45 protein-coding genes (1 of these 45 only partly in view) are annotated in these 57,671 nt (G+C 39.8%); 33 read left to right on the top strand and 12 right to left on the bottom strand.

The genetic code is table 11. The annotated features are described in order from the left end of the window. Positions 1 to 429: 429 nt before the first annotated feature. The gene (locus IQ282_RS02440; protein WP_228547187.1) at positions 430 to 810 is read right to left on the bottom strand and encodes a translation initiation factor IF-2; all 381 of its coding nucleotides are present in this window, start codon (positions 808 to 810) and stop codon (positions 430 to 432) included. A gap of 184 nt (positions 811 to 994) precedes the next feature. Between IQ282_RS02440 and IQ282_RS02435 the strand changes: the two genes are divergently transcribed. Genes IQ282_RS02435 through IQ282_RS02400 form a run of 8 tightly spaced genes read left to right on the top strand, consistent with a single transcriptional unit; the run spans position 995 to position 12,590 of the window. Beyond that, the gene (locus IQ282_RS02435; RefSeq protein ID WP_194850314.1) at positions 995 to 2,362 is read left to right on the top strand and encodes a c-type cytochrome; all 1,368 of its coding nucleotides are present in this window, start codon (positions 995 to 997) and stop codon (positions 2,360 to 2,362) included. A 21-nt stretch (positions 2,363 to 2,383) separates the two neighbouring features. After that, positions 2,384 to 5,449 carry a TAT-variant-translocated molybdopterin oxidoreductase gene (locus tag IQ282_RS02430; protein WP_194850313.1) on the top strand — a complete coding sequence of 1,022 codons (3,066 nt, stop codon included), beginning with the start codon at positions 2,384 to 2,386 and terminating at the stop codon, positions 5,447 to 5,449. A 25-nt stretch (positions 5,450 to 5,474) separates the two neighbouring features. Next, complete coding sequence (gene nrfD, locus IQ282_RS02425; RefSeq protein ID WP_194850312.1) at positions 5,475 to 6,911, top strand: NrfD/PsrC family molybdoenzyme membrane anchor subunit; 1,437 nt, start codon at positions 5,475 to 5,477, stop codon at positions 6,909 to 6,911. Between the two features lie 5 nt (positions 6,912 to 6,916). Further along, on the top strand, positions 6,917 to 7,450 hold the full coding sequence (locus tag IQ282_RS02420) for a DUF3341 domain-containing protein (RefSeq protein WP_194850311.1): 534 nt from the start codon (positions 6,917 to 6,919) through the stop codon (positions 7,448 to 7,450). Then, complete coding sequence (locus IQ282_RS02415) at positions 7,450 to 8,202, top strand: c-type cytochrome (protein ID WP_194850310.1); 753 nt, start codon at positions 7,450 to 7,452, stop codon at positions 8,200 to 8,202. The genes IQ282_RS02420 and IQ282_RS02415 overlap by 1 nt, the downstream gene beginning before the upstream one ends. 23 nt (positions 8,203 to 8,225) lie before the next feature. Then, on the top strand, positions 8,226 to 9,662 hold the full coding sequence (locus tag IQ282_RS02410) for a quinol:cytochrome C oxidoreductase (RefSeq protein WP_194850309.1): 1,437 nt from the start codon (positions 8,226 to 8,228) through the stop codon (positions 9,660 to 9,662). Between the two features lie 22 nt (positions 9,663 to 9,684). Further along, a complete protein-coding gene (locus IQ282_RS02405) occupies positions 9,685 to 10,761 on the top strand; it encodes a cytochrome c oxidase subunit II (protein WP_194850308.1) in 1,077 nt (358 codons plus the stop codon). A 5-nt stretch (positions 10,762 to 10,766) separates the two neighbouring features. Then, complete coding sequence (locus IQ282_RS02400; RefSeq protein ID WP_194850307.1) at positions 10,767 to 12,590, top strand: cytochrome c oxidase subunit I; 1,824 nt, start codon at positions 10,767 to 10,769, stop codon at positions 12,588 to 12,590. A gap of 136 nt (positions 12,591 to 12,726) precedes the next feature. On the opposite strand, the gene IQ282_RS02395 is transcribed toward IQ282_RS02400, so the two are convergent. Next, positions 12,727 to 13,233 (bottom strand): peroxiredoxin-like family protein, encoded by a 507-nt coding sequence (locus tag IQ282_RS02395; protein ID WP_194850306.1) that lies wholly within the window; start codon positions 13,231 to 13,233, stop codon positions 12,727 to 12,729. A 196-nt stretch (positions 13,234 to 13,429) separates the two neighbouring features. Here IQ282_RS02395 and ruvB point away from each other — a divergent pair, with 196 nt between their 5' ends. From ruvB to IQ282_RS02380, 3 genes are all read left to right on the top strand, one after another. Continuing rightward, on the top strand, positions 13,430 to 14,455 hold the full coding sequence (ruvB, locus tag IQ282_RS02390; RefSeq protein WP_194850305.1) for a Holliday junction branch migration DNA helicase RuvB: 1,026 nt from the start codon (positions 13,430 to 13,432) through the stop codon (positions 14,453 to 14,455). A gap of 338 nt (positions 14,456 to 14,793) precedes the next feature. Next, positions 14,794 to 16,119: a hypothetical protein gene (locus tag IQ282_RS02385; RefSeq protein WP_194850337.1), complete on the top strand. Its 1,326-nt coding sequence runs from the start codon at positions 14,794 to 14,796 to the stop codon at positions 16,117 to 16,119. A gap of 285 nt (positions 16,120 to 16,404) precedes the next feature. Beyond that, complete coding sequence (locus IQ282_RS02380) at positions 16,405 to 17,742, top strand: cytochrome P450 (RefSeq protein ID WP_194850304.1); 1,338 nt, start codon at positions 16,405 to 16,407, stop codon at positions 17,740 to 17,742. Positions 17,743 to 17,850: 108 nt separating this feature from the next. Here IQ282_RS02380 and IQ282_RS02375 read toward each other — a convergent pair whose 3' ends face one another. Continuing rightward, positions 17,851 to 18,402, bottom strand: a complete 552-nt coding sequence (locus IQ282_RS02375) for an REP-associated tyrosine transposase (protein WP_194850303.1) — start codon at positions 18,400 to 18,402, stop codon at positions 17,851 to 17,853. A gap of 220 nt (positions 18,403 to 18,622) precedes the next feature. Between IQ282_RS02375 and IQ282_RS02370 the strand changes: the two genes are divergently transcribed. The 9 genes from IQ282_RS02370 (at position 18,623) to IQ282_RS02330 (ending at position 34,417) form a co-directional block, all read left to right on the top strand. Further along, positions 18,623 to 20,941 carry an NADP-dependent malic enzyme gene (locus tag IQ282_RS02370; RefSeq protein ID WP_194850302.1) on the top strand — a complete coding sequence of 773 codons (2,319 nt, stop codon included), beginning with the start codon at positions 18,623 to 18,625 and terminating at the stop codon, positions 20,939 to 20,941. Positions 20,942 to 21,035: 94 nt separating this feature from the next. Continuing rightward, positions 21,036 to 21,617 (top strand): Holliday junction branch migration protein RuvA, encoded by a 582-nt coding sequence (gene ruvA / locus IQ282_RS02365; protein WP_194850301.1) that lies wholly within the window; start codon positions 21,036 to 21,038, stop codon positions 21,615 to 21,617. A gap of 51 nt (positions 21,618 to 21,668) precedes the next feature. Beyond that, positions 21,669 to 28,895: a T9SS outer membrane translocon Sov/SprA gene (gene sov, locus IQ282_RS02360; RefSeq protein ID WP_194850333.1), complete on the top strand. Its 7,227-nt coding sequence runs from the start codon at positions 21,669 to 21,671 to the stop codon at positions 28,893 to 28,895. Positions 28,896 to 28,955: 60 nt separating this feature from the next. Then, positions 28,956 to 29,333, top strand: coding sequence for a glycine cleavage system protein GcvH (gene gcvH, locus IQ282_RS02355; RefSeq protein ID WP_194850300.1), 378 nt, complete (start codon positions 28,956 to 28,958; stop codon positions 29,331 to 29,333). 2 nt (positions 29,334 to 29,335) lie between these two features. After that, the gene (locus IQ282_RS02350; protein ID WP_194850299.1) at positions 29,336 to 29,752 is read left to right on the top strand and encodes a VanZ family protein; all 417 of its coding nucleotides are present in this window, start codon (positions 29,336 to 29,338) and stop codon (positions 29,750 to 29,752) included. Positions 29,753 to 29,814: 62 nt separating this feature from the next. Further along, positions 29,815 to 30,546 (top strand): energy transducer TonB, encoded by a 732-nt coding sequence (locus IQ282_RS02345; protein WP_194850298.1) that lies wholly within the window; start codon positions 29,815 to 29,817, stop codon positions 30,544 to 30,546. Positions 30,547 to 30,650: 104 nt separating this feature from the next. After that, entirely contained in the window at positions 30,651 to 31,460 is an 810-nt protein-coding gene (locus IQ282_RS02340) for an energy transducer TonB (RefSeq protein WP_194850297.1), read from the top strand. A 99-nt stretch (positions 31,461 to 31,559) separates the two neighbouring features. Next, the gene (locus IQ282_RS02335; protein WP_228547185.1) at positions 31,560 to 33,659 is read left to right on the top strand and encodes a capsule assembly Wzi family protein; all 2,100 of its coding nucleotides are present in this window, start codon (positions 31,560 to 31,562) and stop codon (positions 33,657 to 33,659) included. Between the two features lie 71 nt (positions 33,660 to 33,730). Continuing rightward, a complete protein-coding gene (locus tag IQ282_RS02330; protein ID WP_194850296.1) occupies positions 33,731 to 34,417 on the top strand; it encodes a zinc metallopeptidase in 687 nt (228 codons plus the stop codon). Here IQ282_RS02330 and IQ282_RS02325 read toward each other — a convergent pair. Then, positions 34,414 to 35,778 (bottom strand): saccharopine dehydrogenase family protein, encoded by a 1,365-nt coding sequence (locus IQ282_RS02325; RefSeq protein WP_194850295.1) that lies wholly within the window; start codon positions 35,776 to 35,778, stop codon positions 34,414 to 34,416. The two genes, IQ282_RS02330 and IQ282_RS02325, sit on opposite strands and share 4 nt — an antisense overlap. A gap of 53 nt (positions 35,779 to 35,831) precedes the next feature. Here IQ282_RS02325 and IQ282_RS02320 point away from each other — a divergent pair, with 53 nt between their 5' ends. Together IQ282_RS02320 and pckA are read left to right on the top strand one after the other, a co-directional pair. After that, a complete protein-coding gene (locus tag IQ282_RS02320) occupies positions 35,832 to 36,218 on the top strand; it encodes a DUF423 domain-containing protein (RefSeq protein WP_194850294.1) in 387 nt (128 codons plus the stop codon). Positions 36,219 to 36,282: 64 nt separating this feature from the next. Further along, a complete protein-coding gene (gene pckA, locus IQ282_RS02315; protein WP_194850293.1) occupies positions 36,283 to 37,890 on the top strand; it encodes a phosphoenolpyruvate carboxykinase (ATP) in 1,608 nt (535 codons plus the stop codon). A 99-nt stretch (positions 37,891 to 37,989) separates the two neighbouring features. On the opposite strand, the gene IQ282_RS02310 is transcribed toward pckA, so the two are convergent. Both IQ282_RS02310 and IQ282_RS02305 read right to left on the bottom strand, forming a co-directional pair. Beyond that, on the bottom strand, positions 37,990 to 38,730 hold the full coding sequence (locus IQ282_RS02310; RefSeq protein WP_194850292.1) for a uroporphyrinogen-III synthase: 741 nt from the start codon (positions 38,728 to 38,730) through the stop codon (positions 37,990 to 37,992). Positions 38,731 to 38,758: 28 nt separating this feature from the next. Continuing rightward, the gene (locus IQ282_RS02305; protein WP_194850291.1) at positions 38,759 to 39,412 is read right to left on the bottom strand and encodes a DUF4271 domain-containing protein; all 654 of its coding nucleotides are present in this window, start codon (positions 39,410 to 39,412) and stop codon (positions 38,759 to 38,761) included. 74 nt (positions 39,413 to 39,486) lie between these two features. Here IQ282_RS02305 and IQ282_RS02300 point away from each other — a divergent pair, with 74 nt between their 5' ends. The 3 genes from IQ282_RS02300 to IQ282_RS02290 are packed head-to-tail and all read left to right on the top strand — an operon-like array spanning position 39,487 to position 41,986. Beyond that, the gene (locus tag IQ282_RS02300) at positions 39,487 to 40,218 is read left to right on the top strand and encodes a polyprenol monophosphomannose synthase (protein WP_194850290.1); all 732 of its coding nucleotides are present in this window, start codon (positions 39,487 to 39,489) and stop codon (positions 40,216 to 40,218) included. Then, positions 40,215 to 41,555 carry a dihydroorotase gene (locus IQ282_RS02295; protein ID WP_194850289.1) on the top strand — a complete coding sequence of 447 codons (1,341 nt, stop codon included), beginning with the start codon at positions 40,215 to 40,217 and terminating at the stop codon, positions 41,553 to 41,555. Before IQ282_RS02300 ends, IQ282_RS02295 begins: the two co-directional genes overlap by 4 nt. Continuing rightward, complete coding sequence (locus IQ282_RS02290; protein ID WP_194850288.1) at positions 41,552 to 41,986, top strand: DUF4296 domain-containing protein; 435 nt, start codon at positions 41,552 to 41,554, stop codon at positions 41,984 to 41,986. Before IQ282_RS02295 ends, IQ282_RS02290 begins: the two co-directional genes overlap by 4 nt. Here the strand turns inward: IQ282_RS02290 and IQ282_RS02285 are convergent. Next, the gene (locus IQ282_RS02285; RefSeq protein WP_194850287.1) at positions 41,983 to 42,984 is read right to left on the bottom strand and encodes an NAD-dependent epimerase/dehydratase family protein; all 1,002 of its coding nucleotides are present in this window, start codon (positions 42,982 to 42,984) and stop codon (positions 41,983 to 41,985) included. The two genes, IQ282_RS02290 and IQ282_RS02285, sit on opposite strands and share 4 nt — an antisense overlap. 83 nt (positions 42,985 to 43,067) lie before the next feature. Between IQ282_RS02285 and tyrS the strand changes: the two genes are divergently transcribed. Continuing rightward, the gene (tyrS, locus tag IQ282_RS02280; protein ID WP_194850286.1) at positions 43,068 to 44,366 is read left to right on the top strand and encodes a tyrosine--tRNA ligase; all 1,299 of its coding nucleotides are present in this window, start codon (positions 43,068 to 43,070) and stop codon (positions 44,364 to 44,366) included. Positions 44,367 to 44,370: 4 nt separating this feature from the next. After that, positions 44,371 to 44,547, top strand: a complete 177-nt coding sequence (locus IQ282_RS02275) for a hypothetical protein (protein WP_194850285.1) — start codon at positions 44,371 to 44,373, stop codon at positions 44,545 to 44,547. Between the two features lie 189 nt (positions 44,548 to 44,736). Here the strand turns inward: IQ282_RS02275 and IQ282_RS02270 are convergent, their stop codons facing one another. Further along, a complete protein-coding gene (locus tag IQ282_RS02270; protein ID WP_194850284.1) occupies positions 44,737 to 45,711 on the bottom strand; it encodes a LuxE/PaaK family acyltransferase in 975 nt (324 codons plus the stop codon). A gap of 81 nt (positions 45,712 to 45,792) precedes the next feature. Next, on the bottom strand, positions 45,793 to 47,832 hold the full coding sequence (locus IQ282_RS02265; protein ID WP_194850283.1) for a lamin tail domain-containing protein: 2,040 nt from the start codon (positions 47,830 to 47,832) through the stop codon (positions 45,793 to 45,795). A gap of 269 nt (positions 47,833 to 48,101) precedes the next feature. On the opposite strand from IQ282_RS02265, the gene IQ282_RS02260 reads away from it, so the two are divergent. Continuing rightward, positions 48,102 to 48,794: a response regulator transcription factor gene (locus tag IQ282_RS02260; RefSeq protein WP_194850282.1), complete on the top strand. Its 693-nt coding sequence runs from the start codon at positions 48,102 to 48,104 to the stop codon at positions 48,792 to 48,794. After that, a complete protein-coding gene (locus IQ282_RS02255) occupies positions 48,778 to 49,863 on the top strand; it encodes a sensor histidine kinase (protein ID WP_194850281.1) in 1,086 nt (361 codons plus the stop codon). Before IQ282_RS02260 ends, IQ282_RS02255 begins: the two co-directional genes overlap by 17 nt. On the opposite strand, the gene IQ282_RS02250 is transcribed toward IQ282_RS02255, so the two are convergent. Then, positions 49,767 to 50,876, bottom strand: coding sequence for a glycosyltransferase (locus IQ282_RS02250; RefSeq protein ID WP_194850280.1), 1,110 nt, complete (start codon positions 50,874 to 50,876; stop codon positions 49,767 to 49,769). The genes IQ282_RS02255 and IQ282_RS02250 overlap by 97 nt on opposite strands. Before the next feature lie 69 nt (positions 50,877 to 50,945). Between IQ282_RS02250 and trmB the strand changes: the two genes are divergently transcribed. From trmB to IQ282_RS02235, 3 genes are read left to right on the top strand one after another with little or no spacing between them, the layout of a single operon-like run. Beyond that, on the top strand, positions 50,946 to 51,617 hold the full coding sequence (gene trmB / locus IQ282_RS02245) for a tRNA (guanosine(46)-N7)-methyltransferase TrmB (RefSeq protein WP_194850279.1): 672 nt from the start codon (positions 50,946 to 50,948) through the stop codon (positions 51,615 to 51,617). Next, positions 51,614 to 52,234 (top strand): LysE family translocator, encoded by a 621-nt coding sequence (locus tag IQ282_RS02240; protein WP_194850278.1) that lies wholly within the window; start codon positions 51,614 to 51,616, stop codon positions 52,232 to 52,234. The genes trmB and IQ282_RS02240 overlap by 4 nt, the downstream gene beginning before the upstream one ends. After that, a complete protein-coding gene (locus tag IQ282_RS02235; RefSeq protein ID WP_194850277.1) occupies positions 52,234 to 52,572 on the top strand; it encodes an MGMT family protein in 339 nt (112 codons plus the stop codon). The genes IQ282_RS02240 and IQ282_RS02235 overlap by 1 nt, the downstream gene beginning before the upstream one ends. A 538-nt stretch (positions 52,573 to 53,110) precedes the next feature. Here the strand turns inward: IQ282_RS02235 and IQ282_RS02230 are convergent. Both IQ282_RS02230 and IQ282_RS02225 read right to left on the bottom strand, forming a co-directional pair. Continuing rightward, the gene (locus IQ282_RS02230) at positions 53,111 to 54,496 is read right to left on the bottom strand and encodes an NAD-dependent succinate-semialdehyde dehydrogenase (protein ID WP_194850276.1); all 1,386 of its coding nucleotides are present in this window, start codon (positions 54,494 to 54,496) and stop codon (positions 53,111 to 53,113) included. Between the two features lie 752 nt (positions 54,497 to 55,248). Continuing rightward, positions 55,249 to 56,613, bottom strand: coding sequence for an acyl-CoA dehydrogenase family protein (locus IQ282_RS02225; protein WP_194850275.1), 1,365 nt, complete (start codon positions 56,611 to 56,613; stop codon positions 55,249 to 55,251). Between the two features lie 231 nt (positions 56,614 to 56,844). On the opposite strand from IQ282_RS02225, the gene IQ282_RS02220 reads away from it, so the two are divergent. Continuing rightward, positions 56,845 to 57,671, top strand: the beginning of a protein-coding gene (locus tag IQ282_RS02220) for a PEP/pyruvate-binding domain-containing protein (protein WP_194850274.1). Its footprint extends 2,092 nt past the window's final position; only the first 827 of its 2,919 coding nucleotides appear in the window; its start codon is at positions 56,845 to 56,847; the stop codon falls past the right edge of the window.

Genomic DNA, 57,671 nt, shown 5'->3' with positions numbered 1-57,671 from the left:
GAATTGTTAAGTGACTACTTGAGGATATTGAAATTAATCACAAGTCTGAAAATATTCATTTCCACAGCTATTTAAAGTCATTAATTCGGCCTTTATACGCAGAACCTCTTGAACCTCTAACCATGTTTAATTATAAGGATTACTAATTTATGACCTAGGGAAGAACAGATTGCTGTTGGGACTCTTAACACTGACCTATGAAGTTAGAACCTCGTAGTGCTTAAAATTCGCAAATCCTAAGTTTACCGTAATACGTAAACCAGTTTGAAAATATTGAACTGCTCAATTCATACAGTGTAAACGAGATTAGATAAAATGTGTTTTCAATCCCATGCGATTGACAAAATTGGGATAAACAAAGCATCGCTTAATACCAATTCAAAAGGTATTAAGCGATGCTTTGTTTAGGAACTAGGAATTTTTAAGAAACTAACCTTTTGGCTTCATTACGAAAGCATGAGGAAATGACTTTTTAACCTCTAACAGCGCACGTTCAGCCTCAAGTCTACTGCGGTATTTGCCTATCCATACTTTATGATAGGGCGGCTCATACTTTAATTCAGACTTCCATAGAAGCCCTAGCGCGTCATATCTTGATTTTACAGATCCAGCCTCCTGATTTTCGCCTTGAAAGATGTGAATCGTGTATCGATCATTGAAAGCTCCCTCTTTATCCATGGCAACTTTAGCGGCAACCAGGCGTTCCAGATCTGCTTCATTGACCTTTGTAGTACTTTGTCCAAAACCTAATTGGGACGTAAGAACCACACTTCCAATTAATAAGATACTTTTTATCGTTTTTGTAATCATAGCAATGGGTGTGATGAGCCCGCTTTCGCGAAAGCGAACTTCTATTTAGAACCTTTATAAATTAATTTCTTCATTAGCTCCTCCCAAAAATAAACCATTTTTGACCTATTTTTGCAAGGCTTTAAGGATACAGTAGACTACTGTAATTATTGTGCCAAAGTTATTGTAATAATCATTAAACGAGATGATAAAAAAGAAATTACATCTTTCTACGCTACAGCTATTTTTAGCTTCCCTGTTCCTGGTTTTCTCCATGATGGGAGCTCAAGCTCAAGAAGATGCCACTACATCAGATGCTGAATCTGCAACGCCAGTAGAAGCGACCCCAAGTGAATCAGATACCTCAGGTGGTAATGCGACCCAAGGTGAAGCGCTTTTTAAAGCAAATTGTGCTTCCTGTCACAAACTATATAAAAAAGCTGTAGGGCCAGCTCTTTTTGAAGTTACTAAACGTCACGACCGAGAATGGTTGTACGAGTGGATCAAAAATTCTGCCGCGCTTATTGCTACAGGTGATGCGGAGGCTCTAGCGATCTACAACGAGTATAATCAATCTAACATGAATGCCTTTCCAGGGCTTTCAAATCAAGATATTGATAATATTCTGGCTTATACAGATACTCCTAAACCCGTTGCAACAACTGCTGCACCTGTTGATGGAGAGGCTGCTGCTGGCGGCGGTGGAACCAGTTCTATGACAAACAATATTGTGTTAGGTGCATTAGCTCTTGTTTTAATAGTATTGATTGTTGTTCTTTTTGCGGTAAATACTACCTTAAAAAGATTTGCTACTGCAAACGGTATTCAAACGGAATTTGAAGAAGAGGATAGAACAGAAAGAACTCCTATCTGGAAAGCATTTGTACAAAATCAATTCCTAGTACTAGTGACGGCAATATTTTTATTGCTTGCAAGTGCTTACTTTGTTTATGGTGCTTTAATGAGTGTAGGTGTAGATCAAGGGTATGCCCCAGTGCAACCTATTCACTACTCGCACAGAATTCACGCTGGTGTAAGCCAGATTGATTGTAAGTATTGTCACTCTAGTGCAAGAGAGTCTAAACACTCTGGGATTCCTTCTCTTAATGTTTGTATGAATTGTCACAAATCCATTGCAGAGGTTGCAGATGGAACCTATCAAGAAGGTATAGAGGAGTACGGTATCGATTATAATAAAGAGATCCAAAAACTATATTCTGCTACAGGATGGAGTGAAGACGAGCAAGCGTTTGTAGGAGAAGAGCAGCCGGTAAGATGGGTGCGCATTCACAACTTGCCTGATCTCGCCTACTTCAATCACGCGCAACACGTTACTGCTGGTAATATTGCATGTCAGACTTGTCATGGTCCCGTAGAAGAAATGGAAGTTATGTATCAATATTCTCCATTAACGATGGGATGGTGTATTAACTGTCACAGAGAAACTAATGTAGATTTAGCAGGTAATGGATACTATGAAGAGATTCATAAGGAATTATCAGAGAAACGTGGTGGTCGTCAATTGACGGTTGCAGACTTGGGAGGAATTGAATGTGGCAAGTGCCACTACTAAAAAAAATAGCTTAAGAATTTTATGGCTACTACTAAAAAATACTGGAAAAGTACTGCGCAACTCGATACGAGCAATGAGATGATCAAAAGTCTCGAGCAAAACGAGTTTGCAACGCCTGTTCCAACTGAAGAATTTCTAGGAGACGATAAGGCGATGGAATCTTCCAGCACCACACGTCGTGATTTCTTGAAATACGTAGGTTTCAGTACCGCTGCAGCATCACTTGCTGCCTGTGAAGGTCCTGTTATCAACTCTGTTCCTTATGTGAATCAACCAGAAAGGCTTATTCCAGGAATCGCAAACTATTATGCGACTACCATTGCTAACGGGTATGATTTTGCAAGTGTTCTTGTTAAGACTCGTGAGGGAAGACCTATTAAAATTGAAGGTAATAGAGATATTGCTGCTCGCGGTAATGCCAGCGCCCGTGTCCATGCATCTGTTTTAGGTTTGTATGACAATAATCGTCTTAAAACCCCACTAGTAAAAGGAAAAGAATCCACCTGGTCAGAATTAGATAAGGAAGTGCGTCAGCAGTTAAATGCTAATGCAGGAAAGCAGATCGTTTTTCTAACACAGACTTTTGCCAGTCCATCAACAGCAAAATTGATGGAAGACTTCAAAGCTGCGTATCCTAATGTTCGTCAGGTAACCTACGACACTGTTGGTGAAGATGCTGCACTGGATGCCTTTGAGGCTAAATACTTCCAGCGCGGTCTTGCAGATTATGATTTTAAGGATGCAGAATGCATCGTTAGTATAGGAGCAGATTTTGTAGGAGACTGGCAAGGTGGTAGTTTTGATACCAACTATGCACAATCTCGCGTTCCTAAGAATGGTAAAATGTCACATCACGTGCAGTTTGAGTCTAATATGTCTCTGGCTGGTGCAAATGCAGACCAACGTTATCCTGTAACACCTACCGAGCAAAAACAAATTATTGCAGCCCTTTACAGTAAAGTTGTAGGTGGTTCTGCAAATAGTAACCTGTCTGATAAAGTTTCTAAAGCTGTTGAACAAGCGGCGCAAAAATTGCGTCGTGCAGGAAGCAAAGGCGTTGTTCTTTGCGGTCTTCCAGATCAAGGAGCACAACAATTAGCACTTGAAATTAACGAGCAACTAGGTAGTACTATTATTGATACTGCTAATCCTATTCTTACGAGACAAGGTAGCCGCCGGGCGGTTAACCAGCTGGTTAAAGACATGGAAAGTGGTGCTGTAGGTGCTGTTTTTGTTGCAGGTGTAGATCCTTTTTATAGTTATGACGACAATGAAGCTTTCGCGAAAGCGTGGAAGAATGTACCACTCAAGGTATCATTAGCATCACGTCTAGATGCTACAGCAGAGCAGTCTGATTATGTAGCTACTACACCGCATTATTTAGAATCTTGGGGTGATGTAGAAATGAAGAAAGGAACTGTTTCCTTGATGCAACCTACGATCAATACGTTGTTTGATACGCGCCAGTTGCAAGACTCTTTGTTAGTCTGGTCTGGTAGCAATGAAACATATAAAGATTACCTAAAAACAAGTTCCACTGCAAATGGTTCCAGCTGGAATCAGTCGTTACAGGATGGATTTTACACCGCTACTCTTTCTGAAACCTCAGGTACAGAATCAGAAGTCCCAACAATAAACAATGCAGCTGCATTGCGCGATCTGGGTGCTTCAAAAGCTACTGGTGATTACGAATTAGTGTTATACACTAAGATTTCCATGGGTGATGGAACGCAAGCAAATAACCCATGGTTGCAAGAACTTCCTGATCCTATTACTAGAACAACTTGGGATAATTACATTACAGTTTCCCAAAAAGATGCTGACAATTTAGGGATTGAGAATTTCAACGTTGCAAATGGAGCATTGGATGGTTCTTATGCGATCGTTAGAATGGATGGAGTGGAACGTAAGATCCCAGCGATAATACAGCCTGGTCAAGCAGTAGGAACTATTGGTCTTGCTTTAGGATATGGTCAGACTTCTTCAATACAAGAAGAAATGCAAACCGGTGTTAACGCTTTTCCTTTCTTCAAGAACGGAAGGACAGTTCAATCTGTAAGTGTTGAAGTTGCAGGTGGCGTTCATGAGTTTGCTTGTACACAACTACAAAATACCATGATGGGTCGTGATATTATTCGCGAGACTGACATGGGAACTTATTTAAAAGGTAATAGAGACGAGTTCAATCCTATGATCGAGGTTTCCTTGAATCATATAGGAACACCCGTAACATCTCCAGATGTTGATCTCTGGGAAAGTTTTGACCGCTCTGTAGGGCATCACTTCAATATGTCAATTGACTTAAACGCTTGTACCGGTTGTGGTGCTTGTGTAGTAGCATGTCATGCAGAAAATAATGTTCCTGTCGTTGGTAAAACAGAAGTAAGACGTTCAAGAGATATGCACTGGTTGCGTATCGATAGATATTACTCTTCCACAGATAGTTTTGAAGATGATGAATCTAAGAAAGATGGTTTTTCTGGGCTATTCGGTGATAATGGTTCTTTAGGAGGATTCGGTGAATTGGAAATTCCAGCGGACGAACCACAAGTGGCATTTATGCCTATTATGTGTCAGCACTGTAACCACGCACCATGTGAAACAGTTTGTCCTGTTGCAGCATCATCACACAGTCGTCAAGGTCAGAATCACATGATTTATAACCGTTGTGTAGGTACAAGATATTGTGCTAACAACTGTCCTTATAAAGTACGTAGATTCAACTGGTTCTTATATAATGGTAATGATGAGTTTGATTACCACATGAATAATGATCTAGGTCGCATGGTAATCAATCCAGATGTTACCGTTCGTTCCCGTGGGGTAATGGAAAAATGTTCTATGTGTATTCAGATGACTCAAATGACGATTCTAGAAGCTAAGAAAGACGGTAGAATGATCGAGGATGGAGAATTTGCTACGGCTTGTTCAAATGCCTGTTATAATGGAGCCATTACATTCGGTGATATTAATGACAAGGAGTCTGAGATTTTCGAAGTGAAACAACAAGATCGTATGTATCACTTGTTGGAAGAAGTAGGAACTGAGCCTAACGTGATGTATCAGGTTAAGGTAAGAAACGTATAATAACTAAGAAACTAATTAACGCACTATGGCTCATTATGAAGCGTCCATAAGAAGACCCTTAGTAACCGGTGACAAAACGTATGCCGACGTTACTAGAGATATTGCTTTTCCTGTAGAAGGACCAGCAAACAAGCAGTGGTGGTTTGTGTTCACAATTGCCATGATTGCCTTTCTTTATGGAATAGGATGTATTACTTATACCATCTCTACCGGTATTGGAGTTTGGGGATTGAACAAGACCGTAGGTTGGGCTTGGGATATTACAAACTTTGTATGGTGGGTAGGAATCGGCCATGCTGGAACCTTGATTTCAGCAGTATTGTTGCTATTCCGTCAAAAATGGAGGATGGCGATTAACAGGTCTGCAGAGGCGATGACTATTTTCTCAGTTATTCAGGCAGGTTTATTCCCAATTATCCACATGGGTCGTCCATGGTTAGCTTACTGGGTATTGCCTATCCCTAACCAATTCGGTTCTTTATGGGTGAATTTCAACTCTCCGTTACTTTGGGATGTATTTGCAATTTCAACTTATTTGTCTGTATCCCTTGTATTCTGGTGGACAGGGTTACTTCCTGATTTTGCTATGATTCGTGATAGAGCAATTACACCATTTAATAAAAAAATATACGGAATACTTTCCTTCGGTTGGTCTGGTAGAGCTAAGGACTGGCAACGTTTTGAAGAAGTATCCTTAGTACTTGCAGGATTAGCGACGCCGCTGGTACTTTCAGTTCACACGATTGTATCCTTTGACTTTGCAACCTCTGTAATTCCAGGATGGCACACGACCATTTTCCCACCATATTTTGTGGCAGGAGCGGTATTCTCTGGTTTTGCGATGGTGAACACACTTCTCATTGTTATGAGAAAGGTTTGTCATCTGGAAGACTATATTACAATACAGCACATCGAATTGATGAACCTTGTAATCATGATTACGGGATCCATTGTAGGTGTAGCTTATATCACAGAGCTGTTCATGGCATGGTATTCCGGTGTGGAATATGAGCAGTTTGCATTTTTAAACAGGGCTACCGGTCCTTACTGGTGGGCTTACTGGAGTATGATGACCTGTAATGTTTTCTCTCCGCAGTTTATGTGGTTCAAAAAATTACGTACGAGCATTGTATTCTCCTTTGCAATATCCATAGTGGTAAACATAGGAATGTGGTTTGAACGATTTGTAATTATCGTAACTTCATTGCACCGTGATTATTTACCTTCCTCATGGACTATGTTCTCACCTACATTCGTAGATATAGGAATTTTCATAGGTACTATAGGATTCTTCTTTGTGTTATTCTTGTTGTATGCGAGAACATTCCCTGTAATCGCGCAAGCAGAAGTTAAATCTATACTTAAAGCCAGTGGTAATAAGTACAAGGAATTGAGAGAACAAAAAGCGACGTCTAACCCAAATGCTGCTTCCGGTGACCCGATGGCACATCCTAGCGAGTAAATATAATGGCGACACATAAAATACATGCTCTTTATAACGATGACGATATTTTACTGAATGCAGTAAAACAAATCAGAGAGCAACGATATCACATAGAAGAGATATTTTGTCCTTTCCCTGTTCATGGCCTTGAAAAAGCTATGGGTTTAAAGGATACAAGACTAGCGGTAACCTCATTTCTTTTTGGAATAGTAGGTCTTGCAGTAGCTACAGTAATGATGAATTATATCATGATTGAGGACTGGCCGCAGGACATAGGAGGAAAGCCTAGTTTTAGTTTTATTCAAAACATGCCGGCATTTGTACCGATCATGTTTGAATTAACCGTGTTTTTTGCAGCCCACTTGATGGTAATTACCTTTTACTTACGTAGTAGATTATGGCCATTCAAAAAAGCAGAGAATCCAGATGTTAGAACAACAGACGACCACTTTCTAATGGAGGTTGACGCTTACGGCGAGGATGTAGACTCCATTACAAAGTTTTTATACGATACCGGTGCTGTAGAGCTTGTACTAATCGACAAAGAAGAACATTAATGAATATTTATTTGAAACCATTCATATATGCTGCTTGTACCTTGCTTCTCATTTCATGTGGGGATGACGGTACAAAAGAAGTGGATGCAAAATCCAATCGCAGTTTTCAGTATTTTCCTAATATGTATGAATCTGTAGGTTATGAGGCTTATCAGGAAGGAGCAATCTTTCCTGGAAACATGGAAGCGCAAAAACCGGTAGATGGAACTGTTTCCAGAGGGTGGATGCCTTATGAGTACGAGGATGATAATGACGGGTACGCTTCCGCGAAAGCGAACTTAATCAACCCTGTTCCCTTAACGGAAGATCACCTGTCTAATGGACAAGCCCTATATGGCATCTATTGTGCTATATGTCACGGAGCTAAAGGTAACGGTGTAGGTTACTTAGTGGAGACCGAGAAGATCTTAGGAGTTCCTAGTTATGACGCAAGAGAGATTACGGAAGGTTCCATTTATCATGTAATGTATCATGGTATTAATTATATGGGATCCTATGCTTCACAGACCAGCATTGAAGAGCGTTGGGAAATCGTTCATTTTGTAGAAGCTTTAAGGGCAGACCTTATGGGAGTTCCTAGAAAGCCAGTAATGGATAAAGATGGTAAAATAGTTATGCCAGAGTCTGGAGCAGCGCAACAAGTAACGGATTCTTCTGAAACTACAAACGTGGCTGCGGATAGTACTATGACGACTGCTGCAGGAAACGCTCCGACAGACCCACAAGATCAACAAACAAACGACGGCCAGTAACCGGACACAAGAAGATATTATATATGTATACTCTTACAACCAAATTGAAAGTTTTTGCAATCATCCTGATGGTATTGGGAGGATTGTTGACAGCTGTAGGTTTTTTCAATGTACCGGAAAATGAAGCCGCTGTAGAACAAATGCTTAGCGAGGAAGCCTCACACGGCGGTGATAGTGCTGCTGCTTCAGATCACGAGGCTACAATGGAAGGTGGCAATGCGATGGAACATGGTGATGATTCTCAAATGGAGACTGGTCATGTTACAGAAAACAAAGAGGCATCGTTGACATCCAATGAGCACACCGTTACACCACACGAGGCGGAAGATCATTCAGGCTCACATGCAGAGCATGTTTATCATCAGCTTGTTAACAGACCATGGTCTGCAGTTTATGTAGCTTGTTTTTTCTTTTTCATGATTGCCTTAGGTGCTCTGGTATTTCTAGCTCTTCAAAAAGTTGCACAAGCAGGCTGGTCACCAGTTTTGTTTCGAGTAATGGAAGGGGTTAGTAGTTACATACTACCAGGTGGTATCCTCATGTTTGTTTTGTTACTACTTAGCGGTCTAGGTTTAAATCATCTATTTACATGGATGGCTCCAGGAGTTGATGATCCTACAAGTCCAGCTTACGACCATATAATTGCGGGTAAAACTGCATACTTAAATGTTCCATTCTGGTTAATTCGTGCGGGTATATTTATAGTAGGTTGGAACATCTACATGTGGAACGTCCGTAGATTCGGTCTGAAGCAGGATGATAGTCCAGAAGGAAATATCTGGTATAAAAAGGCCTTCAAGCACAGTGCGATGTTTTTAGTGTTTTTCATAGTAACGGAATCCATTATGTCTTGGGACTGGATTTTAAGTTTAGATCCACACTGGTTCTCTACTTTGTTCGGCTGGTACGTGTTGTCCAGTATGATTGTTGCTGGAATTACCATGATTGCATTAGTGACCATCTTTTTGAAAGGTTCAGGACATCTTGAATTTGTAAACGACTCTCACATTCATGACTTGGCAAAATACATGTTCGGTTTCAGTATTTTCTGGACATATCTATGGTTTTCCCAATTTATGCTGATTTGGTACTCAAACATTCCAGAAGAAGTCACCTACTTTGTCGCTCGTATTCAGGACTATAACTTATTATTTTTCGGAATGGTTGTAATTAACTTCCTTTTCCCGATATTAATCCTAATGAATTCCGACTTTAAACGTATCAATTGGTTCGTTGTAACGGCTGGTATTTTCATTATAGTAGGTCATTATCTTGATATCTTTGTAATGGTCATGCCGGGTACAGTTGGCGCCTCTTGGTTTATTGGTTTTCCTGAAATCGGAGCGTTCTTATTCTTTGCTGGATTGTTCTTATTATACATTTTCAATTCACTGACCAAAGCACCATTGCTTCCTAAAGGCGATCCTTATCTAGGAGAAAGTAAACATTTCCATTATTAAAAATTTATAGAATTAAACTGTAATGACAGCATTTCTAATCATATTTATTGCAGCTCTTCTTGCTGTTTCTATCTGGCAAATCACTAAGATTATAAAGCTTGGTAAATCACCTGATCCAGACACAGAGATGAGTGATGTGGCAAACGACATTGACAATAAGCGTAACGGACAAGGTATGCTTGTTTTCGTTGTAGCGTTCTATATCATGATGATCGCTTGTTTTATTGCCTACAAAGATTTTTTCCTCCCAGATGCTGGTTCAAAGCATGGTGCGGAATACGACAACCTTTTGCTTTTAACGGGTGTCGTTATCATGATCGTTCAGTTCTTAACCCAAGCTTTACTTCACTGGTTTGCTTATAAATACCACGGAAAGAAAGGTCAAAGAGCTTTGTTTTATGCAGATAATGATCGTTTGGAGTTTATCTGGACAGCAGTTCCTGTTGTGGTGCTAGCTGGATTGATCCTATGGGGTCTTTTCTCTTGGAATGACTTGATGGATGCTAATCTAGATGACGATCCATTAATAGTAGAAGTTTATGCTTATCAGTTTGGCTGGAAAATTCGATACAGTGGTGCAGACAATACACTAGGTGATGCTAATGTTCGCTTTATTGAGGGTACAAATGCATTGGGTATTGATCCTACAGATGCTGATGGTATGGATGATTCTGTTGCGCAAGAGATACATTTACCTGTAAATAGACCTGTTCTATTTAAATTCCGTAGTCAGGATGTTTTGCACTCTGCTTACATGCCACACTTTAGAGCACAAATGAATGTTGTTCCGGGAATGGTGACACAATTTAAATTTACACCTACCGTAACTTCAGAGGATTATAGAAATACGGAGTTTATGAACCGCAAAGTTCGTAAGATTAATGAAATCCGACGACAAAAAAGTAAGGAACTCATAGCTGACGGAGACGTTGCACTAGATCCTTATGAATTTGATTATTACATTTTGTGTAACAAAATTTGTGGAAATTCTCATTACAATATGCAAGCAAAGATTATTGTAGAGACGGAAGAAGAATTTAATGAGTGGTTATCTACTCAAGAAACATTTGAAAAATCATTAGCGAAAGCTAAAAACTAGTATTTATGGGACAAGCTGTTGCAGTTGAGCATGATGACCACGGACATGACGATGGACATCACCACCACAAAGAAACTTTTGTAACGAAGTATATTTTCTCCCAAGACCACAAGATGATTGCAAAGCAATATCTTATTACGGGTCTTATTATGGGTGTTATAGGTATAGCTATGTCTGTACTTATGAGAATGCAAATCGCAAACCCTGAGCAGCCTAGTGTTGTTTTTGAAATGCTTTTAGGTAAGTGGGCACCGGACGGTGTTATGGATCCAGGTATTTACCTTGCGTTAGTAACTATTCACGGTACCATTATGGTATTCTTTGTTCTTACCGCAGGATTGAGTGGTACGTTCTCTAACTTTCTGATTCCGCTACAGATAGGAGCACGAGACATGGCATCAGGATTCCTTAACATGGTTTCTTATTGGTTGTTCTTTGTTTCTGCCGCAATAATGATAGGGTCTTTATTTGTAGAATTAGGTCCAGCAGCTGCCGGATGGACTGTTTATCCTCCATTAAGTGCATTGCCAGAAGCAATGTCAGGTTCTGGATTGGGTATGACTTTATGGTTAGTTTCTATGGCGATATTTATTGCATCTTCACTTTTAGGATCATTAAACTACGTCGTTACTGTCATTAACCTGCGTACGAAGGGGATGTCAATGACACGTTTACCTCTTACCATTTGGGCATTTTTTGTGACAGCGATAATCGGTATTGTTTCCTTCCCGGTATTATTTGCTGCTGCTCTATTGCTTATAATGGATAGAAGTTTTGGAACCTCATTCTTTCTTTCTGACATATATATTAAAGGAGAAGTACTTGCACATCAAGGTGGTTCACCAGTTCTTTTTGAGCACTTATTTTGGTTCTTAGGTCACCCAGAGGTTTACATCGTTATTTTACCTGCGATGGGTCTGGTTTCAGAAATCCTGGCAACTAATTCACGTAAACCTATTTTCGGATATCGTGCGATGGTAGCTTCCATACTAGCAATTGCTTTCTTATCTACCATTGTATGGGGTCACCACATGTTTGTATCAGGGATGAACCCGTTCTTGGGATCTGTATTTACTTTTACAACTTTGTTGATTGCCATTCCTTCGGCAGTAAAAGCCTTTAACTGGATTACTACCTTGTGGAAAGGAAATCTCCAGATGAATACGGCGATGCTGTTTTCGATAGGTTTTGTATCAACATTTATCACGGGTGGTCTTACCGGTATTATATTAGGAGATAGTACGCTGGATATTAATGTTCACGATACCTATTTCGTAATTGCTCACTTTCACCTTGTAATGGGAATTTCTGCCCTCTACGGATTCTTTGCGGGAGTTTACCACTGGTTCCCTAAGATGTTTAACCGCATGATGGATAAAAACCTAGGTTATGTTCATTTCTGGTTGACTTTAATTGGGGCGTACGGTGTATTTTTCCCGATGCACTTCGTCGGGATGGCAGGATTGCCTAGAAGATATTATACCAATACGAACTTTCCATACTTTGATGATTTAGCAGATACGAATTCGTTAATTACCTATTTTGCTATTTTCACATCTGTTGCTCAGTTATTCTTTGCTTACAATTTTGTAAAAAGTATATTCTACGGTAAAAAAGCTCCGCTTAATCCATGGAAATCTAACACGTTGGAATGGACAACTGGAGATAAACATATTCACGGGAACTGGGCTGGAGCAATCCCTCACGTGCACAGGTGGCCTTATGATTATAGTAAGTTGAATGAGGAAGATGAGTATGTAATTGCTGGACAAGATTATGTGCCGCAGCATATTCCTTTACAACCTAAAGAAGAAGAAATGAATCACTAGAACATGATTCTAGAGAACAAAAAAAGGTGGAGCATTTGCTCCACCTTTTTTGTTTTAAACCAGTTGACGTTTAGTTGTTCAATGATTCATAGATTCATAATCCGTTGAATGATGTAATCATGAATCGATCATATTATTAGGCTTCCCCTCGTGCTGGGTATGACTTATCTTCTATAAAGTCAATCGCTTTTAGTACATCTTCAAATGCTGGTCTTGCAAATGGCATTGTTTGAACAGATGAGCTGTACAGTGTGCCGTCTTTTTTAATCAGAAACAACCCAGGTTCAGAAAACAAATCTGGTTCAGTATCGCCTATTCCTTTAGAAAGGTACAATCCCCATTCTCTCGCTTGTTTCTCAGTCATTTCAAATCCTACGGGAATGCTTTCTATATCCCATTCTTCACCAGCTTGTTTCGCACGCTTTTCAGAATCCATACTTACAGCGATGACATTTACACCTCGATCTATAAATTCGTTCATATTATCCTTAAGACTTTCGAGTTGCTTTTTACAAATAGGGCAATGCAAACCGCGATAGAAAATAATCATCGTGTATTTATCTGGATCTTGCTTTTCCATGGACCATTTCGTGTCGTTTATAAGGTCAACATGTAAGCTGGGTACTTTTTCTTGTGGTTTCATTATTTTTCTTTTGAAGATAATTTTCAAGAATCAGTTATTTATTAAATTGAAGCTAATTAGCAGAACTTTGAAATCGAGGTAAAGACACCGTATGCTATTGCAGATTTTGTTGGGATGATCGCTTTCGCGAAAGCGAATATCCCACATCATTAGAACAACATAGAGAACCAATTATTCTATCGAGTATCTTTGAAACATGAATGAAAATCTTGATGCCACTAACGAAAACCTATTACCTGAGGAACATGATATAGAGCGGGCGTTGCGACCGTTATCGTTTGATGATTTTGCGGGTCAGGATCAAATACTAGAGAATCTAAAGATATTTGTTCAAGCATCAAACCAGCGTGGCGATGCGCTAGATCATACTTTATTTCATGGCCCACCAGGTTTAGGGAAAACGACTTTGGCACATATTCTAGCGGCAGAGTTAGGTGTTGGTATAAAAGTAACCTCTGGACCAGTCCTAGATAAACCTGGCGATCTAGCCGGATTATTGACAAATCTGGATGAGCGCGATGTGCTTTTTATTGATGAGATCCATCGGTTAAGTCCCATTGTTGAGGAATATTTGTATTCTGCGATGGAGGATTACAAGATTGATATCATGATTGAATCTGGCCCCAATGCGCGCACCGTTCAGATCAATCTTGCACCCTTTACCCTAATTGGAGCCACCACACGCAGCGGCTTACTCACGGCTCCTATGCGAGCGAGGTTTGGAATATCTTCCAGACTGCAATATTATTCAACCGAATTGCTATCAACAATAGTAGAACGCAGCTCAGAGATTCTACAAGTAGAAATCGATCAAGACGCCGCTATTGAAATCGCAGGCCGCAGTCGCGGAACACCACGAATTGCAAATGCATTATTACGTCGCGTTAGAGATTTTGCACAGATTAAAGGAACAGGAAATATTGATCTGGAAATCGCACAATATTCACTCAAAGCACTGAATGTAGATGCTCACGGACTGGATGAAATGGATAACAAAATCCTCACCACGATTATCGATAAATTCAAAGGCGGCCCTGTAGGGATCACCACCCTTTCCACCGCTGTCTCAGAAAGCGCCGAAACCATTGAGGAAGTTTACGAACCCTTCTTAATCCAACAAGGTTTCATCATAAGAACACCTCGAGGTCGTGAAGTTACCGAACATGCTTACAAACATCTGGGCAGAACGCCTGCTGCAAAAAATGGGGGACTTTTTGATTAAAGCATCAGATATGACTTCTTAGTCACAATTTTGAACGTTTCTGTTTGTACCCGCTATGATTCGATTGACTTCTTGGGCTTACTTACTCGTAATTTGAAGATTACGAATATTTCATGGAATAATTACGCTACAATTTTTTAGGTGTAAACGGAAATGCAACCGAATAAAACTAAAGACCTGTTTGTCGTAATTCCACATATGTTCAATCTTTTTCAAATTTTAATGTGTTTAATCGTAGAATTGAGTCGTACCAATAGTTACGGAAAGAAATGAGGCCAGTTTAAAACCAATTTTAGTTTCTAGACGTATTTTTACGTATTGTCTATAAATATTAAAATATGATTAGGTCTCTACACTTTAAAAATTACATTCTTGCTTTAATTCTTGTATGTACCATTACTGGAGTAACTGCTCAGGTGGGTATAGGTACGATATTGCCTAAGGAATCTTCAATCCTGGACGTTGATGCTTCAGATAAGGGTGTACTTATACCAAGAGTAAGTCTAACAGGTCTGACTGATCAGGCGACTATTGAGGGTGCTTTGGTAGAGAGTCTTTTGGTTTACAATACTTCTGTGAATGCTTCGCAGGGAATAAACAAAGGATTTTATTATTGGGATGGTGTGAAGTGGGTGAAATTGCTTGCTGGTGGTGCGGATAGTGAGAACATTTATACTACAGATGGTACCCTTACGGCAAATAGAAACATAAATTTTAGTGGAAGAAAATTGACATTCGCGAATGGTGCACAACCAAATTTTCAATTTGAAAGCGATGGTAGTTTACTCTTAAATAGGTATACCGGTAATAGATTTAACGGTACTCCAATAAATTTAATGGGACTGGCTATAGATGGTTCTGTTGTTAAATTAAATTTGCAAACAGCACTCACAAGTGCAAATCTAGACTGGTTTGAAGCTAGTACAAATAGGCCGCCCAATGCAATAACCGATAATATTTATACACAAGGAAGAGTCGCTATAGGCAAAAATAATCCTGATGGTAGCGCTTCATTGGACTTGGCAGCAAACGATAAAGGCTTATTAATTAATCGGGTGTTATTGACCAATGCAAATTTGGCATCACCTGTAATTAGTCCAGCAGATGGGCTTCTAGTATACAATACCAACACATCAGAAAGTGGAGTAAATGCTGTAAGTCCTGGTTTCTATTATTGGATTAATAACTCTTGGAAACAGGTTGGTTCTCAAGTTGAAGCAAGAAGTAAACGATTAACTTTATATAGAGATTTTGGTGGCGCAAACATTATAAATGCAAACACAGATTTTAATAACATGCCTTTAGGTGGGATATCAACTGATATTCAAGAAATCGATAGTGATACTTTTAAAATTTTAAGTAATGGTAGCATCCGAGTGCTAAAAACTGGTTCATACCTCATTTCAAGTAGTATTTCGATTCAAAACCTGGGTTCGGGAAATACAAAATACATATTAGCAGTATTTCAAGGTTCAAATCGTTTAGGTTACTTAACTCGTGGATTTATTAATAGTTCCACAAAGGCTGAGTTTTTCGGAACATCAGGCGTTTTTCAATATTTTTTTACAGCTAATCAAATTATAAATGTTCAATATTTTTTTTCTAGTGCAACTCCGAAGATGTATGAGGCAGACCTTTTACACTTAGGGATCGTAAAAATTTAAATCTTGCATAAAAATTAGATTTGATTTTTTGCTAAGTATAATCACGAGAACATTAACGAACGTTTTCTCCAGAGATTAAAGCAATGCTTTTGAAAGGTGGTAATTCCATGAAATCTACGGTAAATGAATGGTGCAGCCTGCTATAGGCTAAAGTAATTTAAAATTATCTCGACCCAAACAGTCATGGTGTTTTCATTTATACCTATTTCTCTCGACCAGAAATACGATTTGTAAATTCACTATCCTTACACCGCAAGAACCACCAAACATTCCGACCAATAACTCATGCGCACCATCCACAAAGTTTCCGCTTTTAATTTTCTTTCTCGATCCAGAGCGATTTATAAGAATCCGCTGCCGTTTCATAGGGATAATTTTCAGAAGTACGGGAATACCTTTAAGATCAGTCCCAAGCCTGGGTTGACCATCCATTTTACTTGTGATACTGACATTACCCAACACATTCTTCAAAAAAACCAGCGCAATTACCACAAGTCCAGCCTACAAACAGACGATTTAGGTAAATACATAGGTCATGGTTTATTAACTGCAAACGGTGAAGAATGGCGCAAGAACCGAAAACTCATACAACCAGCTTTTTATAAAAAGCAGCTGGCAACGCTCGTTGATTCTATGGAAGAAGTGATTCAGAAAGAACTTTCCAGAATCCAGCCTGATGTTGAAACAGACATTCACGCCATCTTCAGCGATCTTGCTTTTAAAGTGGTGGCCCGCAGTTTGTTTTATTTGGAAGACATGGACGAGAAGATTGCCAGACTCCAGTTCATTACCGAGCAAGCCCAAAAAATGCTCATAAAAGAACTGCGACTGCCGTTCCTTATGTGGTATTATGACCGCCGCTGGATGTCTGGAGATTCCAGCATTGCCTACCATTTGGAATTGATCGATGAAGCTAGAGCGATCCTACAAGATATTATTGATCAGCGCCGCAAAGAAAAAAAGGAATACGGCGATTTGCTGGACATGCTCTTGCAGTCTACCTATGAAGATGGAACTCACATGAGCGACCGCCAGCTTATTGACGAGATTCTGGTACTTTTTATTGCTGGCCATGAAACGACATCAAACGTATTGACTTTTGCCACCCAATTGCTAGCGCAACATCCTGAAAAAGCAGATTTAGTCCAGAAAGAAATAGCAGATTTAAGTTCGCCAGATTTAATGGAGCAGTTGAAAGAACTGGAATACACAAAACAGGTTTTGGATGAAACCATGCGATTATATCCGCCGGCTTATGTGACAGATCGTGTTGCAGTAGAAGACGATGTTTGTGGTGATATAGAATTAAAGAAAGACAGCATCTGGTTGATTTCGTTTTATGAAATGCACCGACGTAAAGATTTGTGGAATCAACCGGATGAATTCCTTCCAGAGCGCTTTGATGCGGACAAGCGTAAAAGTTACAGTGATCACTATTTTCCTTTTGGCGCTGGACCGCGCATGTGCATAGGGAATAACTTTGCGGTGTTTGAAATGGCGCTGGTCTTAAAAAACATGCTGCGAGACTATGACCTCAAGGCTGTCAACGATAGCATTGAATACCATCCGTTGATCACGTTGCGACCCAAAAATGCTTTAGTTACTTTCAGAAGTAGAAAATAAATTAGTAACCGCACGAGCCGGAGGCTCGCGCCAACATATATAAATTATACTAAGAGATAGCGCGAGCCTCCGGGTTGGCGCGAGCCTCCGGCTCGTGCTATAGATATTCTAAAAATCTATATCTATCTCTAAAACTGACTGGTCATCCTCCATATAATTTCGTGCGCTGCTGTATTTCCATCCAGTTGGGTTTGCCGCAAAACCGGCCTTTACAGGATTCTGGTGGATGTAATTTAGCTTTTGCTCAAAGACCTTAGAGCTCCAGACCTGGATAGGTTGGTTGTTTTGTTGCCAGAATTGGTTGTTGGTAACGTTGCTATTTTTAGCGCCAGCGGCTGCAAACATGGGAAGCATCCAGTCCTTACGGCTTTCTTTTTTGTTTTCCGCAATAGACTTTAGGAGCTGTTTAGAGGTAAATCCTTTAAAATCTCTTATTAGCCCAGATGGATCGCCAGTTGCAGATCTAAATATCAAATGAACATGATTGGTCATGATGACATAACCGTAGATTTCCATGCCTTTGTTTTTCCTACAATAATCCATCGATTGAATCATACAATCAAAATAAACCTCGCGTGTAAAAACGTCTATCCAATTAATAACTGCAAACGAGATAAAATAAGCGCCATCCTTTTCTAAGAACTTGTATTTTCTGCTCATGGTTTTTTGGAAGTTAGGAATAGTAAAAGATAGTCGATTAGTTTTAGAGATGATCGGCACGAGCGGGACTAATTGGGCGGGCACGAGCGGGACGCTCGCGCCAACTTCTATATTATTAGCTAGCGCGAGCGTCCCGCTCGTGTCTAGTGAAATCTAGCCTGACCTTAAAACGGGTTGAATCCTTTAATCGCTATCTTTGTAAGAGCCTAAAAAGCATTTTATGAGTCAAAGTCAGAAGCCTAGTAGAAGAAGAGAAGCGCTGGTATATCACGCAAAACCCACGCCTGGAAAGATTAAGGTTGTTCCCACAAAAAAATACAGCAGTCAGCGCGATTTATCGCTTGCCTACAGTCCTGGGGTTGCAGAACCTTGCTTAGAGATTGTAAAGGACAAGGCTAATGTCTATAAATATACCGTCAAAGGAAATCTGGTTGCGGTAATAACAAATGGTACGGCAGTTTTAGGTCTGGGCGATATAGGTCCAGAAGCAAGCAAGCCAGTAATGGAAGGTAAAGCGTTGCTATTCAAGATCTTTGCTGATTTAGACTGTTTTGACATAGAAATTGATACTAAAGACATTGAGGAATTCATTGCTACGGTAAAAAATATCGCTCCTACTTTTGGAGGTATTAACCTAGAAGACATTAAGGCTCCAGAGGCTTTTGAGATCGAGCGTCGATTGAAGGAAGAACTGGACATTCCGGTGATGCACGATGACCAGCATGGAACTGCAATTATTTCTAGTGCGGCATTGTTGAATGCCTTGGAATTAATTGATAAGAAGATTGAGGATGTAAAGATTGTTGTTTCGGGCGCTGGTAGCGCTGCGATTTCTTGTACCTCTTTATATGTGAAGTTAGGCGCTCGTGTAGAAAATATAGTAATGTTTGATAGCAAGGGCATGATTACCAAATCCCGTACAGACCTGGGAGAATTGCAAATGCAATTTGCGTCGCACCATGATTCCATGACTATGGCGGAGGCTATGGTGGATTCAGATGTATTTTTAGGCCTTTCTGCAGGGAATATTGTAAGTCAGGATATGGTGCGCAGTATGAATACCGATCCTATCGTGTTTGCCATGGCAAATCCAAATCCAGAAATCGATTATGATCTCGCCATGGCCGCCCGTGAGGATATCATTATGGCGACAGGTCGCAGCGACCATCCTAATCAAGTGAACAATGTATTAGGTTTTCCATTCATCTTTAGAGGTGCTATGGATGTGCGTGCTACTAAGATTAATGAAGAAATGAAGCTGGCTGCTACTAAAGCCATCGCTCAGCTTGCTAAAGAACCTGTTCCTGAGCAAGTGAACATTGCGTACGGAGAGTTGCGACTCAACTTTGGTCGTGATTATATCATTCCTAAACCATTTGATCCACGATTGATTACAACCGTACCGCCTGCAGTAGCGAGAGCGGCTATGGAATCTGGCGTTGCTCAGGAGCCCATTACAGACTGGGCTGCCTATGAGGAAGAATTATTGTCCCGAATGGGTTCTGATAACAAGATGGTGCGATTGATATTGAACCGTGCCCGTACCAATCCAAAACGCATCGTTTTTGCAGAAGCTGATAACCTTGACGTTTTAAAAGCGGCACAAATCGTTATGGAAGAAGGAATAGGAATCCCTATTCTGCTGGGTCGTAAAGATGTTATTGAAGGTTTGATGCACGAACTGGAATTTGATCAGCACTGTTTGATTATTGACCCTAAAACAGATGAAGAGTCCACTCGCAGGGATCGATATGCGCATGAATTCTGGAAGTTGCGCCAGCGTAAGGGAATAACGGAATTTGATGCAGGTAAAACATTGCGTCAACGTAATTATTTTGCGGCAATGATGGTGAAATTAGGCGATGCAGATTGTTTAATTACCGGTGTTGCTCAATCCTACCCGCGTTCTGTACGTCCTATGATGGAGATTATCGGTATGGCACCAGGCGTTGAAAAAATAGCGACGACAAACCTTATGGTTACAGATCGCGGTCCATTGTTTATTTCTGACACTTCCATTAATATTGAACCCGATGCTTTAGAACTGGCTAAAATCGCACAAATGACTGGTAAAACCGCAGCAATGTTTGGTGTGGACCCAATAATTGCGATGATTTCTTATGCAAATTTCGGTTCTAGTAAACATCCTAATGCGAGCAAGGTGACCGAAGCGGTTAAATATTTACATCAATATTACCCTAGCATCGTTGTTGACGGTGAGATTCAAACAGATTTTGCCCTAAACCCTACAATGTTGAAGGAGAAATTTCCATTCTCTAAGCTAGCTGGAAAAAAAGTAAATACGCTAATTTTTCCTAATCTTGAAAGTGGAAACTCCACTTATAAATTATTGAAGGAAATGCGCGGGATAGATTCCATAGGGCCTATTATGATGGGAATGCAAAAACCTTGTCATATTTTACAACTGGGAGCCAGTGTGGATGAGATCGTGAACATGTCTGCAGTTGCCGTTATTGATGCACAACAGAAAGAAAAAAAGGAGGCGCAACAATCAAAACCAGTTGCGAACGTTGATTAATTTCTATGATTTTCAAATGATATTGATGCCGGTTTATAGCCGGCATCCTTGTTTTAATTTTATTACATTTGGTCAATTGCAAATATCCTGTTAAATGATTGCTCAAATTCAAGGCCAGCTGGTCGAGAAAAACCTTACTGACGTTATTATAGACTGCGCTGGAGTAGGCTATTTTGTGGAGATTTCACTTCACACTTATTCTTTGATTCCTGATGGGGAACATCTAAAGTTGTACACTTATTTAATGGTGCGCGAGGATGCTCAACGACTGTTTGGGTTTATGGAAAAGAGCGAGCGAGCCGTTTTTAAGCTGTTAATATCTGTTTCTGGAATAGGGGCAAATACGGCCCGTACGATGTTGTCCAGTCTTGATCCTTCACAAATCGCACAAGCGATCGCAAACGGCGATGTGAAAACCATTCAAAGTGTGAAAGGTATAGGAGCAAAAACTGCACAGCGCGTGATACTTGATCTCAAGGATAAAATACTTCAGGTGCTGGAGGATCCACAGATTTCTGTCTTGCCGAGCAATAGAGGTCGAGAAGAAGCGTTATCTGCACTGGAAACTTTAGGGTATTTGCGCAAACAGGCTCAGAAAGTAGTCGATAAGATTCTTTCCAGCGACCCAGATGCGACCACAGAGCAACTTATCAAGCAAGCACTTAAACAATTATAAGATTTGAGGTACGATTATATTAAGGGGATACGCAAGTATTTATATGTCGTAATGTGTGTAGTTGTTTTCGCTTTCGCGAAAGCGCAAGACCCATCATCAACGCCACAAGATTCTACTAAAACGGGATTTAAAGTCGGTAAATTGACCTTGCCGGATCCGCCTAGCATTACTACACTCTATTTGTATGATGCAAACCTTGATCGTTATATATTCTCCAGTCGTTTTGCTCAGTACCGCATTCAATATCCCTTCACATTAACTCGTGAGGAATACCAGAAAATGGTCGTCAAGGAGCAAATGCGTAATTACTTTAGGGAAAAATCTGCCGCTCTCGCCGGGAAAACAGCTGCCGATAAAGAAAAACAAAAAAATCTGCTTCCTAACTTCTATGTTGATTCAGATCTTTTTACCAGTATTTTTGGTGGGAATGAAATAGCGATCATTCCTCAAGGAAACGTCGCTATCGACCTGGGATTGCTCTACAATAAGACAGATAATCCTAGTTTTTCTCCCAGAAACCGTCAGAATCTTACGTTTGATTTTAATCAGCGCATCAATTTAAGTTTAGTGGGAACCGTGGGAACCCGACTCAATGTGAATGCAAATTATGACACGGAAGGATCGTTTGATTTTCAGAATCAAATCAAATTAGATTACACGCCTACAGAGGATGATATTCTCCAAAGTATAGAAGTAGGTAACGTGAGTATGCCGCTCAATTCACAATTGATACGTGGTGCTCAAAGTCTTTTTGGGGTAAAAACAGAATTGCAATTTGGGAAGACCAGAATAACGGGAGTATTTTCAGAACAACAATCTGAGTCAAGAACGGTACAAGCGGCTGGTGGTGCAACGATCAATGATTTTGACTTTTTCTCTTTGGATTATGATGAGAATAGGCATTTTTTCTTGGCCCATTACTTTAGGGATACTTACGATCAAACACTTGCAGATTACCCATTCCTCAATACAAACATTCAAATTACCCGTGCGGAAGTATGGATTACCAACCGTGGCAATCGTACAGAGGATGTTCGTAATCTTGTAGCGATTCAGGACATAGGGGAATCAGATATTACGAACATAGGTCTGGATGTCTTGCCTCCTGGATTTATAAATGCACCAGCAGGAAGTTTTCCTAGCAATAGAAATAACGATTTTAACCCTACCGCCATTAATTCTGGTGGTGAGACTATTTTAAACCGACAGATACGTGATATTGCAACGGTAGAGCAAGGCTTCGGCAATGCAGAAGTCAATCAAGGGTTTGATTATGTTACTTTAGAAAATGCGCGCCAGCTTAATCCTAATGAATATACACTCAATACGCAGCTAGGATACATTTCATTGAACCAGCGTTTGAATAATGATGAAGTGGTCGCTGTTGCGTTTCAATACACGGTAGGTGGTCAAGTTTTTCAGGTAGGTGAATTTGCAAACGATGGAGTAAATGCTACTGAAGTCAATCAAAATCCAAATGCAAACCAGCAAGCGGTTACAAATCAAAATCTCGTTGTAAAATTATTGAAGAGTAACTTGACGAATGTGTCAGAACCTATCTGGGATTTGATGATGAAAAACATTTACAATCTAGGAGGAAGCCGTTTATCTCCAGAAGATTTTAAGTTGAATATCTTTTATCAATATCCTCCAGAACTCAATTATTTAACTGCTGCTACAGGAACCTTGGCAAATCCAGCTGTTCCATTACCTGCAGATGTAGATCAAACTACTTTGATTAGGGTTTTTAATCTGGATCGTTTGAATAAGCAACTGGATCCACAACCTTCTGGTGATGGGTTTTTCGACTTTGTTCCAGGAATTACAATTGATCCAGAATCTGGCCGAATTATTTTTACGACGGTCGAACCTTTTGGACAAAATCTATTTCAAAAGTTGGATAATACGCCAGCGACAGGACCAGAAAACTACAACGACCCTACCACTTATAATGCAAACCAGGCACAATATGTATATCGAGAGATGTACCGCACTACTAAAGCACAAGCATTACAGAATACAGAGAAAAACAAATACCTTATCAAAGGAGAGTATAAATCAAGCGGTCAACAAGGAATTCCTATCGGTGGCTTTAATATTCCACGTGGGTCAGTGACTGTAAATGCTGGAGGAAGAATCCTTCAAGAAGGCATTGATTATACGGTCGATTATGCCCGTGGTGTTGTGATTATCCTAGATCAAGCGCTGTTAAATTCAAATGTTCCTATTCAGGTTTCAACAGAGAATAATTCTACGTTCAATCAACAGACCAAACGATTTACTGGGATAAATGTAGAACATCAATTTAGTAAGGATTTCATTTTAGGCGGTACATTCCTAAACCTTAAGGAACGACCCATAACCCAAAAGTCAACCTATGGAACGGAGCCTATAAACAACACCATTATAGGGGCAAATTTCCTTTACAATACAGAACTTCCATTCCTTACCAGGCTAGCAAATCGTTTGCCTAACATTGATACTGACGTGATGTCTAACCTTTCGTTGAGAGGTGAAGTAGCTTATCTTTTCCCGGGATCGCCTGATAGTGATAACTTTGAGGGAAGGCCAGCAGCCTATGTTGATGATTTTGAGGGCTCACAAACCTCTATTGATATTTTATCACCGCTCAGTTGGAACCTGTCCAGTACACCATTAGCGTTTCAAGGGGCCGGAAGTCCTACTAATCCGTTAGCTTATAACTACAGTCGTGGTCGTCTCGCATGGTATAGCATTGATCCCATATTCTACGGGAATCAGCGACCCGGAGAAATCACGGATGCTGATGTTTCTGAATATAGAACAAGACGTGTATTTGTAGATGAAATTTTTCCACAAGTCGATATTCAGCAAGGTCAAACACAGGTTATCAATACGCTGGATTTATCTTTTTATCCTCAAGAACGTGGTTCATACAATTACAATCCTGCCGCAGCGGGAACTAATGTCTTACCAAATCCAGCAAACAACTGGGGAGGAATTACCAGGACTTTTCTAAGCACAGATTTCGAACAGACAAATGTGGAGTACGTACAGTTCTGGGTAATGGATCCTTTCCTTTATGAGCCTACAAATAATGGTGGAACTATTACACTCAACTTAGGTAGTATCTCAGAAGACATATTAAAGGACAACCGCAAGCAATATGAAAACGGATTGCCAGACGATGGTGGAAATGATTTAACGGTAGCAACATCATTTGGTAAGGTGCCATTGAATCAATCGCTCGTATATGCTTTTGATACGGAAGGTCAGGAACGTACAAATCAAGATATAGGTCTAGATGGTTACAGCGATGCAGAGGAAAATGCTGATTTTCCACAATTCGGTCCAGAAGATCCTGCTAGTGATAACTATGAATACTTTCTTGCCGCTAGTGGTGACATCGTGGAGCGCTATAAACGCTATAACAACACGCAGGGAAATTCACCCACACAAGTTTCCCAAACGAATCGCGGTTCCACAACATTACCAGATGTTGAAGATATCAATCGGGATAATACCATGAATACTATCGATAGCTATTTTGAATACGATATCGACATTTATCCAGGTATGGATGTAGGGAACAATGAAAATATATCTGATTCCAGACTGGTAAATACAACTCTGCCTAACGGTTCCACGATAGAAACCAGGTGGGTGCAATTCAGAGTTCCGTTGAATCAGCCAGAGTTGGTAAATGGGGTACAGAATCCTAATTTTAGAAAAATAGGTGGGATTAACGACTTCAGGGCTATCCGTTTCATGAGATTGTATCTATCCGATTTTGAGGAAGACACCTTCTTACGTTTTGGAGCTATGGATTTAGTCCGTGGTGATTACCGCCGTTTTACAGCATCCCTGGACGATGATGATCCCGATGTGGAAAATGATGCTACCACATTTGAAGTTCAAGCAGTAAATATTGAGAATAATGACGCACGCACGCCTATTCCATACCGTTTGCCACCCGGAGTGAACCGTGAGGAATTGCGCACGCAAAACCAAAATATTCGCCAGAATGAACAATCTCTTTCTCTAAGAGTGCAAGGATTAGAACCGCTGGATAGAAGAGCAGTTTTCAAGAATTTACGCATTGACATGCGTCAATATGAAAACCTTCAAATGTTTGTACATGCAGAAGCCTTGCCTAACCAAGGAGTTCTTGCTGACGGTGAGATGGAAGCATTTATAAGAATAGGTGTAGATTTTACCAACAACTATTATGAGATACGATTGCCGTTATCGCCTACGGCATTCGGCACAACGACACCGTCAGAAATCTGGCCAGATGCTAATGAATTTGATATCGATTTATCATTGCTGCAAGAGATTAAGTCAAGGGTTCTAAGCGATCCTTCCTTGCAAGTAAGTGAAATCAACTTTTTTGATCAAGCAGATCTAGATCCAGACTCTGCAGGAGAGCCCAACCAGCAGATCTATGGAATTAAGGGAAATCCTAACTTTGGAGATGTACGTTCCTTAATGCTGGGAGTGCGCAACAGCACAAACAGAACGATAAATGGTGAGGTGTGGTTGAATGAATTGCGACTGTCTGGATTAAAGAATCAAGGAGGTTACGCCGCGGTTTTAAATATGGACGCAAACGTGGCAGATTTTGCCACCATTAGCGCAAACGGTAGAAGAAGCACCGTCGGTTTTGGGTCTATTGAACAAGGTCCTAACGAGCGCAGTCGGGAAGACCTCACACAATACGATGTTACCACAAGCATTGGTTTTGGACAATTGTTTCCTAGAAAATGGGGATTGAATATCCCAGTTTCTTATAGAATTGAAGAGGAGACGGTCACACCACAGTACGATCCACAGTTTGAAGATATTGAGTTAGACACGCGACTATCTAATGCTGCTAGTGATGAAGAGCGTGATGCCATTAAAAACCAGTCAGAAGATTATACCAGACGCCAAAGTATCAATTTGATAGGTTTACGTAAAGATAGAACCGGTGAAAGCAAGCCCATGCCGTACGATATAGAGAATTTTGTATTTTCTGGTTCTTACAATCAAACAGATCAACGCAATTTTGAGATTGAACAATTCCAAAACCAGGCGGTAAACGTTAATGCTACTTATAATTATGCATTTCCACAGTTGCCATTTGAACCTTTTAAAGAAGCAGATACAACGCTAGCTGGTGATTATTTCAAATTCATTAGAGACATCAACTTCAACTTATTGCCTAATAATTTTACCGCCAGCGGTTCCATCGTGCGCCAGTTTAATACCCAGACGTTCAGGAACCTTCAACTGGATACAAATCCCGTGGATCTGGACGGCGATGGAATTCCTGATGCACAAAATATCGCTATTGCACCATTGACAAACCGCAATTTTACACTGGGCAATCAATATGCAATAACTTGGGATTTGACCCGATCTCTCAACCTGAATATTTCTGCAAATAATGATCGTGTGGTGCGCAGTTATATTGACGATCAAGACAGTACGATTGACGAGAACTACACACTGTGGAGCAACTTCCTAGATGAAGGGATTCCCGATTACCACACTCAGAAATTTACCGCTACTTATGAATTACCGTTAGAGAAATTTCCTTTCCTCGCTTTCGCGAAAGCGACCTATACCTATGATGCAAACTTTCAATGGCAGCGCAACTCCCAGCAATTCCAGCAACTGGATGGTATTTCTAACTTGGGAAATAGCATCCAGAATGCAAACACGCACCGTATTAACGGAAATCTAGATTTAGATAAATTGTATTCCTATGTAGGTTTAGAGAAGAAAAAATTTGGCGCTGCAGCTCGCAAGGAAGCACAGCAACGCTCTAGAAGTAGGTCCAGAAGCAGGTTGCCTAAAGCAAATGAAGAAGCCGGAAACGCGACCGCAGATAAGCAACAGGATGAGGTAGATATACCTAAGGAGAACTTTGCAAATAAAACCTACAACACGGTGGTAGGAGTGTTAACGTCGATAAAACGCGCTACTGTAAATTATGAGGAGACTAATGGTATTTTCCTTCCAGGCTATACGCCTAGCGTTGGGTTTATAGGGACATTGAAACCTACGACAGGATTTACTTTTGGAAGCCAGGCAGAAATTAGAGACCTTGCAGCGAGACAGGGTTGGTTGACCTTATATCAAGATTTCAACGAACAATATACAGAAGTAGAGCGGAAGAAATTAAGTGTAAACTTCAACATTGACTTACTTCCAGATTTAAAAATTGACATTAAGTCTAACCGCGAATATGCAGAGACCTTTACAGAAAACTTTAGAGTCGATCCAGATGAATTGACATATCAGTCTTTAACCCCACAGACCTATGGAAACTTTAGTATTTCCACGATTATGATAGGTACGGCGTTCAGCGACAATAGTATTGATAACTCTGCGGTATTCAACGATTTTAGAGAAAACCGACTGGAAGTAGCAAACCGACTGGCGTTGGATTTTTACGGTAACAATAATTTCACCAGGGACGAGGATGGTTTTCCAAACGGGTTTAGTCGCAACAGTCAGAATGTGTTACTGCCATCATTTCTAGCCGCTTACGAAGGCCGGGATTCAGATAGTCAGAAAAACAATGCTTTTAAAGATATCCCGTTGCCCAACTGGGATATCAAGTACACTGGGTTAATGAAAATGAAATGGTTCCAGAAAAGATTCAAACGTTTCTCTTTACAACATGGCTATGTTGCTGCTTATACCATAAATAGATTTCAGACAAATTTAGACTTTGCACCAGGGAACGGTGGTCTTGATTATGCCCAGCAAAACCAGCAGACGCTCAATCAAAATGGTGATTTTAAAGCCCAGGACCTTTTTTTTAACGTGAATCTTGCAGAGCGTTTCAACCCATTGATTAAAGTAGATTTTGAAATGAAGAATTCATTTTCGCTTTCCGCGCAATTAAATAAAGACCGCGCTATATCCTTGAGCTTTGATAATAATCTTTTAACTGAAATTAGCGGTAATGAATTAGTGCTGGGAATAGGATACCGGATTAAGGATGTGCCCTTCCGCACTAAATTTAGTGGAAGAAGTCAGGTGATTAAAAGTGATTTGAACCTGCGACTGGATGGGTCTGTACGGGATAATGTTACTGTAATACGATATCTCGATATAGAAAACAGTCAAGCGACGGCTGGTCAAACAATTTATGGTGCAAAATTCACTGCTGAATATGCTTTGAGCAAAGCATTCCAAGCCTTATTCTATTATGATCACTCGTTCTCTAAATTTGCGATTTCAACAGCGTTTCCTCAAACCACCATTAGAAGTGGTATCACCTTGCGATATACCTTTGGTAATTAAACGTTTTTACTACTTAAATCAACCCTAATTTTCTAAATTTACCGACTTTAAAAATATACTATGAATATCCCAGCAGAATTAAAATATACCAAGGATCACGAGTGGATCAAAATTGATGGAAATACCGCTACTATAGGAATCACAGACTTTGCTCAAAGCGAGTTGGGTGATATCGTATATGTAGAAGTAGAAACTGTAGATGAAACACTGGATCAAGAAGAAATTTTTGGAACTGTTGAGGCTGTTAAAACGGTTTCAGACTTGTTTTTACCACTGACTGGACAGATCATTGAATTTAATGAAAAGCTGGAAAATGATCCAGAATTAGTTAATTCTGATCCTTATGGTGATGGATGGATGATTAAAATGAAAATTAGCGATGCTAGTCAAGTAGAAGAATTGCTTACTGCTGATGCTTACAAAGAATTAGTAGGGTAAACATGCGTAAACTGCTCTACTGGTTAGCACCTTTTTATACGCTGGTCGTAGCTTATGGGTCGCTGGCTGATAGTCCGCCTTTACCAGATGTCTCCTACCTGTATGCAGATAAATTGTATCACGGTCTGGCATATGCTATTATGATGGGGCTTTGGTATCTATTTTTTTACCATCGTTTTTTAGAAAGACAGTTGCATTTCGAATACAACATCATTACGATCCTTTCTGAATGGTCAAATACGATTGCAGTTGCAGCAGGAGCGTTTTCCTTAGTTATAGGTGGCTTGATAGAAATAGGGCAAGAATATTTTTCTCAATACAGGACCATGGATGGCTATGATATGATGGCAAATTTGGCTGGCATTATTATTGCATCCATTATATTGTGGATCATTTCACGAATTATTTCAAAGAGATAATGAAAATTGTCTTTCATTTGAATAAGTATTTACATATTTTTAGCCTTTAAAGCAATCCGATCATGGAAATCAAAAAATCAGAAAAAGCAGACTTGCGTAAAAACATTACGGTCTATGCCCTTATGGGTTTAGCCTTTATGTTATTAATGTCATGGCAGGGCTTAGAATTCGAAACTAAAGAAGTTGAGAAAGAAGAAGTTTACGAGGTTGTGACAATGGCACCCGTTGAGGAAGATATTCCCATCACGCAAATGCTAAATACACCACCACCACCGCCACCACCGCCACCAGCACCGGAAGTAATTCTTGTTGTAGAAGACGAAGTTGAAATTGAGGAAGTTCTTATTGAAACTACAGAAACTACGGAGAAAGAAGAGATTGTTGAAATTGAGGATGTAGCTGTTGAAGTAGGTGTTAAAGAAGAAGTAATAGCAGATGTTCCTTTTGCAATTATTGAGAATGTGCCGATCTATCCAGGTTGTGAGAATGAAAAGAACAACAACGATCGTAAAAAATGTATGCAGGAGAAAATCACAAGGTTTGTGAATAAGAATTTTGATACAGGTCTGGCTAATGAATTAGGATTGTCTGGTAAGCAAACGATCAGTGTTCAGTTTAAGATTGATAAAAACGGATCGATAACTGGAGTACAGTCAAGAGCGAAAGATCCTAAACTACAAGTTGAGGCAGCACGTGTAATTAACAAATTACCAAAAATGACTCCAGGTAAACAACGTGGTAAGCCAGTAGGTGTAATCTACGGATTGCCTATCATATTTGAAGTACAGAACTAAATAACAATCAGTTATAAATTACAAATCCGCTACAGTTACTGTAGCGGATTTTTTTTGTGGTATATTTTTTGAAACTGGTTTTATAGAACACTAAACCATTAATTATGAGAACTCTCCACAAAAGTGTCGATGCTGCAACGTCAACTGCTAGTCGTAGGTCAGACAAAAAGCTGACAAACGTAAAAGTCAACCCGTTTATCAATTTCCTTTTAGGCCTTACTGCAGCGATGCTAGTTGCTTTTTTAATCATTGAATTGCAAACGCCCATTAAAGAACGTAGCTATCCTACGGTTTCAAATCAGGAAACGGCAATGGAAGTTAATATGGATCGGTTCATTATTGAAAAACCGCAACCTAAAACAGAGCCTAAGAAAACTATAAAAAAGCAACCTGTAGAGCGTGTTCAAAAAGTTGATAGAAATAAACCTCCTGTCATCGTTGAAAATACAGAACCAGACCCTATAGTTGATGTAGAACCTTTTCAAGATAACAATCCTGTGATTGACAACTCAAATACAGAAACACCCGTAGAAATATCAAAACCAGAATTGCCTTCTAGTTTTAACTTAGTTGCTGTGTCTGAGGTGCCATTATTTCCAGGATGTAGCGCAAAGCTGGATAATAACGAGCGCATTGAATGTCTCAATGAAAAGATGGCTAGGTTTATACAGCGGAAGTTTGACACCTCCCTAGCAAATGAGATGGATGGAAAGGATATCGTAAATATTACCGTTCTCTTCACCATAGGAGTTGATGGTTTTCCCAAGAATATACAAGTACGCGCGCCTAATGCTCTTTTAGAAAAAGAAGCAAAACGTCTCATCTCAAGTTTGCCACAGATGAAGCCTGGAAAGTTTGATGGTGCTGTGGTCAATACAACCTATGCCTTACCGATACGATTTAAAGTTCAATAATAGAGAATCATTTAAAAAAATGCTTGCGGCAATGTCGCAAGCATTTTTGCGTTCCACCATCTAAATCAATTATATTTAGCCCGGATTACCCCTATGTTTATGAGATTTAGAATTGCTTTTTTGGCCCTATTTTTTAGTGTATGTGTAACGGCACAAACTGACGTGGAGCAGTTCCCTAGCTTTACAACTTGTGACTCTATTAAGGACAGCGCACTAGCCTCTTGTTTTTACGATCAGTTGTATCAAGAATTATTTTCAAAATACCAGCATCCCAGTGCTGCTGAAACAAGTAGGGTCACCTTAAGGTTTGAAGTCGATCGCAACGGTGCCTTTATTCCTATATTATTTGACGCCAGGAGTGCCACTGTAAAATCTGCGCTCAATACAGCCTTTGAGCAATTACCCGTGATTAAACCAGCGACGTACAACGGCAACCCCACATTTATGCAATTTATCGTAAACTTCCAGGTGCCTATGGCTCAAGGTGGTTCATTTACCCGCATAGATACCGGTGATAAGACAGATGAGAATGATGCAAACAATAAATTGGATGATATCGCTTTCGCGAAAGCGAATAACGATTACATCAAAACAAATTCCAAAGGTTACAACGGGCAAGAATTGCGGTCTAATGCTTTGATTCCGTTTTCTTACCAGAGATACCACAGGTATGAGGCGGCGATGAATCGCGTGGGGAGTAATGCCCACACCGCAGTAAAACCATATACATTTGAATATGTCAGTGATTATTTTGATCTAGAGACAGAACGATCCTCGTTGTTAAAAGATGCAGAAAGCTGGTTAGGTCGTAAGTTATGGAACGAGCATTTTATTGAAGTAGCTGGCGATGATTACTGGTTTGTTGCAGATCCTGGGGTTGATTTGCAATTAGGTAAGGATACGGGTGAAGATACCAACACTTTTAACAACACGCGATTGGTTGCTATTAATGGTGGCATAGGAAAACAATTAACTTTTGGCGCTACCATCCAGGAATCTCAAGGTCGTTTTGCAGAGTATTTTAATCGGGAAATCACAAATCGAGCTCCAGATGGTGGGAATCCAGGAATTGTTCCTGGACGCGGTATTGCAGAAGACGGCGGTGAGAACATCTATGATTACCCAGTAGCGACTGGTTATGTGAATTACAGACCTAGTAAATATTTTAATTTACAGATAGGTCATGGTCAGCACTTTATAGGCGATGGATATAGGTCGCTTGTACTTAGTGATAATTCGCAGCCATTTCCGTATTTTAAATTAAACGCTAAATTTTGGAAACTGGATTATACGGTACTTTATACCTCGTTACGTGATGTAAGATCTGAAGTCACTGCGGATGATTCCTTCCGTACAAAATATATGACCCATCATTATTTGAGTTGGAATGCAACTAAAAGATTGACATTAGGCTTTTTTGAAAGTGTATTATGGCAAAATGATAATGGCCGCGGCTTTGACTTCAATTACGTTAATCCACTCATATTTTATCAAACCGTAGAACTAGAAACCGGCTCACGCGGTGGAAATGCATTGTTGGGAATTACGGGAAAATATAAGCTTACAGATCAGGTTACAGCCTACGGTCAGCTGGTTCTTGATGAATTCTCTAGTGAGGCCATAACAAGTGGTAACGGCGGTTATCAAAATAAAAGCGGTTACCAGCTGGGATTAAAATATCAGAACGCGTTTAGCGTACCTAACTTAATGTTGCAGGCAGAATATAACCGGGTGCGCCCCTACACTTACAGCCATAATACGGTAGTTTTAAATTATGGTAATTCAAATCAAGCACTAGCACATCCATGGGGAGCGAGTTTTTATGAAGCTATTTTGATAGGTCGATATACTCAGGATCGCTGGTATGGAATTGCAAAGGCAATTATAGGAGAGCGTGGTTTTGATATTCTTGCAAATGGTGATAACGCCTATTATGGAGGAAATATTTACAGAACCGAGGATGATCGCATTGCAGACAATGGCAATATGGTAGCTCAAGGAAACAACGCACCTTTCTTTTATGGAGAGCTGGAAGCTGGTTACCTGATAAATCCAGCAAGTAATTTGAAAGTTTACGGTCAGTTTATTTATAGAAATATAAGTCCAGAAGTAGATAACGCAGTAGTTCAAGAAGCGACAACTACCTGGTTCAACTTTGGAATCCGCACTGATATAATGAACTGGAGCTTTGATAGGTAGTAAATTGCATTAGAACAATGTTTTAACACTAGTAACTAATAGTCGGTTTTTGAATTGTAAGTGATGTCATTATGATGGGATATTATATTATTGCTGGCGCTATTTTTTTGATCAGCGCTTTTGTGAGTAACAAGCTCAAGTCAAAATTCAAAAAGTACTCTCAGATCCATTTACAAAATGGAATGACTGGCGCACAAATCGCACAGAAAATGCTGGCCGACAATGGTATTAGAGATGTTCAAGTAATCTCAGTAAAAGGCCAGTTAACAGATCACTATAACCCTTCTAATAAAACAGTAAACCTTAGTGAGTCAGTTTACTCACATCAAAATGCAGCCGCAGCTGCAGTGGCGGCTCATGAATGCGGTCATGCCGTGCAACATGCTACCGCTTATTCCTGGTTAGGAATGCGTTCTAAATTAGTTCCTATGGTGAGTATAGCCTCTAAATACTCTCAATGGGTATTGATAGGTGGACTTGTTCTGGCAGCGAGTACGGCATTTGGAAACTACATATTTCTTTTAGGCATCATTATGTATGGATTAGGAACTTTATTTGCTTTCATAACCTTGCCGGTGGAATATGATGCTAGCAATAGAGCACTGGCATGGTTAGAAAACGAAAACATGTTGACCCCTAAAGAACATGCGGGTGCAAAGGATGCGCTTAAATGGGCAGCTAGAACCTATCTCGTTGCTGCGATAGGCTCACTTGCTACCCTATTATACTTTATTTCAATCTTCTTGCGCAAACGCTAAAGGTGTAAAGCATTGTACCCTAGATAGGGCGTTTCGATTTCGCGAAAGCGAATATCATAGGCCTCTAACTCTTTTAAAATAGGTTCATAAATCTCTTTTAGAATAGGGATTTGCACACCATAGGTTTTGATCTGGCCATTCAATATGCGCAATGCGGCCATTCCAACTGGTAGCCCTACCGTTTTTGCCATAGCGGTTTGTTCATTGCCGTCTCCTAAACATACCATAGTGCTATCGATCTGATTCTTCTCACCATCCAGCTCGTATCCAAATTTGTGATACATCACGATCATATCTTTCTCTCCTGGTTGTAGCGTCCATTTATCTTCTAGGATCTTTTGAAGTGCCTGCGCTGGCGTGGCGTTTTCAAGTCCTATTTTTTTCTCATCGTTAAAGATGTCGAGCTCTAACAACTTACTCCACATGATGTCGTCTTGATCAATCTTGAGTTCTAGACGCATTTTTAACTCCACGCTATCAGTAGGAGAGTAGGGAAGAAAACTATTTATGAAATCGCGATAACTCATGTCTTTAGAATCCTCCATTTGATACGTGTCATCTGTAATTCCTAGTTGTACAAACATATTCCACGCACGGCTGAAACCTACACGACGCATCGTCCCTCTATATAAGGTCAAAACATTTTCAAGTCCGTAAACTTCCATATACTTAAGACTGTTCCTGTTTGCCAGTGCTTCAAATCGTCCATAACCTTCCACATCTAGAAACTCTGTCCTGCGAAAGAGTCGGTGGTAGGGAATGTATTTAAATTTCCCTTCTTGAATAAATTTTGCGGCTCCGCCCTGTCCTGCCGTAACTACATTTCTAGGGTTCCATGTGAATTTATAATTCCATAAATTATCGTCGTTTTCTGGAGCCACAAGACCACCAGTAAAGGATTCAAAGAGTATCACTTTACCACCTTTATCACGTATTTTATCAATAACTCTCATGGCACTCATGTGATCTACTCCTGGATCTACACCTATCTCATTCATAAGAACAAGATTTTTCTTTTTTGCCTCACTATCAAGTTCCTGCATTTCTGGACTTACATAACTAGCAGTAACCATGTGAATTCCCAGTTCAACACAATCTCTCGCTACTTCAATATGAAAACGTGCTGGAAGCATAGAGATGACAATATCTGCTTGTTTTAATCGATCAGTTCTTTCCTTCTGATCAAATACATCCAGCTCAATGGCTGTCGCATTAGGGTGGTTATTGCATAACCTTGTGGCGTGTGATATATCCTTGTCTGCGATGGTAAGTCGCAATTCTTCTTCCGTTGATTTGTTTAAAAGGTAATCGACAAGAACTCCTGTTGATTTTCCAGCACCTATAATCAGTATGTGTCGCATAGCTATCGTAATTTTAGTCCAAGGTAAAATTCTCTAATTGAAAAACCCACGATATGGAAAAGAAGTTATTGATAACAGGAAGTTTGTTGCTGTTAATAGCAGTTATTTTAGGAGCTATGGCTGCGCACGCTCTGGAAGGTTATTTAAATGCAGATCAATTGAATAGTTTTGAGACCGGAGTGCGTTATCAGGTTTATCATGGACTTGCTCTGCTCATATTTTCTCAAGTAAACATGTTATCGATCAGAGCAAAAAATATAATTTGGATACTCTTTTTATGCGGTACTATTCTCTTTTCTTTTAGCATTTATTTGTTATCAACTTCGGCAATAACTGGTTTAGAACTTCGTTTTTTAGGACCGATTACCCCAATAGGTGGACTATTGCTTATTTCTGGCTGGATATATGGAATTGTCAAAATTTCAATATTTAGACGCTAGAATAATTGGAGAACAGCCTCTAAGATTTCTATTTTTGCAGAACAACTTGAATTACAACTAAATTATGAGCTCAAAAGCTTTAGTAGCGAAAACGATTTCGTTAACCAAATACGGGATCGAGAATTCAAAAATTAATTACCAACTTTCTCCGGAAGAATTACAGGGTCTATCTGTAAAGTCCTACGGCGGTAAAGAAACCGCTAATGGCACACTTGCGGTACACACAGGAGAGTTTACAGGGAGATCCCCTTTAGACCGTTTTATCGTCAAAGATTCTATCACTGAAGATAAAGTCTGGTGGGGAAACATCAACATTCCCTTTAATAAAAAAGATTTTGACAATCTTCTGGGTCGAGTCACAGAATATTTAGATGGTAAGGAATTATTCGTGCGTGATGCATATGCCTGTGCGCACAAGGATTACCGCATGAATTTAAGGGTTATCAATGAATATCCATGGTCTAACATGTTTGCTTATAATATGTTTTTAAGACCTGAAGATTCAGAATTGGAAAATTTTGATCCAGAATGGACGATTATCAACGCTCCAGGATTCATGGCAGATCCTAAAATTGATCGCACACGCCAGCATAACTTTGCTATCTTAAACTTTACAGATAAAATTGCCTTGATAGGTGGAACTGGTTATACCGGCGAGATTAAAAAAGGAATATTTAGTGCATTAAATTTTATATTACCAGTAGATAAAAACACTTTACCCATGCACGGTAGTGCAAACGTGGGCAAGGATGGGAACACTGCCATATTTTTTGGTTTGAGTGGTACTGGAAAAACGACCCTTTCTACAGATCCAAACCGCGAGTTAATAGGTGACGATGAGCATGGCTGGACAGCAGACAATGAGATCTTCAATTTTGAAGGTGGTTGTTATGCTAAAGTCATTAACTTAAGTGAGGAGCAGGAACCAGAGATTTTCAAGGCTATCAAGCCAGGTGCGATTCTAGAAAATGTCGTGATGAATGAGGATAAGACGGTAAACTTTGAAGACATCAGTATTACTCAAAACACGAGAGTAAGTTATCCTATTTATCACATCGATAATATAAAAGTACCATCTGTAGGAAAAAATCCTAAGAATATTTTCTTTTTAACGGCAGATGCATTTGGCGTTTTGCCTCCTATTTCAAAATTGACTCCAGGACAGGCAGCGTACCACTTTATCAGTGGTTACACTGCAAAAGTTGCAGGAACAGAAGCTGGTGTTACGGAGCCTACTCCTAATTTTTCAGCTTGTTTCGGTGCTCCATTCATGCCGTTACATCCCGTAAAATATGCTGAGATGCTCAGTGAAAAAATGCGCGATGCTGATGTTACTGTCTGGTTAGTAAATACTGGATGGACCGGTGGACCTTATGGTATAGGGAAGCGCATGCCGCTCAAATATACTCGAGCAATGATAGCTGCAGCATTAGATGGATCATTAGAAGAAGCAAACAAAGGTCAATACCACGAGCATTCTATGTTCGGACTGGCGCAACCACGCACTTGTCCCAATGTACCGACAGAGGTTTTGAGCCCGCGTAGAGCATGGAATAACGATAAAGGTTATTATGAGACCGCTCACAAACTGACTACCTTTTTCAGAGAGAACTTTAAGAAGTACGAAGCTCAAGCCACGCCAGAAATATTAGCTGGAGGCCCGCTGAAATAGTAAGTTCAATTTGCTACATAAAAAACGTCCCGAATGTAAATTCGGGACGTTTTTGTTTTTGGTTGAGATTGCTTTCGCGAAAGCGAATTTATTTCTATATCAGCCTAGATTCTTAATGTAGTTTTCTATCGCCATAGTCATAGAAGGCGATTCTGGTGTAGGTGCTTGAATATCAATTCTCAAATTATGATCCTTGGCGGCTTGACTGGTTGTATTTCCATACACAGCGATTTTAGTTTCGCCTTGCTCAAATTCAGGAAAGTTCTGAAATAATGATTCAATTCCACTAGGGCTAAAAAACACTAATACATCATACTTAACATCTGCAAGATCTGAAAGGTCGCTGATAACAGTTTTGAAAAATGTAGCAATTTTCCATTTAATGCCTAGAGCATCTAGTTCTTCAGGAACGAGATCCTTTAATTTATCGGTACTTGGTACCAGATATGTTTCATTTTTATGTTTCTTGATCAAGGGGATCAGTTCTGGGAAAGTACGTTTTCCCACATAAATCTTACGTTTTCTGTAAACAACATATTTCTGTAGGTAGAAAGCAACGGCTTCACTCTGGCAGAAATACTTCAGACTGTCTGGAATTTTATAGCGCATTTCTTCTGCCACTCTAAAAAAGTGGTCAACGCTGTTGCGACTTGTAAGGATAATAGCAGTAAATTTAGATAGATCTACTTTCTGTTCCCTTACCTCTTTAGCGGGAACACCTTCCACGTGAATAAAGGAACGGAAATCTATCTTGACCTTCGTCCGATCAACGAGACTTTGGTAAGGTGAATTTTCCATTTTAGGTTCAGGTTGGGAAACTAAAATCGTTTTCACTTTCATACAGCAGTTTTGTTTGTTTGGCAAGGCTTCACACGATAAAATACTTATACAAAAGCAAATAAGGTGCGATTTCCAGCGTGCAAAGATATAAAATAAAATAGAACAGTGATGATCCTAGCAGTCTTCGATGGCTATAAAGGAGAATAAGGTGATAAAGTAAAAGAAGCACACAGACACTTATACATATCCCATAAATAATATGGTATTCATATGGGAAAACATAAAATATTAAAGCGTTGACTGTCAGGAAGGCAAAGCTAAAGGCAGCGCGATATAAATTGCGCTGGTGATCGATCATAAGTACTATTTCATCAAAATCACCTATGGTAGCGACTAGTTTTGATAAATAATGTTTGAAAAGTAGAAAAGCATTCACGGCAGTTAGAATCAAAAGGAAGTCTGTAAAACCGGCATTTGGCTCTGTACTAATCGTATATATCTTATATAACATGAGCGAGATTCCAGTCGTGTAAACTATAATTCCCGTCTGTTGCAGTAAAAGGTAGTTATCCACGCGATCATCACGTGTGATTTTAACAAATCTCGAGCTCGTGTAAACGCTTAGAAACTCTGTAATGGAAACGCTAGAAATCTGCCTAATCGCAGCAATAGTAAGCAAGCTGGCAAAAAGTATGATACTTATCCAGTCAAGGGATCCAGCGATGCGATTGATGGCTTCCATGGATTGGTAAAAATAAGCGGATTTAACGAACCCTTGAGAGCCTAGCGCATTAATTAGTTATTTTTGTACGCTGAATGAAGAACACTTTAATCATTATTCCTACCTATATGGAGCGTGAGAATATCACGTTGATTGTCGATGCTATTTTACGTGATTACCCGCTAATTCACTTGCTGATTGTGGACGATAATTCGCCAGATGGCACTGCTGGTCTTGTCAGGGAGAAAATGCAGCAATATCCTGACAGGTTATTTTTAGAAGTTAGGAAAAAGAAAAATGGATTGGGAACCGCTTATATTCATGGATTTAAGTGGGCGCTCGCAAGAAATTATGAGTATCTTTTTGAAATGGATGCCGATTTTTCTCACAATCCAGCAGATATTCAAGTTCTTCACGATGCTTGTCATATTCATCAGGCAGATCTTGCCATAGGCAGTAGATATGTGCGCGGTGTGAATGTGGTAAACTGGCCTATGTCGCGAGTACTACTTTCTTATACAGCTTCAAAATATGTGCAGCTCATAACGAGAATGAATATAAGTGATACAACCGCTGGATTTGTATGTTATAGAGTTTCGCTTTTGCGAAAGCTGAATCTTGACAAAATACGGTTTGTAGGTTATGCTTTTCAGATAGAAATGAAATTTAAGGCCTATTTATTGAAGGCAAAGATTATAGAAGTACCAGTAATATTTACAGACAGGTCTAGAGGTCAGTCAAAAATGAGCAGTGGCATCATAGGAGAAGCCGTGATGGGAATACTAAGTATGAAATTGAAAAGCCTTGTGGGCAAGTTGGAATTATGAAAAAGACGTTGATAAAAAATGCTCGTATTGTTACAGATATGAAAGTCGTGAATGGCGATATTTACATTGAAGGAGATACGATTATTGAAGTGGCAGATAGCATCAGCGCAAAAAGCGCCGATACGAAGATCATAGATGCAGAAGGGAAGTATGTACTTCCAGGGGTCATTGATGACCAGGTACACTTCCGTGAGCCAGGATTGACTCATAAAGGTAACATCGCCACAGAGAGCGCTGCTGCTGTTGCTGGTGGAATAACCTCTTTTATGGAAATGCCTAATACCACTCCACAAACCACGAGTATGGAAGAGTGGCAAAAGAAAATGGATATTGCAGCTAGTGATAGTTATGCAAATTATGCTTTCATGCTGGGTGGAACAAACGATAATTTGCAAGAAATTCTTGATGCAGATACTTCTAAAGTTCCAGCATTAAAACTTTTCCTAGGATCATCAACTGGTAATATGTTAGTGGATGATGTAGAAGTTCTAAAGAAAATTTTCTCCAGCGTTAAATTGCGCATCGCCTTGCATTGTGAGGATGAAGAAACGATTAAAGTGAACCTGCAAAAGGCTATAGATAAATATGGCGACGATATTCCCTTTGATCAACACCCTGTGATTAGAAGTGAGGAAGCGTGTTATATAAGTAGTTCTAAAGCGGTAGAGCTTGCAAAAAAAACCGGTGCGCGCATTCATGTATTTCATTTATCCACTGGAAAGGAAACCGCACTTTTCGAAAAGAAAACAGCTCTAAAAGACAAGCAAATCACTGCTGAGGTTTGTGTGCACCATCTTTGGTTTACAGATAAGGATTATGCATCAAAGGGTTCTAAAATTAAATGGAATCCCGCCGTAAAGTCAGAAGCAGATCGGGAACAACTTTGGAAGGCTTTGTTAGACGACCGTATTGATGTCATTGCAACAGATCACGCACCTCATACTTTAGAAGAAAAGAATGGCAAATATTTAAAAGCCCCTAGTGGCGGGCCACTTGTTCAACATGCTTTGACAGCGATGCTACAATTTGTTCATGATGAACGCATTTCAATAGAGAAAGTAGTTCAGAAAATGTGTCATAACCCTGCGATCCTTTTTGACATTCCAGATCGTGGTTACATCCGGGAAGGTTTTAAAGCAGATCTTGTCATCGTGGATACCAACAACCCATGGACTGTTACAAAATCTAATATACTTGCTAAATGTGGATGGTCTCCCTTTGAAGGAGTTACTTTTAAGAGCCGCATTACACATACCTTAGTTAATGGACATCTGGCCTATCACAATTTCCAAGTGAATGAAAACAAGGCAGCACAAGCCTTAACTTTTGAAAGATGAAGAAACTAATGTCACTTTTGTTTTTACTCATTATTGCTTCTTGTTCGAGCGTTTTAGAGGCGCCTAAACCAGAAGATTTTTATGGTGATGATAAAATGGCAGAAATTATGACAGATCTATATTTGATGGAGGCATCCATGACCTCTGATAGAGGTGCCTTTACAGCTCTGGAAATGTTGCCCCACGATTATATTTATAAAAAGCATGATACTGATAGTATCGTTTTTAAAGAAAATCTATATTATTATTCAGATCGAATCGAGAAATACGAGAATGTTATTGACCTGGTGGAAGAACGACTTGATATTTTAAGGGACAGTGTTGCAGTGCGTCAGGAAAAAGAGATGAGACTTAAAGAAGCTCAATATAAGAATACTGACAGGGTTTTAATAAATGACATTGAAGACCCTGACAACCAGATCGAAAATTAATTTAGATTCTTTAAATAGTTTAAGGAAATCCGGTCTATTGTTTTTGACACCGTGCGGAATTTATACCCTAGTGCCTTTTTAATTTTGGTATTATCATAGTTTGAATCAGAAGTTAACGTATTGATTTGAGCTCGAGATATACCTTCAGTAACTCCTAAAATCATAGGTATTTTTACTAGAGCATAAAACCCATAAAGCATCCACTTTCTTACTTTAAATTGTGGAGGGTTTTTACCCAGAGCCCGAGCGACATTAGTTAGAAGGGGTTTGAAACTTAGATTCTCTGCAACGATAATGTAGCGTTCGTTATAAATTTCAGAATTCATGAGGAGTTCCATGATCTCAACAACATCTGCGACATCAACAACTCCCGTACTGCCAGACGTGTAAAACGGCTGACTTTGATAGGTTTTTGAGAAGATCCGGCCGCTGCCTTCCTTGTAATTACCTTCTCCTAAGATGACCCCTGGATTTACGATTACCACCTTAAGTCCTTCCTGCGAGGCGCGCCATACCTCCATTTCTCCGCCATATTTTGTCAGCGCATAATCTGTATTAAGAGCATCTGGATTGAAAAAATCCTCTTCGGTTATGGGATTGCTTCCTATTGGGTTTCCCAATGTTGCAATACTGCTTACATAGCAGAATTTTTTCACCTTCATGGCAATCGCAATATCAATAATGCGCTGTGTGCCAGTAACATTAATGTTTGTTATTTCCTCAAACGAAAGATCGCCTAGTGCAGCCGCACAATGATAAACTTGAGAGATACCTTCCATGGCATCTTCCATACTGGGAATATCCAGTAAATCTGCTTGAATCCAGTTAATGTCGTTGACCATAGCCGCATCACCCTTTCGGTAAGAGTCAAAAACGGCACGTGTTTTATTGATAGAATCCTCTGTTCTGTATATGGCATTGATGGGTATTTCGCTTTCGCGAAAGCGATATAACAAGTGGCTGCCCACCATACCAGTTCCTCCTGTGACTAGAATCATACCTGTAAAAATACACAATAGCAGGCTTTGTGCGCCCGCAAGTTGCTTAAAGCCTATATCTTTGCAGGCTTTAAACTATAGATATGTCCTACGATTTTGTAAATGAACTGCGCTGGCGTGGAATGATTCACGATATTATGCCTGAAACGGAAGAATTAATGAATTCTGAAATCGTGAGCGGCTACATAGGATTTGACCCGACGGCTGATTCCCTACACATAGGAAGTATGGTTCAAATTATCCTATTAATGCACCTGCAACGTGCCGGTCACAGACCGATTGCACTGGTAGGTGGAGCAACAGGAATGATAGGCGATCCATCTGGAAAAAGCGCGGAACGTAACTTGCTGACCCAAGAAATTCTTGATAAAAATATCGCTGGAGTAAAGTCAGTTATTTCTAGATTTATTGATTTTGAAGGAGGCAAAGAAGAAAACCGGGCGCTTTTAGTCAATAATTACGACTGGATGAAGGATTTTACCCTGATTGATTTTGCTCGTGATGTAGGTAAACACATTACGGTCAATTATATGATGGCTAAGGAGTCCGTTAAAAAGAGAGTTTCTGGAGAAGGCGACGGAATGAGTTTTACAGAATTTACATACCAATTGTTCCAAGGTTATGATTTTGTGCACCTCTACAAAGAACTGAACTGTAAACTACAAATAGGCGGTTCTGACCAGTGGGGAAATATCACTACAGGAACAGAATTAGTGCGTCGTATGACGGGTGGTAAAGCTTATGCTCTAACCACACCGCTAGTAACCAAGGCTGACGGAACAAAATTTGGTAAAACAGAAACTGGAAACATCTGGCTGGATACTGATAAAACTAGTGTCTATAAATTTTTCCAGTTTTGGTTCAATGCGACCGATGAAGATGCGATCAACTGGATCAAAATCTTTACGTTTCTGGATGAAAAAGCCTGCAACGATTTGATTGAAGAGCATTCAAAAGATCCAGGGTTTAGAATACTACAAAAAAAGCTAGCAGAAGAAGTAACAGTGATGGTTCATGGTCTAGAGGCTTATGAAACCGCTGAAGAGGCAAGTAAAATATTATTCAGCAAAAAAGTGTCCATGGATCAATGGAACCGTTTTGATAAAGAAACCTTGCTAGACATTTTTGAAGGTGTTCCTCAAGCGCATGTTTCTAAAGCAGATCTTGAACAAGGAATTGAAATCATTCCATTTTTGACAGATTCAACAAGCTTTTTGAGTTCAAACAGTGAGGCACGTAGAGCATTGAAAGAAAACAGCCTTGCGATCAATAAGGAGAAGTTTGAGGATGATAAGATTGTGAGAATGGAAGACGTGATTGCAGGAAGCATGATCTTACTGCAGCGTGGGAAGAAAAATTATTTCTTAGTATTAGTAGACTAGCATTATGAGAAAGTCAAACAGCATTATGGCAAGAATTATGGTAGTTGCGGCTTGTGTCGCCGCCGGCATATTCTTTTTTCAGCAAATTAATAGACCAGACAGTTGGCAATTTTATGCAGCTCTCGCCGGGTTATTGATATTTGTAGGATTTGCTGTTTTGATTTTCCGCAAGACGAGTTGACTTTTTGGGTGAGTTAATCTCAAACAAGATTGCGTCAAACTAGAGGCGGAGCCGTCCTGCGACGGCTTGACACTAAAAGTAGGTTTTGAGTTTTCTAAATAATTATTGTCAACTTCAAGCTTTCAACATGTAGGTCATACGTCAGCGAGAGTTGTGCGTAGAACAACATAAGCTAGTCATACGTCAATTTTAACCTATCGCCAGTAAGTTACAACCACGGACATCAGAATGGTCAAACCGTCCCAAAACCTCAAAGGTTCCATCAACATAGGTTTTGCATAAATCTTGAGTGGCAATAAATGCGCAGGATTCGATATTGGCTAGATCAATCACATTCAACCCGCCCGTTTTACCGTGGGAAATTCGGGTAAGCGGGTCGTTTGTATCTCTAGCGCTTACCTGCATCCAGGCAGGTGTTTGGAATTTGACGCCGTCAGGAGCATAGGCTTGTGAAAGCAATTCTGTCATCCCGTATTCGCTGTGAATTTGAGCCTTAGGGAAAGCAGTTTTTAGAATATCGTGAAGTTCAGATTTAATAAGTTCTTTACGCATGCCTTTCATCCCGCCGGTTTCCATAATGATGGTGTTGGGAAGTTCCATCGGGAATTCTTCTGCGAGTTGCAGTAATGCAAATGTGACGCCTATCAAAATAACTTTACGATCAGCATCCTGCAACGATTTAAGAACTGCAGAAAGATCTTTGATGTTGTTGAGGTAAAACCCGCTTGTTTCATCTTTGGACTGTCTGATCCATCGATCCACCATATAAACTAAAGAGGAGCCTGTGCGCTCCAGATAATGGGGTAACAATGCAAGAACGGTATAGTCTTCAGGATTGCCATAAAACTGTTTAAAGCTACAATCTAGACTGTCATTATAGATTTCTATATCCAGAACCTTATGTGATGAAGTTGTGAGACCCGTTGTACCACTGCTGGTAAATGTTATTTCTTCTTCAATTTTAGAATTGGTCGTTACATCGTGGGTTTTGAAAAAGGAAATGGGCAGGAACGGAATCTCTGCAACTTGAGTCGCTATTGATTGTCCTAGAAAGGAACAATACTCCTTATAAACGGCACAGTTTTCTAATTGATAACGGTAAATATCCAAAGCAAGTTTCTCAAAATGCTCAGTAGTTTTAATGTCAAAAACGGGAAATCTCAATGTAAAGGCTTTGGTACAAAAATAAACAAAAAGCGCCGCAGGATGATCTGAGGCGCTAGTTTGATATAAAACGATTCACCACTAATTGACGATCAATTTGCGCGTTTGAGAGTTGTCTCCCTGCACAATTTTCACAATATAAAGTCCGCTGGCTAGATTATCTATATTAATGGAACTTGTGACTGATTTTTTAAAGATCACTTGTTGTCCTAAGGTTGAATAAATGGTAACATCAAAAACACTTCCATTAGATGATTGAATGTTTAAAACTCCTGAAGCTACTGGATTGGGATATAAAGAGAAAGTGAGTTTTTGAATTCCTTTGATGGATAACGTAAAATCATTTATAGTTCCTGGAGTACCAAAGTCCCCAGCACCAAAAGTTGTTGTTGCACTGCCCCAGTTTACACCATTATCATTATCTGTCGCGCCTAGTTTAGTGGCAGCTAGCTCCATGCTTTTTCCTACATCATTAGGAAACGTGCTGTTGTTATAAATTACCTGATCAACGGTAGCGCCATTACATTCTATGATTAAACCATCAGTTCCATTACCTAAGCTGACGTTACCAGTTCCTCCATAAACGTACGCAGGTGATAGGCCACCATTGTCTGTGCTGGATCTAGCTAAAAGAATGTACTGACCAGCAGCAATGATAACTGAGTTTTCGATAACATGCATTTCGCTACCAGTTGCGTCATCTTTAATGACCCAGGATTGCAGGTCTATATCGTCAGATGTTGTGTTGTATAATTCAAAGTATTCTCCTGTGTTATCACCCACGACTTGAGGATTTTTCATAATTTCAGTAATAATAATACTCCCTTCAGAAGCACAGGCAACAGCTGCTGAGACACTACCTGAAACATTAAGTGATTGATCGTTTGCACCAGTCGCACTTGCGATTAATGCAACGGTATAGTCGCCTATGTTTTGCCCAGCATTAAGTCTAATAAAGATATCAGTTGATGCTACAGTTCCACTAGTATTTGCAGGGAACGATAGTGTCTGCGAGTATGTACCGCCAGCTGTGGTAGAAATCTCAAACGGGTTTGGTACGGTGACGGTTATTCCATCAGTGTCCAGAAACAATCCAGAAACAGAGAAGTTCTCGGGCTCAGATGGGCCGTTTCCAACTGAATATTGCAAATTATCTAGGTTTGCGGTAATAGTAACCTGTGGATCATCTGCTGTTACCGTTCCTGAAACATTTACTTCTTTATCAATGGCACCAGGAGATGTAAGCATGATAGTCTCTGCATATTCATCAGGAGATAGTCCCGCAGGCAGTCGTACATATATAATTGTGCTGGGTACGGTTCCAGTAGTAGGAGAAACAGCAATACTGGTTGTATAACCAGACCCGGAAGTAAGTGAAATTCTAAAAATACTAGAAGTTACTGTCACATTACCAGTTAAATTCATTGCGGATAAAGAAAACGAATCCTCGTTTGAGGGACCATTATTTTCAAAATAACTTAAACCTGTTATAGCTGCGTTGACTTTTATAGTGGGGTTTGTAGTAGCAGTTGAATTGTAGGAACCTGCATCAATTACTGCTGATAAAAGCGTTCCTCCATTACATAAACCTTGATTATCTAATGTATTAGCAGCATTAAAATTCCAGTTATCAGGTATAAATGTAGCGTCCGGCCCAGTCCCATTGATGCGTTTAGCAAACGAATCCATGTAATTCCAGTTGAAAGGTTCATTGTCAGAATCTACAAAACCATACTGATCAACAACATCTCCAGAACTGGTAAGAATTATTCTCACTGGGTCATCGCCGTTGATGGAAGCGGTCCCAGATTGTAGGATATTAGCATCTGCCACATCGGGAAATTCTGCTTGAAATTCTACTTTGTTATTTACCAGATATACAAAATCATTGGTAACGGTTTCAAAAAAAGAAAGATCTACTATGGTGCCAAATGTGCCGCCATTACTAGATTTTTCTGCAGAATAGAGTGTGAAATCTACAGCGCCATCTGCAAAAATCTCAACGACCTTAGGTTCACCTCCACTACAACTGCCATCTAGAATTCCTGTGATCAACGGTTGTTGCGCAAATGCGACAGCCGTTATTAAGAATGATACGATTAGAAAGTAAGTTTGTTTCATGAGTAGGTATTTTCTCAAATATATGATAATCAATTAGTTTGATGTAATTATCCTGCAGTATTTGTGTTTCCGTAAGCTTGATTGGACCGTTATCGACTCTTATTGTAATAGAACGATAAAGTAAGTCCGCTTTCGCGAAAGCGAACTCACATCAATACCACTACATTTAAAGTAAATGGTTGTGGTGACAAAGAGTTAACCATAAGCTAACCTTACAAGAAATAGCTTATAGGTAGATTTACCTAAATTAGCAGTCCATTTAAAGTCCTATGAAAGAGTCTAAAGCAAAAATTTTACTCGTTGACGATGAGCCAGATATTCTGGAAATTGTGAGTTATAATCTCAAGAACGAGGGTTATCAGGTCTATACAGCAGAGAATGGCGAGGAAGCAATCAAAAAAGCTAAAAAGAAAAAGCCTGACTTGATCATTCTAGATGTTATGATGCCCGTAATGGATGGCATTGAAGCCTGTGAAAAAATGCGCAAAATGCCAGAATTAGATAAAACGATTATTACCTTTTTCACGGCTCGTAGTGAGGATTATTCTATGATTGCTGGGTTTGACGCAGGTGCAGATGATTATATTACAAAACCAGTAAAACCTAGAGTTCTCGTTTCTAAAGTAAAATCCTTACTCAGACGCAATTCAACCGACAAGGAATTAGAAGACACAACAAAAAAACTGGGCGATCTAATTATAGATCGAGATCAGTATAAAATCTTCTTTAAAAAAGAAGAACTTATTTTACCTCGTAAGGAATTTGAACTGCTTTCCTTACTTACTACGCAACCAGGTAAAGTTTATACCCGGGAGGAAATACTTGACGTAGTATGGGGAAATGATGTTGTCGTTGGAGGTCGTACGATTGATGTTCACATAAGGAAATTAAGGGAAAAACTAGGCGATAAAAGATTCAAAACAGTTAAAGGGGTAGGATATAAGTATGTCCAGTCAAAGTAACAGCACAAGGCGCAGCTATAGATTTGCGTTAAGATCATCATTTTTTATAACGATGATATTTGGCGGGTTTCTTGGTTTGCTTCACATATCAGGAGCAACAATATTACCGTGGCAGTTCCTGACCTTAATCCCTTGTATTTTCCTTGTATGTATTGTTGTTATTCAATACAGAGTGCAAAAATTTATCTACCGCCGCATCAAAAAGATCTACGAAGATGTGAGTTTACTGGAGTCCACAGATTTTGCAGAAAGAGAAGTTGCAACTGACATGCGCACACTTACTAAGCAAGTCGAACAATTTGCACGAAACAAAAAAATCGAGATAGAAACATTAAAAGTGCGTGAGGCCTATAGAAAAGAAATCTTAGGTAACATTTCTCATGAACTTAAAACGCCGCTATTCACCGTACAGGGATATATCGATACTTTAATTGAAGGTGCTCATAAGGATAAAGCTATTCGTAAAAAGTATCTGGCAAGAGCACAGAAAGGGGTAGAACGATTGACTTATATCGTGAATGATCTAGACATGATTACAAAACTAGAAATAGGCGATATGAGTCTAGAAAAAACCGAATTTGATATTGTCGATTTGATACGCCAGGTATTTGACCAATTTGAAATGAAAGCGGCCAAAAAAAGCATAACGATTGATTTTGATATGGTGTATAGAAAACCGATCATGGTGCGAGCGGATCAAGAACGCATACAACAAGTGATAGCAAACTTACTTGTCAATTCTATTAAGTACGGCAAAAAAAATGGTACTACAGAAATTGCTATTGAAGACCTAATCAACAACAAAGTCATAGTCAGAGTTACAGATAATGGTGAGGGAATTGCAAGACCTTTCGTCCCGCGATTGTTTGAACGTTTTTTTAGAGTAGACCGAACAGGTTCTCGTAAAGAAGGTGGTTCTGGATTAGGACTTGCGATTGTAAAACACATAGTAGAAGCTCATAACGAGAGAGCTTATGTGGATAGCGAGCTGGGTATAGGGTCTGAGTTCTCGTTTACTTTAGAAAAGGTTGCTGCTATTAAAGAACCTAAATCTGTCCTTCCTTCCTGAAGACTTCCTAATCCTGAATAGCCCTTTACTCGATCCAGCATGCTCATCTCAAAATTATTTTGAGTGGCAAAAGGTGCTAGATTTTGTTCCTCTAAGTGTGCTGCCAGGTATTCTTGTTCAAATTGACCTGGTGTGGGGATAAAGAATGCTTTCTTTTTTAGGGCGCTCAAATCCATAATACTGGTGTAGCCACTGCGGCAAAGTACTATTTCAGACCTATCCATTGCTTTTTGTAAACCTTCAGTAGATAAAAAATTATGATAGGTGAGGTTGCCCTTTTTATGAACTGTTTGGGTAGATTCTACAATTCCAGCGATAAAAAGAATCCTACCATTATAAGTGCTTGCTTGTTCCAGCAGTTTTTTTTCTACAATACTGCGTTGAGGTTCTGGACCAGAAAGCAGTATTAGTAAATCATATTTGTGCATTTTAATTCCGTTCTCATTAAATCGACTTATGGGTCCTAAATAAACTTTTTTTAGGGAGCTATCAGTGTTCAAGGAAAGCTTTCCGGTGAGATTTGGATAATTTTCATGGTCGGGAATCCAGCAAGCATGGAATTTTTTGATATAATGTAAATGCAGCTGGGTACTCAACCAGGTCGTTCCTCCAGACAATACCTGCAACTGGTGTGATATGATTACGCATGGAATAGTAGCATTATACAAACCTAGCCGGTTATCACTTATGACTCCATCCAGATGATATCTATGGATGATATGCGATAATAGTTTGTGCTCTGCTCGTATGGCATTCCAGATTTTAGGAGAATCTTTAAGTAATTTTAATTTTAGATTTTCACCCTCTGCTCCATATTTGATATGATAAGAGGGTAATTCAAGAGCGAGAAGGTCTGGAAATTCCTTCTTCAATAGTTCAAGAGCAGGCCCATCGCTAGCTACAATGGGGCAATCGCCATTATCTAAAATCGCTTGGACCACCGGAATACATCGAGTCGCATGACCCAATCCCCAATTTAGTGGTGCAACCAAAATGTTTTTAGATATTTGCATGCGATAAAGATACTGCCTACTATCAACGGTATGGCAAACGGTAGATTATCTAACCTTTAAATAATTGTTTTGGGAAGTAAAAATAAATTGAAGCGTTTTAGGGAGAATGAAACTTTCCCAAACGTGATCCAGCCCACCCGTGAGGAAATGGTAGCGGATTTTGAGTGGAAAGGAAAATGGGCAAAATTCTTTAAGAATGATAAACCCATTACATTGGAATTGGGCTGTGGTAAGGGTGAGTATACAGTAGCACTCGCTCGTAAATATCCAGAACGCAATTTCATAGGAATCGACATTAAGGGCGCAAGATTCTGGCGTGGTGCAAAAACGGCGATTGAAGAAGGTCTGGACAACGTAGCATTTATTAGAACCCAGATTGAGCTGGTGGATTCCGCTTTCGCGAAAGCGGAAGTTTCAGAAATATGGATCACTTTTCCAGACCCGCAAATCAAATACAAGCGCACAAAACACCGCATGACAAATCCAGAATTCCTGGATAAATACCGCCAGATCTTAAAACCAGACGGAATTATCCACCTAAAAACCGACTCAGAATACATGCACGGCTACACGCTGGGTCTTCTGGAGGGCATGGGTGAAGAGATTTTATATGCGCACCATAATATTTACACTAATACAGAAGCGCCAGACGAAGTGGTGGGAACTCAGACTTTCTACGAAAAACAGTATCTTGACATAGGCAAACCTATTACTTATATGAAGTTCAAGTTACGTGGATGAGTAGTTTTTTACACTTTATTTTTGGCTTTGCCATAGGTTTTGTAGGTGTCATACCGCCAGGATTGCTGAACTTAACCGCGGCTAAAATCAGTGTAAAACAAGGCCGGCGCGCTGCCATTATTTTTGCAATGGGCGCTTCACTGGTCGTCATAGCCCAGGTTTATATAGGTGTCTTTTTTTCTGAATTATTGAGTAACAATCCAGATGCGTTGTTGATGGTGGAACGTTTTGCGATCATCATTTTTGTGGGACTGTCCGTCTATTTTTTCATACGCGCACGGCTCGATACAAAACCTACCTTAAAGCCAGTCCACAATGCAGATTACAAGCTATTCGGGCAAGGAATTATTTTGTCTGCGTTAAATGTGTTTCCCATTCCGTTTTACATAGGATTTAGCGCTTTTCTTGCCGGCCGTGGTGCTTTTACCTTTAAATTTCCCATGGCGCATTTATTTATTCTGGGAGCGACGCTGGGAACTTTTTTGATGTTGTGTGCCTATATAAAATACGTCAAACGCTTTGGATTTGATAGTGACACCTTTGCGAGAAAAATAAATTATTTACTTGGAGTAATGACTCTGGCGATTGCCATTTTCACCTTTATAAGAATCACATAATGGCAAATGCGGACTTTTTTAAACGCGTTTATGATGTCGTGGAACAAATTCCAGCCGGTCGGGTCACGAGCTACGGTGCGATTGCCAAATATCTGGGAACGCCACGTAGTAGCCGTGCGGTAGGTTATGCCATGAATGCAGCACATTCCAGACCAGAAGTGCCCGCGCAGCGGGTCGTAAACCGCAATGGATTGTTGACGGGAAAACATCATTTCCCAGGCACAAATCTGATGCAGCAACTGCTGGAAAGTGAAGGAATTATGGTTGATAAAGACCAAGTGCAGGATTTTGATGAGGTGTTTTGGGATCCTTTGTTGGAGTTGGAAGCATTGGAATGATTTTCTAAGTTATTAGTGACCAGTTACCAGATTACACTCTCTTTCTGCTACGCAAATTTTGATTTTTATTACCAATTTTTCAAAATTTGATTTTGGCCACTTCCTATAGTTCTCGGGAAAATTTCTGTTTTATCTGTTTACTGCATAAATTAAAAGTGGGTAGGAGCGTCATGCTAGCATTAATTTGGATTGAAGGTGATTTTTTAAATTTTCACTTTCTACCTTCCACTTACCAATTCTAGAATTTTAATGTGCATTTAGTGACATAAAATTTATTTTTTAATTATCCATTTCTTAAATTTTAGCTCATACCTCATACCACATACCTCATATTTCACATCGCACACCGATCCGACGATTATGCACACTTCTACAACGCAAAGGCTGTCAATTAACCAGCCGATTTCAAATTAAATGATGCAATACTAATCATTGAATTGAAAAGATGAAAGAAACAGGAAGTCAAAAAAAACCACGGCGCAGCCGTGGTTTTTTACTCTAAATAAATTTCAAATTCAATTTAATTGAGAACCGGAAATTACATCTCCAATCTCATGATCGCTTTAGCGTTTACAAATTCCTTCACACCAAAGCCACCGTGCTCGCGTCCATAACCAGAACGTTTTACACCGCCGAAGGGCATATTAGGTTGCGCAAGCCCGAAGGAGTTGATAAATACCATTCCCGTATCAAAATGTTTGGCCGCCATTTCAAAAGCTGCATCCTCATCTTCCGTAAAGATTCCACCACCTAGACCGAACAAGCTGTCGTTTGCAATGCGCATCGCATCCTCAGCATCTTTAGCTTTGATTAAGGAAGCTACAGGACCAAAAAGTTCTTCATCATAAGCTGGCTGCCCTGCTTTTACATGTTCTAAAACAGTGGACGGATAATAGAATCCCTTACCGCTAGGCATCTCGCCGCCGCACAATAATTTAGCTCCTTTTTTAATACTTTCTGTCACTTGTTTGTGCAGGCCTTCTCTTAAATCTTCTCGAGACATCGGGCCTATATCTACACCATCCTTGGTCGGATCACCGTGTTTGATGTCTTTCATGGCTTTTACAAAAGCTTCCTTAAATTGATCGTAAACCGCGTCAACTACTACGAAACGCTTTGCAGCAATACAAGTTTCACCATTATTATAGATTCTTCCCTTAACACAAGCTTCTACAGATTTTGCAATATCAGCATCTGCCAAAACAATGTACGCATCGTTTGCCCCTAGTTCAAGCACCGTTTTCTTCAGATGTTTCCCAGCAAGTTCACCAATTATCTCACCAGCTCCAGGACTTCCCGTCAAGGTAACACCTCTAACTAGATCGTGCTTGATCACATCATTTGATTGATCATGATTTATAATTAATGTGGCAAACAAACCTTTGGGCAACCCAGCATCTTCAAAAATTTCTTGAATTTTCTGCCCACACCCTGTAACCGATTCTGCATGCTTTAAGAGTACACCGTTTCCTGCCATTAAGTTGGCAATCGCATATCTTATAACTTGGTAAGCAGGATAATTCCAAGGCTGGATACCGTAGATCACACCTATAGGCGAGTACACAATTCTCCCGCGGCCACCATTTGGTAAGTCACGGTCTTCATCAGCGAGTTCTTTTGGGCCGTTTTCTGCGGTGTAGTCACAGATTCCTGCGCACAGTTTAACTTCTTGATGCGATTGCTTTAATAATTTCCCCATTTCTTGGGTCATCAGTTTTGCAAGGTCAGATTTATGTTCTATTAACTTTTGGCCTATTTTTTTTAGCACCTCGCCACGTTCCTTAGGTGACTTTAATTTCCATTCTTTAAAGGCCTTATGGCAATTTTCAATGGTACTATTTATCTCGCCACTACTCATTAATGGGTAGTCTTTTATTTTTTCTCCTGTAGTTGGATCAATTGTAGTTATTCCTTTATCGCTCATGGTTGTTTTTGTTTATACTTAAAGATAGGAAGGAATAGTAGATCATGTTTTCTCTTTAAGTCTCTCTTAATACAGAATTGTATAAAGCTTAGCAAAAGGAAATCAAGAATAGGATTAAGCAGAAGTTTTAGCAGATTATGAGGTAATGCATATACAATTAAGATGCTCTATGTGTGATGTGGCAAAGGGATTTAATTTTTCGTTTTCGTTGTGATTTTTAATTTGGGTGTGACTGCAAGGGTCGGGCTCTCCGTTACAAGTCCGCGCGCTGCTGATGAAAATCAGCAGCGCTGTGGGCTTTTCACTGCTACCTGCCTGTCGTTCTTTTGGCAGGCAGGTCTCTTACGCAGTTAATAGGTGTTTAGCAATCTAATTGGAAGTTGTGGGAGCGACAAAAGGCCCCATTGTCCTGCGGACATTTCCCCAAAGGGGAAAAATTCGTAATCTAATTGGGAGTTGTAGGAGAGATAAAACGCCTCATTGCCCTACGACATTTCTCCTAAAGGGTAAAAACTCATAATATATTCTGGAATTCAATCATTTTTAAAAATCATCATCCACATACTAAAAAATGATTTTCCTCTTCAAGAGTAGTTGCTGAGCGCAGCTGAAGCCAAGTGTTCAAAACTCTAACACCTCACCCCAGCGGAGATGGATCTTGTGAAAATAAATACTAGGATTTCTTAATCAAGAAGCAGAGTAACTATTTTTTATTTCTCAAACTCACAAACTCATAGCTCAAGGACTTATAACTACGATACAAACGCACTATACCCAGTAATGGCGCGTCCCACAATCAATGTATTAATTTCTTTAGTTCCTTCATAGCTGTATATCGCTTCTGCATCGGCTACAAATCTGGCAACGTTGTGCTCTAATAGTATACCGTTACCACCCATTACTTCTCTAGCTCTAGAAACAATATCTCTTGTGCGCATGGAACAAATAACCTTGGCCAGTGAAGCATGTTCATCTTTCAAAATTCCTTGATCCTGCATCTCGCTCAATCTAAAACATAGTGTTTGAATGCTGGTAAGATTGGAAAGCATTTCCACCAGGTGGTTTTGAACCAACTGGAAACTAGCGATCGGTCGGCCGAATTGTTCTCGCTTCTTAGTGTATTTCAATGCATTTTCATAAGCACCGCGAGCACATCCTACGGCTTGCCATGCAACACCAGCGCGGGTCATGCGCAGCACTTTGGCAGTATCTTTAAAACTATCTGCTTTTTGCAGTCGATCCCCTTCTGGAATAACGCAATTTGTTAAGGTGATTATAGCATTTTGTACAATACGCAGCGCCATTTTATCTTCCATTTTTTCTGCATGGAATCCTGGATTTCCTTTACGTATCAAGAAACCTTTAACTTGGTTTGAATCTACATCACGAGCCCATAAAATTATGACATCTGCAAATGTGGCGTTGCCTATCCATTTTTTCTGACCGTTTAGGATCCAGCTTTCGCCATCCCATTTACAAGTGGTTTCCATTCCGCCAGCAATACCGCTACCCGTTTCAGGCTCTGTTAGACCGAAGGCTCCTATTTTTTCCATTCGTGCCATTTGTGGTAGCCATTCTTGTTTTTGCTCCTCACTTCCACACAGGTAAATAGATCCCATCGCAAGTCCACTATGGACCCCAAAAAAGGTAGAAATTGATACATCAACACGAGCGACCTCCTCTGCGATAATTCCTTCAGTAATAAAATCCATTCCTGGACAGCCGTAACCCTCATAAGCGATTCCAGCGATATTGAGTTTGGCAAATTTTGCGATTAAATCGTGTGGAAATTCCGCACGGTTCCAGTAATCATTGGCAATAGGCTGCACTTCATCTTCCATAAAGTTGCGTACTTTCATTTGCACGTCGCGTTGCTCCTCCGTCAATTTGCGGCTCAAATCATAAAAATCTCCATTTATGGGAGGTAATTTGTGTTGGCCTTTTTTCTTTTTGGTGGATAACATTTTCATCAAGCCAGCGAGTTGTCGATCGTCCAGGTTGCCTACCGTATCCATGACTTTAGAGAGGTCAACTTTTTCGTTTAAAGCAGCGAGCTGTTCTAAATCTATATTTTTCATCAAATTGATGGTTCCCTTAATTTTTGAAAATAATGACATGTGAATAATTTTAGAGTAAGGTATATTCCATCACACCTTCTTGCTGTTAACGAAAACGTAATGTTGTATCTCTCTTTCTCTACAAAGCGCGAATGATCCTATATGGCACGATATTGGAAATATATTCGCTTTCGCGAAAGCGAGATAAACTTCAATCACTAGTGCAGTTGAACCAGTTAATTTGCTATTAAACAAGGGTTTTCTTACGCGGCAAACTCATATTTTTGAAACATGATTAGAACTTTACTATCACTTGTTATCCTTTTAGGATGTGTATCGCAACAATCTGTTGCCCAGGATTTTACTAACGACCGCATAACGACGATGATCAAAGAGTATCGTGGTCTGGATCGAGGACCTTACAAAAGGATTGAGTGGTTTTGTGAAGATGGCACCACCCGCGGTTCAAAAGATCCATGCCCAGATGCGATAGGTGGCGGTATACAGCATGCCAGTTATAGGAGTGAGATTGTGCAATTAGGAAATCGTGAGCACATCTATTTCAGCGAGATTCTTGCTGCAGCAGACTTGTGGGAGTTTTGGGATGCAGACCAGAACCATTCTCGTGTGAAACAATACCAGATCAATAATTATCTCGTGTCGATAGATGATGGTTGGATTTTAGAAAAAGCTCGTTATTACAGAGGTTCAAAACAAGTTGAAGATGAAGAAGAATGGGGAAGAACATTTTATTATACTGTTTTAGGAGATAATGATTTAATCGATCGAGATTTTTTCTTGCTGCGTGAAAGCTTGCGTGATATTCCTCACGATGGCGATACAAATCTTGCCCAAGAAGTGCGCAGCGTTAGCAAAACCCTTGCGGAAAAGCATCCTAAATTCATGGACTTAAGGATTAAAATCCATGGAAATCCCGAGGCTCGAGATATCACTGCTACCCAGCGATGGATTAAGGAAAATAATGAAGACTTAACTTTTAAAGAACGGAAGGAATTTGAGGAGCTGATAAATGTTATGCAAGAGTTTTTTGAGCCGGTTCCTGTAACTAGTCTTGATAAAATGGTAGCAGATTGGGATACAGATTCTTATATCAGAAA

The organism is Nonlabens antarcticus, assembly GCF_015356755.1.
Classification (GTDB): Bacteria; Bacteroidota; Bacteroidia; order Flavobacteriales; family Flavobacteriaceae; genus Nonlabens; species Nonlabens antarcticus.
This window is presented reverse-complemented; position numbering and strand designations above follow the sequence as displayed.

Excerpts from the sequence above, each read along its gene's own strand:
- IQ282_RS02440 (WP_228547187.1), bottom strand. The coding sequence starts at position 810 with ATGATTACAAAAACGATAAAAAGTATCTTATTAATTGGAAGTGTGGTT.
- IQ282_RS02435 (WP_194850314.1), top strand. The coding sequence starts at position 995 with ATGATAAAAAAGAAATTACATCTTTCTACGCTACAGCTATTTTTAGCT.
- IQ282_RS02430 (WP_194850313.1), top strand. The coding sequence starts at position 2,384 with ATGGCTACTACTAAAAAATACTGGAAAAGTACTGCGCAACTCGATACG.
- nrfD (WP_194850312.1), top strand. The coding sequence starts at position 5,475 with ATGGCTCATTATGAAGCGTCCATAAGAAGACCCTTAGTAACCGGTGAC.
- IQ282_RS02420 (WP_194850311.1), top strand. The coding sequence starts at position 6,917 with ATGGCGACACATAAAATACATGCTCTTTATAACGATGACGATATTTTA.
- IQ282_RS02415 (WP_194850310.1), top strand. The coding sequence starts at position 7,450 with ATGAATATTTATTTGAAACCATTCATATATGCTGCTTGTACCTTGCTT.
- IQ282_RS02410 (WP_194850309.1), top strand. The coding sequence starts at position 8,226 with ATGTATACTCTTACAACCAAATTGAAAGTTTTTGCAATCATCCTGATG.
- IQ282_RS02405 (WP_194850308.1), top strand. The coding sequence starts at position 9,685 with ATGACAGCATTTCTAATCATATTTATTGCAGCTCTTCTTGCTGTTTCT.
- IQ282_RS02400 (WP_194850307.1), top strand. The coding sequence starts at position 10,767 with ATGGGACAAGCTGTTGCAGTTGAGCATGATGACCACGGACATGACGAT.
- IQ282_RS02395 (WP_194850306.1), bottom strand. The coding sequence starts at position 13,233 with ATGAAACCACAAGAAAAAGTACCCAGCTTACATGTTGACCTTATAAAC.
- ruvB (WP_194850305.1), top strand. The coding sequence starts at position 13,430 with ATGAATGAAAATCTTGATGCCACTAACGAAAACCTATTACCTGAGGAA.
- IQ282_RS02385 (WP_194850337.1), top strand. The coding sequence starts at position 14,794 with ATGATTAGGTCTCTACACTTTAAAAATTACATTCTTGCTTTAATTCTT.
- IQ282_RS02380 (WP_194850304.1), top strand. The coding sequence starts at position 16,405 with ATGCGCACCATCCACAAAGTTTCCGCTTTTAATTTTCTTTCTCGATCC.
- IQ282_RS02375 (WP_194850303.1), bottom strand. The coding sequence starts at position 18,402 with ATGAGCAGAAAATACAAGTTCTTAGAAAAGGATGGCGCTTATTTTATC.
- IQ282_RS02370 (WP_194850302.1), top strand. The coding sequence starts at position 18,623 with ATGAGTCAAAGTCAGAAGCCTAGTAGAAGAAGAGAAGCGCTGGTATAT.
- ruvA (WP_194850301.1), top strand. The coding sequence starts at position 21,036 with ATGATTGCTCAAATTCAAGGCCAGCTGGTCGAGAAAAACCTTACTGAC.
- sov (WP_194850333.1), top strand. The coding sequence starts at position 21,669 with ATGTGTGTAGTTGTTTTCGCTTTCGCGAAAGCGCAAGACCCATCATCA.
- gcvH (WP_194850300.1), top strand. The coding sequence starts at position 28,956 with ATGAATATCCCAGCAGAATTAAAATATACCAAGGATCACGAGTGGATC.
- IQ282_RS02350 (WP_194850299.1), top strand. The coding sequence starts at position 29,336 with ATGCGTAAACTGCTCTACTGGTTAGCACCTTTTTATACGCTGGTCGTA.
- IQ282_RS02345 (WP_194850298.1), top strand. The coding sequence starts at position 29,815 with ATGGAAATCAAAAAATCAGAAAAAGCAGACTTGCGTAAAAACATTACG.
- IQ282_RS02340 (WP_194850297.1), top strand. The coding sequence starts at position 30,651 with ATGAGAACTCTCCACAAAAGTGTCGATGCTGCAACGTCAACTGCTAGT.
- IQ282_RS02335 (WP_228547185.1), top strand. The coding sequence starts at position 31,560 with ATGAGATTTAGAATTGCTTTTTTGGCCCTATTTTTTAGTGTATGTGTA.
- IQ282_RS02330 (WP_194850296.1), top strand. The coding sequence starts at position 33,731 with ATGATGGGATATTATATTATTGCTGGCGCTATTTTTTTGATCAGCGCT.
- IQ282_RS02325 (WP_194850295.1), bottom strand. The coding sequence starts at position 35,778 with ATGCGACACATACTGATTATAGGTGCTGGAAAATCAACAGGAGTTCTT.
- IQ282_RS02320 (WP_194850294.1), top strand. The coding sequence starts at position 35,832 with ATGGAAAAGAAGTTATTGATAACAGGAAGTTTGTTGCTGTTAATAGCA.
- pckA (WP_194850293.1), top strand. The coding sequence starts at position 36,283 with ATGAGCTCAAAAGCTTTAGTAGCGAAAACGATTTCGTTAACCAAATAC.
- IQ282_RS02310 (WP_194850292.1), bottom strand. The coding sequence starts at position 38,730 with ATGAAAGTGAAAACGATTTTAGTTTCCCAACCTGAACCTAAAATGGAA.
- IQ282_RS02305 (WP_194850291.1), bottom strand. The coding sequence starts at position 39,412 with ATGGAAGCCATCAATCGCATCGCTGGATCCCTTGACTGGATAAGTATC.
- IQ282_RS02300 (WP_194850290.1), top strand. The coding sequence starts at position 39,487 with ATGAAGAACACTTTAATCATTATTCCTACCTATATGGAGCGTGAGAAT.
- IQ282_RS02295 (WP_194850289.1), top strand. The coding sequence starts at position 40,215 with ATGAAAAAGACGTTGATAAAAAATGCTCGTATTGTTACAGATATGAAA.
- IQ282_RS02290 (WP_194850288.1), top strand. The coding sequence starts at position 41,552 with ATGAAGAAACTAATGTCACTTTTGTTTTTACTCATTATTGCTTCTTGT.
- IQ282_RS02285 (WP_194850287.1), bottom strand. The coding sequence starts at position 42,984 with ATGATTCTAGTCACAGGAGGAACTGGTATGGTGGGCAGCCACTTGTTA.
- tyrS (WP_194850286.1), top strand. The coding sequence starts at position 43,068 with ATGTCCTACGATTTTGTAAATGAACTGCGCTGGCGTGGAATGATTCAC.
- IQ282_RS02275 (WP_194850285.1), top strand. The coding sequence starts at position 44,371 with ATGAGAAAGTCAAACAGCATTATGGCAAGAATTATGGTAGTTGCGGCT.
- IQ282_RS02265 (WP_194850283.1), bottom strand. The coding sequence starts at position 47,832 with ATGAAACAAACTTACTTTCTAATCGTATCATTCTTAATAACGGCTGTC.
- IQ282_RS02260 (WP_194850282.1), top strand. The coding sequence starts at position 48,102 with ATGAAAGAGTCTAAAGCAAAAATTTTACTCGTTGACGATGAGCCAGAT.
- IQ282_RS02255 (WP_194850281.1), top strand. The coding sequence starts at position 48,778 with ATGTCCAGTCAAAGTAACAGCACAAGGCGCAGCTATAGATTTGCGTTA.
- IQ282_RS02250 (WP_194850280.1), bottom strand. The coding sequence starts at position 50,876 with ATGCAAATATCTAAAAACATTTTGGTTGCACCACTAAATTGGGGATTG.
- IQ282_RS02240 (WP_194850278.1), top strand. The coding sequence starts at position 51,614 with ATGAGTAGTTTTTTACACTTTATTTTTGGCTTTGCCATAGGTTTTGTA.
- IQ282_RS02235 (WP_194850277.1), top strand. The coding sequence starts at position 52,234 with ATGGCAAATGCGGACTTTTTTAAACGCGTTTATGATGTCGTGGAACAA.
- IQ282_RS02230 (WP_194850276.1), bottom strand. The coding sequence starts at position 54,496 with ATGAGCGATAAAGGAATAACTACAATTGATCCAACTACAGGAGAAAAA.
- IQ282_RS02225 (WP_194850275.1), bottom strand. The coding sequence starts at position 56,613 with ATGTCATTATTTTCAAAAATTAAGGGAACCATCAATTTGATGAAAAAT.